The organism is Bradyrhizobium sp. 1, assembly GCF_023073315.1.
Lineage (GTDB): Bacteria > Pseudomonadota > Alphaproteobacteria > Rhizobiales > Xanthobacteraceae > Bradyrhizobium.
On the sequence record NZ_JADPJH010000011.1, the window covers coordinates 538,001 to 594,437 of the forward strand.

Genomic DNA, 56,437 nt, shown 5'->3' on the forward strand with positions numbered 1-56,437 from the left:
GAGGCCAGCCATTGCGCAACGCAATTCTGTCCTGCGTTGCCGCTCTCCCCGTTGAGCAACTCGAAAACTATCTCTAGTCTGGCCCTAACCAAGAACCAGGAGACGCGCCCCATGTCCGCTTCGCGCGACGACGAATTCGGCTTTGCACCCGACTACGACGCCCCCGTCCCCTATATGCAGCGCACGCGGGACTATTACGCCGCGATCGGCTACACGACGGCGTATCGCTGGGCGCATTACACCGAGGCGCCGTTCCAGCCGCTGAAGAAGCCGCTTTCGAAGTCGCGGGTGACGATCATCACCACAGCTGCGCCGTTCGATCCGACCAAGGGCGATCAGGGGCCGGGCGCGGCGTATAATGGCAGCGCGAAATTCTACCAGGTCTATGACGGCGACACGGCGAAGCAGCACGATCTGCGCATCTCGCATATCGGCTACGACCGCAAGCACACCACGGCGACCGACAACGGCACCTGGTTTCCGCTGCCGCAGCTTCTGAAGGCTTCGGCCGCCGGCCGCATTGGCGAAATCGCGCCGCGCTTCTTCGGCGCGCCGACCAACCGCAGCCATCGCGTCACGCTGGACACCGACGCGCCTGAGATTTTGGCGCGGGCCGTCGCCGACAAGGTCGATGTCGCCGTGCTGGTGCCGAACTGCCCGGTCTGCCACCAGACCACGGCGCTGGTGGCGCGGCATCTCGAGGCCAACGGCATTCCGACCGTGATCATGGGCTGCGCCAAGGACATCATCGAGCACGCCGCCGTGCCACGCTTTTTGTTCAGCGACTTCCCGCTCGGAAATTCCGCCGGCAAACCGCATGACGTAACCTCGCAGGCGCAGACGCTCGAGTTGGCGCTTCGGTTGCTCGAGACCGCGAGCGGCCCGCAGACGACGATGCAGTCGCCGCTGCGCTGGAGCGAGGACGCAGCCTGGAAGCTCGACTACAACAACGTCGCGCAGCTTTCGCCGGAAGAGCTGGCGCGCCGCCGCGCCGAATTCGACAAGCAGAAGGAGCTCGCGCGCGGCAATCGCGCCGCCTGACGTCCTCCGATAACCAAAAACAAAAGGGAGAGCGACGTGACGCGACCGTTCGAGGGCGTGAAGATTCTGGATTTTACGCAGGTGCTGGCCGGCCCCTATGCCAGCTACCAGCTCGCGCTGCTGGGCGCCGAAATCATCAAGGTCGAGCGGCGCGAGGGCGAGGACATGCGCCGCACGCCGCTCTCACGCGAATGGGCCGAACGTGGCCTCGCGCCGGCGTTCCAGGCCATCAACGGTAACAAGCGCAGCCTGACGCTCGATCTGCAAAAGCCTGATGCGATCGCGATCGTGAAGAAGCTTGCAGCCCAAGTCGACGTCGTCATGGAAAACTTTCGCCCCGGCGTGATGGACAAGCTCGGCATCGGTTATGAGGCGCTCTCCGCGATCAATCCGAAGCTGATCTATTGCGCGGTATCCGGCTTCGGCCAGACCGGTCCAGATCGTTTGCGACCCGGCTATGACGGCAAGATGCAGGCGCTGTCGGGCATCATGGCCATTACCGGCCACCCCGAGACCGGCCCGACCCGCGCAGGCTTTGCGGTGTGCGACGTGCTCTCGGGCGCTACGGCCGCGTTCGGCGTGTCGAGCGCGCTCTACCAGCGCGACCGCACCGGCAAGGGGCAGTTTGTCGATGTCTCCATGCTGGAGGCTACGATGGCGTTTCTTTCGGGGCAGATCGCGGACTGGTCGGTTGCGGGCCATCGCCAGCCGCTTTCGGGTAACCAGGCGGTAAGCCGCAGGACCACCGCGAATTTGTTCAGATGCGGCGACGGCCACATCCTGCTCGCCGTCAACAACGAAAAACAATATCGCGCGCTGATGTCCGCGCTCGGCCGCGAGGACACGCTGAGCGACCCGCGCTTTGCCGACTGGTTTTCGCGTAACGAGAACGAGCCGGCGCTGCGCGCCATCATCGAAGAGGCGCTCGCAGCAAAGCCTGCGCGCGAATGGGAGACGATCCTGGAAGACGCCGGCGCGCCCTGCGCCAGCATCTGGAAGGTCGAGGAGATCATTGATCATCCGCAGATCAAGGCGCGCGGCGCGATCCAGGAGCTGGATACGCCCTACGGCCGCCTGCGCTTTGCCGGCAGCGGCTTCAAGCTCGCCCATGGCAGCGGCCGGCTGGACCGGATGGCGCCGGAACTGGGCGCGGATACGGACGCGGTGCTGGGCGAGCTCGGGTTTGATGCCGCGGAGATCGCGGGGTTGAGGGCAAGGGAGATTGTGTGAAACTCCGCTGCCGTAGGGTGGGCAAAGCGAAGCGTGCCCACCATCGCGCATCGCGTAATAGGACAGATGGTGGGCACGGCGCGTTGCGCCTTTGCCCACCCTACGGCACTGTCGCCTAGAACAACGACCCCTGCCCGTCATCTGACGACCCGGCCGCCGCCTTCCGCACTGCCTTCTTCGGCTTCGACGCCTCCACCTCCGCCTCCATCTCTTCCACGCTGATCGGCAGCACGAGTTGCTCATCATCGTTGGCGACACGGTTGACGCGGGTGGAGACCGGGTGCCAGGCGAACTCGCCGATGCGCGGCGCGGCCATCAGCGGCAGGATCGCATCGACCTCGTCGCCCCTGATGTCGAGCCAGCGCTCGAAATCGCGCGGGCTGATGGTGACGGGCACGCGGTCATGGAGTGCGGCCAAATCCTCGCCCGCCGCCGCCGTGACGATCGCGACCGTGTCGAGCTCCTCGCCGTTCGGCCCGACCCAGGTCTCGAACACCGCAGCAAAGCCAAGCGGCTCGCCGTCGGCGCGGTGGATGAAGAACGGCTGCTTGCGACCGTCAACCGCCTTCCATTCGTAGTAGCCATCGGCCGGGATCAGGCCGCGCCGCCGGCGAATCGCGCGTTTGAACGCGGGCTTCTCCAGCACCGTCTCGGAGCGGGCGTTGATCAGCAGTGTAAATCCCTTGGGATCCTTCACCCAGCTCGGCAGCAGACCCCAGCGCATCAGACGGAAATGGCGGGCGCCGTTCTCGATCAGCACGACCGGAATCGGCTGCGTCGGGGCGACATTGTACCGGGACGGGAAATTCGGCTGCTCGATGTAGCCGAACAGTTGCCGTAAAGCCGCGGGGGCCGAAGTTATGACAAAGCGTCCACACATCCCTGATCGTCTATATAGGGTCCGTTCAGGTCCTTTTAACCCCGAACGTTAACACTGCGGCAGATGAGCTCAATGGCCTCCCAGCCGGCGCGAATGCATGGACAGACGGGACCCGAGGCCGCGGCCTGGGCCGAGCGGCTGCGCGTCGCCAACATCAACCCGCGAACCGGGCTTGCCACTGACTATCTCAACCATTTCAATGAAGCCGTGATGCTGCTGGAAATGGTCCCTGATATGCCCGAATGCGCGGAAGATTTTCTGACCTGGTCACCGCTGTCCTATGCCGAGCACTTCACCGCCTCGAACTTCAAGGCGCGCGATCTCGCCATCGAGGCCTATGAGAAGGCCGAGCCCAGCGTGCGCGCCCAGTTCGACCACCTTACCGACACCATGACTTCGATCCTGACCGCGGTCGGCTCGGCCATGCGCGAGGTCGAGAAGGACACGACCCGTGTCCGCCTCGCCGAGCAGGCCAGCCTCTGGGTCAAGCCGCTGATCGCGGCCTGCGGCGGCATCATCAATGGCGGTGCGGAAGCCGACATCGATACGATCATGGCGAATTGAGCCGTGGCCGGCCTCGTCCAGCCTACCCATCCCCAGCTTGCGGTCTCAGCCGCGATTTTCCGCGACGAAAAGGTGCTGCTGGTCCGCCGCGCCCGCTCGCCCGCAAAAGGGTTCTATTCGCTGCCGGGCGGCCGGGTCGAGTTCGGCGAATCGCTGCACCAGGCGCTGAGCCGCGAGGTCGACGAGGAGACCGGGCTCGAGATCGAGATCATCGGCCTTGCCGGCTGGCGCGAGGTGCTGCCGGCCGCGCCCGGCGCCGGCCATTATGTGATCATGTCCTTTGCCGCCCGCTGGATGGCCAGGGAGCCGGTCCTGAATGAGGAGCTCGACGATTACCGCTGGATCGCCCCGGACGCTCTCGCGAGCCTCGGCGACCTCAAGCTGACCGGGGGGCTGGAGGAGATCATCCAGTCCGCTCACCGGCTGATCGGACCCTGACGGCCCGCCTTGCGTCCACCGCCCCGAGGGGGCATACACCCCGCCGATGTCCACGCGATTTCTGGCCATTTTTGCCCTGATCCTCGCCTGCGCCTCCGCGCCCGCTCGGGCCCAGGACGTGGCAGCGCCGTTTGACGCCGATTTGCAGCGGCTGGCCGAGATCCTCGGCGGACTGCATTATCTGCGCGGCATCTGCGGGTCCAACGAAGGCAACAAATGGCGCAGCGAGATGCAGGCGCTGATCGATGCCGAAACCCCCGCCGGCGAACGCCGCACCCGCATGATCGCCGGCTTCAACCGCGGCTATAACGGTTTTCAGCAGACCTACCGGAGCTGCACGCCGGCGGCCACAGTCGCGATCCGCCGCTATATCGAAGAAGGCTCGAAGATCTCGCGCGATCTCACGGCGCGTTACGCGAACTGAGCTCTCTCCGTCATTCCGGGGCGCGCGCGGCGCGAACCCGGAATCCATTCATCCACCCACTCCGCGACCCGATGGATTCTCAGATGCGCAATTGCGCATCATAGCTCGCGCTTGCGCGCCCGGAATGACAGCACCGGGAACCCTGTCATCGTCTTTGTCCACCGCCATTAACCGTTCCTAAAGATGTGGCCTAGCGGTCGTTAATGCGCGTGCTACACGTCTTGCACAGCGCATCGCCGTGGATCGCGCCCCAGCCCTGATCGAGTTTCATGAGCCATCCAGTTTCCTACGCCCCCGAACGCGCGCCGCTGCCCGATCACGAGCAGAAGCAGGCCGCACTGAGCTATCTCAACGAGGCCTGGGCCGAAGCGCGCCATGAGGGCGTCGACGGCGACTGTCTGGCGCAGGCGAGCCTGTTTGCGGCGTTCGCTGAGCTCGTCGGCACCTATGGCGAGGATGCGGTGGCGAAATTCGTCGAGGGCTTTCCCGGCCGCATCCGCAACGGCGAATTCTCCGTCGACATTTCGAGGCAGTAAGCGCTTTTCGAAAATGACCCCGCCACATGGGCGGGGCCAGTCTACGGATGAATGACTTTGCGAATGTCGCCGCGAAGTCTGCCGTGGTCATCGCATGGAAGCCGTTTCCCAAGACCAAGCATTAGTCTCGCGAAGAGCGGGAGATGTTCCCGCCGCGATCGGGAATGCATTCCCCAGCCCACTACGGCTCGATCTTGAGCGTCGCTTTCATGTTGGGATGATAGCGGCAGTAATAATCGACCATGCCCGCTTTCTTCAAAACAAATGTCCCCGATTTCTTCGCCGGCAGGTTCACGTCGAAATCGCCGTTTTTGGCGGTCGCGGTGTGGGCGAAGACGTCGTTATTGATCCATGCGATGGTATCGCCGACCTTCGCGGACACCTCAGCCGGCGAGATCACGAGATTCTCCATCGTGATCTCTATCGTCGCGGCGTGCGCCGGGACGACCATCGCCGCGAAAACTAAGGCCATGGCGATCGAAGACAGCCGTCCCGGCATCATCGCCTCTCCCTATTTCAGCTCGGCCGCGACATGCTCGGCGTGCTGCTGATGGCCCTGAAAGATCTTCAGGCCGGTCTGCAACAGGCTCTTCAGCTCGGCATTGCTGGCGGACGGAATGAGCTGCGTCTCCAGCGCGCTGTTGACCGCCTTATGGTAGGCAACCTCGTTGGCGACGTAGGCCTTGTCGAAGGCCGCGCCGTCCAGCTTGTCGAGCTCAGCCAGCTTCTCGCTCGCCTGCTTCGACAGGGCCTTGCTGGTGTCGTTGTCTTCGGGCGTGACGTTCAGCTTCTTGACCAGCGCCAGCGCCTGCTTGTTGACCGCCTCGTGGTCGCGCAGCATGTCCTCGGCAAACGCCTTGACGTCCTTGTTCTTCGCCTTCTTCTGCGCCTGCTTGGCGGCGTTGATGTCGATCACGCCTGCGGTGTAGGCGATATGCGCAATCTGCGGATCGGTCGGTTTGGCGCCTTGCGCGAGCGCCGGGCTGGACAAAAGGGCGACTGCAGCGATCGCCGCGCTCCATCGGACGAACATGATTTGACACTCCTGTGGCGCCGGGCCTTTGCCGGCGCGTTGCTTGCACGGGAGTTGGATGGGAATTCCGGGCGAACGTTCCCAAAAATATTAAGCACCGACCCCAAGGCGCTTCAGTACGGTTTCCGTAAGACGCTCGCAGCGTTCGCCGGCAAACGGGAACGCGTCCATCACCACCGGACCGATCTTCTTCTCGACATTCTCCCGTAACATCGCGCGCGCCCGGTGCAGCCGGGTCTTCACGGTCTCGGGCTTGACGCCGAGCAGCCCCGCGGTTTCCTCCATCGTCATTCCCTCCATCACACGCGCGATGAAGACCATGCGGAAGGCGTCCGGCAATTCATCGACCGCATGCTCGACGACACGTTGAATCTCACGTTGGGCCATGGACTTTTCCGGATCGCTTGATGCTGACGACAGAGGAAACCGGATGATCTGAGCTTCGAGCGCGGCTTCCGCCAACGTATCCAATTCGACGTTTGGCTTCCGGCTTCTCACCCGACCGAGCGCTTCGTTGATCGCAATGCGCGACAGCCACGTCGAGAGGCCGGATTCGCCACGAAAGCCGTCGAGATGCGTGAAGGCGCGCACATAGGTCTCCTGCACCACATCCTCGGCCTCGCTGTCGTTGCGCAGGATGCCACGGGCGAGCCGATAAAGCCTGCGGTTGTTGGCCTGCATGATGGCGCGCAGCGCCGCCTCGTCGCGGGCCTGGGCACGGCGGACCAATTCGGCCTCCGGCGAGCCGGCGTCCACGGTCCGGAATGTTGCAGTGCGATGGATGGCAGTCACGGGCGTCTCCTGCATTTGGGACATTGGATGCACATCCGCCGAGAACGTTCCCGAAAAAGAACCTTTAATCCGTCTCGATCGGCAACGCTGGATCCCGCGCCCACTCGCCCATCGAAGCATCGTACAGCGTCAGCTTGTCGTAGCCGAGCTGCGTTAGCAGCAACAAATCAATCGTCGCCGAGATGCCGCCGCCGCAATAGCAGACCACAGTCTTGTCGCGCGTGACGCCTGCCGCGGCGAATTTGGCTTCGGCATCGGCAAGGCTCGTCAGCGTCTTGTCGGCATTGGTGAGCGTTGCAGCTGGTACGTTGACGCTGCCGGGAACGCGGCCGGGCCGGCCGTAGCGGCTCGGCTCGAGGCCGCGATGAAATTGCGGTCCGAGGGCGTTGACGATCACGGTCGAGGGATCGCCGATCCGCGCCTTCACGGCGGTCTTGTCGACAAAGAAGCCCGCGCGCGGCGAGGCCCTGAAGGTCGTCGCTGGATAGCCCTTCGGCGCGCCCGTCTCGACCGGCCGCCCCTCTTCCTTCCACTTGTCGAAGCCGCCGTCGAGCACCTGCGCATCGACGCCGAGCGAGCGCAGCATCCACCAGAACCGTGTCGACCACATCATCGTGCCGATGCTGTAGAGCACGATGGTCTTGGACGCGTCAGCGCCGTGGCGGCCGAACGCGGCTTCCAGCTGGGCGACATCGGGCATCATGAAGAACTGCTGCGCCGAGGTGTCGGAGAACTCGCCTTGCAGATCGAGGAAATCGGCGCCGGGGATGTGGCCAGCCGCGAAGGTCTTGTCGCCGGGGACCGCGCGATACGGCACGTCGCTGCCTGATGGCACCGGCTCGTTGTAGGTGGTGCAGTCGCAGAGGCGGAGGTTGGGATCGCCGAGGCGGGCTGCGAGTTGCTCGGTGGTGATGAGGGGTTCGGTCATGGACTACTCTCCCTGTCGAGGGATTTTAGCTCTCTCCCCTCGTCATTGCGAGCGCAGCGAAGCAATCCAGACTGGCGCCGCGGTTGGATTCTGGATTGCTTCGCTGCGCTCGCAATGACGGGGATGGTGCGCTCGTTCGCCGACCGAATGCACCTTACTGCTTCAGCGTCTCCAGAAACCGCACCGGTTCGCCCTGCGAGGCCGTCACCAATTCGCCCTGCCACATCACGCGGCGACCGCGGAGGAAGGTGCCGACGGGCCAACCCGTGACGCGGACGCCGTCATAGGGCGTCCAGCCAGCTTTGGACGCCACCCATTTGTTGGTGATGGTCTCGCTGCGCTTCAAGTCGACGACAGTGAAGTCCGCGTCGTAGCCGGCGGCGATGCGGCCCTTGCAGGCCATGTTGTAGAGGCGCGCGGGACCGGCGCTGGTGAGATCGACAAACCTTGCCAGCGACAGGCGCCCCGCATTGACGTGGTCGAGCATCAGCGGCACCAGCGTCTGCACGCCGGTCATGCCCGAGGGCGAGGCCGGATAGGTCTTCTGCTTCTCTTCCAGCGTGTGCGGAGCATGATCGGAGCCGAGCACGTCGATGATGCCCTGCTCGATGCCGCGCCAGATTCCGGCACGGTGATCGGCGCCGCGCACCGGCGGGTTCATCTGCGCGAGCGTGCCGAGCCGCTCATAGCATTCGGGCGCGACCAGGGTGAGATGATGCGGAGTCGCCTCGCAGGAGGCGACGTCCTTGTGGTCGCGCAAAAATTCGATCTCTTCCTTGGTCGAGATGTGCAGCACGTGGATGCGCTTGCCGGTCTCGTGCGCGAGCTTGACCAGGCGCTGCGTCGCCATCAGCGCCGCGGTCTCGTCGCGCCAGACCGGATGCGAGCGCGTGTCGCCCTCGATGCGCAGCGACTTGCGCTCGTTGAGGCGATATTCGTCCTCGGCGTGGAAGGCGGCGCGGCGGCGGATCACCTGGAAGATGCGGCGCAGGCTTTCGTCGTCCTCCACCAGCAGCGCGCCGGTGGATGAACCGATGAACACCTTCACACCCGCGCAGCCCGGCGCGCGCTCCAACACCGGAAGATCCTGCACGTTCTCGCGGGTGCCGCCGATGAAGAAGGCGAAATCACAATGCATGCGGTGATGGGCGCGCTTCACCTTGTCGGTGAAGGTAGCCTCGGTCACGGTGAGGGGCGAGGTGTTCGGCATCTCGAACACGGCGGTGACGCCGCCCATCACGGCGCTGCGCGAGCCGGTCTCGAGGTCTTCCTTCTGCTCCAGCCCGGGCTCGCGGAAATGCACCTGCGTGTCCATCACGCCGGGCAGGACGTGCAGGCCCTTGCAGTCGATCATTTCGGCAGCGGAAGCCTGCGACAGCGGGCCCAGTTCGGCGATGCGACCGTTGGTGATGCCGACATCGCGAATACCCTCGCCGTCCTGGTTGACGACGGTGCCGCCTTTGAGGATCACATCGAAGCGCTGGGTCATGGCTGGAGGCCTCTCTCATCCCCAAGCGCGGGGCTTGAGGTCTTGTCGTTTATGCCTTGCGGGCTTACGTTCCGGAGCAACATGTCGCAAGAGATTTTCACATGAAATCAGCGTTTCTTCCCGACCGGGGCGTGATCAAGGTCGCGGGCGAGGATGCGCGCAACTTCCTCAACGGCCTCATCACGACCGATCTCGACAAGCTCAAGCCGGGCCTGGGGCGATTCGGCGCGCTGCTGACGCCGCAGGGCAAGATCATCGTGGATTTCCTGATCACGGAGGCGCCCGCGGGCCATGGCGGCGGGTTCCTGATCGACTGCCCCAAGGCGCTGGCCGAAGGCCTCGCCACCAAGCTGAAATTCTACAAGCTGCGCGCCAAGGTCACTGTGGAAAACCTGTCCGATAATCTCGGCGTGCTCGCGGCCTGGGACGGCGCGCTTGCCGCGCAACCCGACCTCACCTTCGCCGATCCGCGCAATGGCGAGCTCGGCTATCGCATCCTGATCCCCGAAGATCTCAAGCAGAAGCTGTCCGACCTGATCGGCGCCGAGCTGGTCGATGCGGCCGCCTATGAGGCGCATCGGATTGCGCTGGGCGTGCCGCGCGGCGGGCTCGATTTCATGTACAGCGATGCGTTCCCGCACGAGACCAACATGGACCGTCTCGCCGGCGTCGATTTCGACAAGGGCTGCTATGTCGGCCAGGAGGTCGTCTCGCGCATGCAGCATCGCGGCACCGCGCGCACCCGCAGCGTCAAGGTGCTGCTCGATGACCTCTCGCCCGAGGCCGGCGTCAGTGTTATGGCCGGCGACAAATCCGTCGGCACGATGGGCTCGTCGGCGCAAGGCAAGGGCATCGCGCTGGTGCGCATCGACCGCGTCGCAGACGCACTCGATGCCGGCCAGCCGCTCACCGCTGGCGGCCTCGCTCTCACGCTCGCCGAACCCGAAGTCGTCCGCATCCCCTTGAAGCAACCCACCACATGAGCCGAGCCCCTCGCCTGCATCCCGACGGAAAGACCCGCTGCCCCTGGCCCGGCGAAGATCCGGTCTATGTGGCCTATCACGACACCGAATGGGGCGTGCCTGAGTATGACGACCGCGCGCTCTATGAAAAGCTGATCCTCGACGGTTTCCAGGCCGGCCTGTCCTGGATCACGATCCTGCGCAAGCGCGACAATTTCCGCAAAGCGTTTGACGATTTCCAGCCGGAGAAAATCGCGCGCTACAACGAGAAGAAAGTGCACGCGTTGATGAATGATGCCGGCATCGTGCGCAACAAGGCCAAGATCGACGGCGCGATTTTGAGCGCGAAGTCGTATCTGGACATCATGGAGAAGGGCCCCGGCTTCTCAAAACTGCTGTGGGACTTCATGGACGGAAGGCCCAAGGTCAACAATTTCAAGACCACCGCGAGCGTGCCGGCCTCGACGCCCTTGTCGGCGCAGATATCAAAGGACCTGTCGTCACGCGGCTTCAAATTCGTCGGACCGACCATCGTCTACGCCTTCATGGAGGCGACCGGCATGGTCAACGACCATCTCGTCGACTGCCATTGCCACGCGAGCTGCGGCAAGTCGCAGCGCAAGCCGCGCCTCAAGACCAAATGACGGCGAAGAAGACTGCACGCGACGTCGCCTCCCGCGCCTGGCAGCGCATGCTGTCGGGACGGCGGCTCGATCTGCTCGATCCCTCGCCACTCGATGTCGAGATCGCCGACATCGCGCATGGTCTGGCGCGCGTCGCGCGCTGGAACGGGCAGACGACCGGCGCGCATATCTTCTCGGTCGCACAGCACACGCTTTTGGTGGAGACCGTGATGCGGCACGAGAACCCGCGCGTCGATGAGCGCATGCGGCTCGCGGCCCTGCTGCACGATGCGCCCGAATATGTCATTGGCGACATGATCTCGCCGTTCAAGGCGGTGCTCGACGGCCATTACAAGGCGGTCGAGAAGCGCCTGCTCGGCGCCATCCACATCCGCTTCGGCCTGCCGCCGGCGCTGCCCGACGAGATCACGCTGGCCATCAAGGCCGCCGATCGCGGCGCGGCCTATCTGGAGGCGACCGCGCTTGCCGGCTTCAGCGATGCCGAGGCCAAGCGCCTGTTCGGCAGGGATCCCGGCCTCTCCGACAGCGTCCGGCGCGACTACCTCACGCCCTGGACGGCCGCGCGGGCCGAGAAGCAATTTCTGGAGCGGTTCGGCGCGGTGTTTGCGTAGGTCGCGGGTGGGCAAAGGCGCGCTTGCGCCGTGCCCACCATCTTCCCGCGAGTGCGACAAAAGTGGTGGGCACGCTTCCGCCTTCGCTCTTCGAGGTACGGCGGACATGTCGCTTTGCCACCCTACCGGCACCGGCTATAATCAAGAAAAAGGTCCGCCATGATCCACGTCTGTTCCCTCGCCGCCCTTCCCGAAACCGTCCGCCTCACCGGAGCCAGCCATGTGCTGACCGTGATGGCCAATGTCGAGCAGGTCGCACGTCCGGTGTCGGTGCTGCCGGCCAACCATCTCAAGGTGTCGATGGACGACATCACCGAGGAGATGGACGGTTTTGTCGCGCCGTCCGAAGGGCATGTCGAGCAGGTGCTCAATTTCGTGCGCGGCTGGGATCGCGCCGCGCCGCTGGTGGTGCATTGCTATGCCGGCATCAGCCGCTCCACCGCGAGCGCGTTCGCCGCCGTCTGTGCGCTCAATCCGGAGCGCGACGAAATCGAGATCGCGAAAAAGATCCGGGCGGCCTCGCCGATCGCATCACCGAACCGGCGCATCGTCGGCCTTGCCGACCGCGCATTGGCGCGCAACGGCCGCATGTTGCGCGCGCTCGACGAGATGGGCCCGGGCGCGATGATGGTCGAGGGCCGCCCCTTCGTGATCGAGCTCGAATGACAGCTGCGATTATCATCGCATGAGCGACAAGCTGCTGACCCCGATCGAGATCGGCCTGACCGCCGCGATCGTCGCGATCGAGGATCATGAGCCGCTGATCCTGACCGCGCGCGGCAGCGACGGGCTGGCCGGCCTGCCGTTCGGTCCGTTCGATGCGCCGAGCCATCGCACCTTCGAGATCGGCCTGCGCGCCTGGGTCGAGGCACAGGCAGGCCTGCGGCTTGGCTATGTCGAGCAGCTCTATACGTTTGGCGATCGCGGCCGTCACGCGGAGGCCCGCGACACCGGCGCGCATATGGTGTCGATCGGATATCTCGCACTGACGCGCGCCGTCGGTGGCGAGCTCGCGGCGACAGGCGCGAGCTTCGAGCCTTGGTATCGCTTCCTGCCCTGGGAAGACTGGCGCGAGGAGCCGCCCGCGATCATCGCGCGCGACATCATTCCGGCATTGAACAAATGGGCCGAAGAGGAAACGCCGGAGACCACGCGCGCGCTGCCGCGCAAGGATCGCGTGCGGTTCTATTTCGGCCTCGACGGCGCGCCCTGGGACGAGGAGCGCGTGCTCGACCGCTACGAGCTGCTCTACGAGGCCGGACTGATCGAGGAAGCCAGGCGCGACGGCCGTCCTGCGGCACTGGCGCGCAAGACGCCTCCCGCGCTCGGCACCTCGATGCGCTTCGACCATCGGCGGATTCTCGCCACGGGAATCGCGCGGCTGCGCGCAAAACTGAAGTATCGTCCTGTGGTGTTTGAACTTTTGCCCGCCGAGTTCACACTCACTGAGTTGCAGTACACGGTGGAGGCGATCTCCGGCCGGCACCTGCACAAACAAAATTTCCGCCGCCTGGTCGAAACCGAAGCCCTGGTCGAACCGACCGGGGTGATGTCGACACAGACGGGCGGACGCCCGGCGGCGCTCTACCGCTTCCGCCGCGACGTGCTCCAGGAGCGGCCCGCGCCGGGCTTGCGCGTACGCTCCCGGCGCTAGACCTTAGAATTTCGCGACCGGCCCCTGCCCGCCGGTTGCCTGGAGGCTTCATGTTCGACGGCCCGTTTGACGTCTTTGCGCTGATCATCGCGATCATCGCCATCCTGATCGCGATCAAGGCGTCCAGTCAGGCCGCCGAGCTGCGCCGCCGGCTGAGCTCGCTCGAAGAAATGTTTTACGCGCTGCGGAGGCTGCAGCCGCCGCCTCCGATGCCCGCACAGGTGCGGGTTGAAGCGCCCGCGCCGACAGCAGCCGCAGAACCGCCACCGCTCGCTCCCGAAACCGAGCCGACGCCGCCTCCCCTCGTCACCGAAGCTGCTTCGCCGCCGCCGCTCGCGGCGAGCATCGCGGCCGATGCACCGCCGCCCCTGCCCGCGCCTGCAACTGATTTGAGAGAACCCGGCTTCGAGGAGCGGCTTGGCACGCGCTGGGTGGTGTGGATCGGCGGCCTAGCGCTGGCGCTCGGCGGCTTCTTCATGGTGCGCTATTCGATCGAGGCCGGCCTCATCGGCCCCGGCGTGCGCGTGTTCCTCGGCGGCCTGTTCGCAGCCGCGCTGCTCGGCGCCGGCGAATGGTCACGGCGCAAGGAAAGCATCTCCAACATCGCCGCGCTGCCGATCGCCAACATCCCCGCGATCCTCACGGCAGCCGGCACGGCGGTCGCGTTTGCGACCATCTATGCGGCCTATGCGCTCTACGGCTTTCTCGTGCCTGCGACGGCCTTCGTATTGCTCGGCATCGTCGCGATGGGCACGCTGGCGGCTGCGCTGCTGCACGGACCCGCGCTCGCGGGCCTCGGCGTGGTCGGCGCCTTCGTGACGCCGGTCCTCGTCTCCAGCGGCAGGCCGGATTATTGGGCGCTCTACATTTATCTGGCCGTCGTCACCGCCGCGAGCTTTGGCCTTGCGCGCATCCGGCTGTGGCGCTGGCTTGCGGTGACCACCATCGCCCTTGCCTTGCTCTGGGTCTTCCCGGGCCTCGACACCGGCGACTTGCAGGTTGCGCCGCACGCCTTCCATGTCATCGCAGGTTTTGTGCTCGCCGCGCTGCTGGTCGTCTGCGGCTTCATGTTCGGGCCTACGATCGACGACGGCGAGATCGAGCCGGTGTCGTCAAGCTCGCTCGGCGCCTATCTGTTCGGCGCGATGCTGATCGTGCTGTCGAGCGCGCATGCGGACCTTTCGCTGATCGCCTTCACCCTCCTCGTCGGCGCAACGCTGTTTGTCGCCTGGCGTGCGCCGTCCGCCACGGGTGCGCTTGGCGCCGCCGCTGCGAGCGTCTTCATCGTGTTCGCCGAATGGGCGGTCCTCGCCAACCCTGACATGCTGGTGCTGCCGGGCGGGCCGATGCCAGGCGTCGGACCGGTCGCGACCGACGGCTCCGTGACGCTGCATCTGCTGACGGCCGCGATCTTCGCCGCCGGCTTCGGCATCGCGGGCTTTTTCGCGCAGGGCCGGTCGAATTCTGCGATCATTCCGGTCGTGTGGTCGGCCGCGGCGGTTGCTACCCCAATCGCGATCCTCGTTGCGCTCTACGCGCGCATCGCCCATCTCGACCGCTCGATCCCGTTCGCGATCCTCGCGGTGCTGCTTGCCGCAGCCTTTGGCGCCGCGACCGAGGCCCTCTCGCGCCGCGAAGATCGGCCGGGCGCTCCGACCTCCATCGCCCTGTTCGCCACCGGCACGCTCGGAGCACTGGCGCTGGCGCTGACCTTTGCTCTGGAAAAGGGCTGGCTCACCATCGCCCTGGCGCTGATGTCGCTCGGCACCGCCTGGATCTCGTTGCAGCGGCCAATTCCGGTCCTGCGGCGGCTCGCGGCTATCTTTGCCGCAATCGTCACTGCGCGCATCGCCTATGATCCGCGCATCGTCGGCGATGCCGTCGGCACCACGCCGATTCTGAACTGGCTGCTGTGGGGCTACGGCCTGCCCGCGGCCTCGTTCTGGGCGGCGAGTATTTTCCTGCGCCGCCGTGGCGACGACGCGCCGCTCCGCACAGTCGAGGCCGCCGCGATCCTGTTCACGGCCCTGTTCTCCTTCATGGAGATCCGTCATTTTGCGACCGGCGGCAACATGACGGACGCGCCCTCGCTGCTCGAATGCGCGCTTCAGGTCTGCATCGCGCTTGCCATGGCAATCGGGTTGGAGCGTTTGAGGCTGCGTAGCCGCAGTGTCGTGCACAATGTCGGCGCGGTGGTGCTCACGGCGATCGCCGGCCTCATCAGCGTATTCGGCCTCTTCGTCCTGGAGAACCCGCTGATCTGGCGCGTCGATGTCGGCGGCGCCGTGTTCAACCTGCTGCTGCTCGGTTACGCGCTGCCGGCGGTGCTGTTGCTGCTGCTCTCTTATGCGGTGGTCGGTCAGCGCGGCAAGGTCTACGCCAACACGATCGCGGGCGCCGCACTGCTGTTCGCGCTTTCCTATGTCACGCTGGAGATCCGCCGCTTCTATCACGGCCCGATCCTCTCCACCGGCGAGACGACGGGCGCCGAGCAATATACCTATTCGATCGGCTGGCTCGGCTTCGGTGTGGTGCTGCTCGGCATCGGCATCCTCTTCAACTCGGAGCGGGCGCGGCTGGCATCCGCTGCGGTGATCGCGCTGACGATCCTCAAGGCCTTCGTGATCGACATGTCGACACTGACAGGCGTCTACCGCGCGCTGTCGTTCATGTGCCTCGGTATCGTGCTGGTCGCGATCGGCTGGCTCTATCAGCGCATCCTGTTCCGGCGGCAGGTCGCGCCGCCGCCGGCTCCGCAGACAGGCAGTTGAGGATCAGGCCGCGCGGACCGAATCCAGGAACTGCGCGACCTCGACCTTGAGGCGCGTGCTGTCGGTCGCGAGCGATTTCGCCGCCGACAACACCTCGCCCGAGGCTTCGCCGGTCTCGATCGCACCGCGCTGCACGTCGGTGATGTTCGACGAGACCTCCTGCGTGCCGACGGAAGCCTGCTGGACGTTGCGCGAAATCTCCTGCGTCGCCGCGCCCTGCTGCTCGACGGCGGCGGCGATCGCCGCGGATACTTCCGACAGCCGCTCGATGGTGCCGCTGATCTCCTGGATGGCGCTGACGGATTCCCCGGTCGCGGCTTGAATTCCAGCGACCTGCGCCCCGATCTCGCCGGTCGCCTTCGCGGTCTGCTCGGCCAGCGCCTTGACCTCGGAGGCGACCACGGCGAAGCCGCGACCGGCTTCACCCGCGCGCGCCGCCTCGATGGTCGCGTTCAGCGCCAGCAAATTGGTCTGGCCCGCGATGGTGTTGATGAGTTCGACGACGTCGCCGATGCGGGAGGCCGCCAGCGACAAAGCATTGACGCGCTCGTTGGTCCGCCCCGCCTGCTCGACGGCTTCCGCGGCCATTCGCGCCGAATCCTGCACGCGGCGGCTGATCTCGGTGATCGAGGACGACAGCTCCTCCGAAGCCGAAGCGACGGCCTGCACGTTGGTGGAGGCTTCCTCGGACGCTGCTGCGACGACGGTGGCAAGCTCCTGCCCGCGCTGCGCCGTATTGGTCAGCGTGGTCGCGGACGCCTCGAGCTCGGTGGACGCAGCAGAGACGGTCCCGACGACTTCGCCGATCATCGCCTCGAATTTGCGGGTGATGGCATCGACGCGGCGGCCGCGCTCGATCTTGGCTTCGGCGTCGGCCGCGGCGGCTTCGTCGGCAGCCTTCTTCGCGATCAGCGCCTGCTTGAAGATCTGGAGCGCATCCGCCATCGAACCGATCTCGGTCTTTTCGCCGCGATGCGGCACCTCGGCCGAGAGGTCGCCCTCGCCAAGCGACTGCATCGGACCGATGATTGAAGCGATACCACGCGAGACGTCGCGCACGAGATAATAGGCCGCGCCGATCGCGATCACGACCGAGAGCACGATGATGCCGACCAGCACGCGGAAGATCATGGCGTAGCTGTCGGCCGCCTGCTTCGTCTCCAGCTCGGCGCCGCGGTTGTTCATCTCGATGCCCTTCTGGAGCAGCGGATCGGCAGCCTGGGCCATCTTGGCAACCTTGGTCTGCAGCAACTCGTTGGCGTCGGTCGGGAACTTGCCGGGACTCTTGCGCGACAGCGCCATCACGTCCTGCACGCCGTTCAGATACTCGGCCCAGGCCTTGGTCCATTGCTGGTAGAGCGAGCGCTCCTCGGCGGAGGTCATCAGCAGCTCGTAGACCTTGCGGGTCTGGTCGATGCGACCCTGCAGCGAAGCGAGGCGCTTCTCGGCGGCCTCCTTGCCTTCAGGCGTGTCCTGCATCAGGTGCAGTCGGAGCGCGACGCGCAGCTCATTGATGTCGGCGCGCAGCGAGCCGAGCGCGCGCACGCTCGGTAGCCAGCTCTCCGCGATCTCGACGGTATGCGAATTGATGTTCTGCATGGTGCCGATCGCCGTCACGCCGACGCCGGCGAGCGAGAGCACGAGGACCGACAGCACGGTCAGAAGCTTGAAGACGATCGACAACTTCGACATCACGACAAATCCCGATGATACCTGGCGACGCACAATCCACCTGCGCCGCAATCGTCACGACGGACGACAGGGCGGGGTCATTCCAACAATGATGGCTGGTTCTTATCCGGTAAGATTGCGCTCATAGTTGCAAACAGGCGTTAACAGGAACCTACGTGAAACTACGGATTCGCTGTCGCCGCGATCTTATCTTCTGCAACCACGTGTTGCATTGCAGCGAACATCGCGCGCCGGCGCACCACCGCACCGCATCTCACGCCGCGCGCACCGACTCCAGGAAGCGGGCGACTTCACTCTTCAGCCGGTTGCTCTCTTGCGACAGCGATTGCGCCGCCGAATGCACCTGTGCTGACGCGGCCCCGGTTTCGCCGGCACCGCGCTGGACGTCGCCGACATTGGCGGAGACTTCAGAGGTGCCGTGCGCGGCGTGCTGGATGTTGCGGGAGATTTCCTGGGTCGCTGCGCCCTGCTCCTCCACTGCGGCAGCGATGGCCGACGAAATCTCCGACATCCGCGCGATGGTGTCGCCGATCTCCTTGATCGCCCCGACGGAGTCTTCCGTCGCGGTCTGGATCGCGCCGATATGCTGGCTGATCTCGCCCGTGGCTCTCGCGGTCTGCTCGGCGAGCGCCTTCACCTCGCTCGCGACCACGGCAAAGCCTCTGCCGGCCTCGCCCGCCCGCGCCGCCTCGATCGTGGCATTCAGCGCCAGGAGATTGGTTTGGCTTGCAATCGTGTTGATCAACTCGACCACATCGCCGATGCGGCCTGCCGCCTTCGTCAGCTCGCCGACGCGCGCATTGGTGCGCTGCGCCTGTCCGACCGCGACGTCGGCGACGCGCGCCGATTCCTGCACCTGGCGGCTGATCTCGGAGATCGATGAGGTCATCTCCTCGCTCGCCGAGGACACCGATTGCACGTTGGCGGACGCCTCCTCCGAGGCAGCCGCCACGGCGGTCGCAAGCCCGTTGCCGCGCTCGGCGGCCTGCGTCAGCGTATTGGAGGAGGCCTCGAGCTCGGTTGCCGCCGACGACACGGTTTCGATGATCTCGCCGACGGCGCCTTCGAACGTGTTTGCGAGAAGCTGCATGTCGGCCTTGCGCTGCTCGCGCCCGCGCGCGTCCGCTTCGGTCTGCTCGACGCGCAGCCGTTCGGCCTCTGCCATGCTGGTCCTAAACACCTCGACCGCACCGGCCATCTCGCCGATCTCGTCCTTTCGTCCGATCCCGGGAACGGAAATCGAGAGCTCGCCGCGCGCGAGCCGCGTCATGGCGCCGATCATGTCGCCGAGCGCCTTCGAGATCGAGCGCCCCAAAAGGAAGCCGACCACGGCCAGCACGACGACGGTGACGCCAAAGGCAACGACCATCCACAGACGCACCGCCTCGCGCGTTGCGGCTTCAGCGTCGTCAGCCTGCTTGTACGCGGCATCGACGGCGGTCCGGACCTCGACCATGACAGGCTCGATCTCGCGGAAGGTCTTCGCCATGCTGGCGTCGAGGGCCGCACTCTGCTGCGCGGCTTCGGCCCAGGCCGCGAACTCGGACTGGTATTTCCGGAGCTTGGCCGTGATGTCGTTCATCACCGCCTCTGAGACTGCAACGACCTCGATCGCCTTGGAGAATTCGACCCCGGCCTTCTTCACCTCGGCAATGTATTTTGGATCGCGCCGCAGCATGAAGTCCTTCTCGTGCCGGCGCATCATCAGCATCCAGGTCGTCGACCTGGGATCGTCGATCTCCTTCAGCTTGGATTCGATGTCGTGCACCGCACCGCGAAGCGAGCCGGACAGGCCGAGCGTCTCGTTCAACCCGAGCCTGGTCTCGGCCGCCACCAGCGCGCCGAAATCCGACGCGTAACGCTTGAAGCCCTCCTGGGCCTGCTTCATCCTGTCGGACAGCGCACTCATGCCGCCGGCCGTCATGAACCGCTGCACCTCGTCGAAATCGCGGTTGATCGGCCCAATCAGCTCGGCATTCGCCCTGGCGTAGTTCTCGGTCCGGCGCTGCTGAAAATTCTTCTCGTTGCGGCGGGCCTCCAGCATCTCGATCGAGAGCTGCTTGTCGAGATCTGCGATGGTCCGGGCGCGGTTGGCAACGGCGCGGGACGCATCCTGGGAGAGACTGCCGACCTCGTAAATCGCGCCGAAGGCGACGAGGCCCAACAGTCCGAACAGTCCGATCGCCATGACCTTATGGGTGAGACGAATGGAAAGACCACTCATTGAATGTGCTCCAACAGGCTTGATACGCAATACAGGGAGGGCGGCAAGGCACCCGGAATATTGCGGGATCATGACTGCGTCGGTTTTCCGGAAGGTTAACCGTGCAGCCCTTCGCACCGCACTATTCGCCGCCAACGCGTGCGAGCCGCCGCGCGTCCTCACGCGGCGGTTGCAACAGGCTAACGATAGATGAGGACCGCCGCCGTCAGGCCGCCCGCACCGTGTCGAGGAACTTGCCGACCTCGAGCTTGAGGCGGTTGCTGTCGCCGGACAGCGACTGCGCCGCCACCAGCACCTGCGAGGACGCCGAACCGGTCTCGCCCGCTCCGCGCTGCACGTCGGTGATGTTGGACGACACCTGATGGGTCCCTTCCGCCGCCTGTTGCACATTGCGGGAGATCTCCTGCGTCGCTGCGCCCTGCTCCTCCACGGCCGCCGCGATGGTGGACGATATCTCCGACAGCTTTTCAATGGTGTCGCTGATCGCGCTGATGGCGCTGACCGAGTCCTGCGTCGCGGCCTGGATGCCCGATATCTGCTGACCGATCTCGCCGGTCGCCTTGGCAGTCTGCTCGGCGAGCGCCTTCACCTCGGAGGCGACCACGGCAAACCCACGGCCGGCCTCGCCGGCACGCGCCGCCTCAATCGTGGCGTTGAGCGCCAACAGGTTGGTCTGGCCGGCGATGGTGTTGATCAGCTCGACCACGTCGCCGATCCTGGCCGCCGCCTTGGACAATTCGCCGACACGATCCGTCGTGGTGCGGGCCTGGCTCACTGCCTCGCTCGCGACGCGAGCGGACTCCTGCACCTGGCGGCTGATCTCGGTGATCGAGGACGACAGCTCCTCGGTGGCTGATGCCACGGACTGTACGTTGGTGGAGGCTTCTTCGGAGGCCGCAGCCACCATCGTCGTCAATTCCTGTGCACGCTCCGCCGTCGAGGTCAGCGTTGACGCCGAAGCCTCGAGCTCTGTCGCGGCGGAGGACACGGTATCGACGATCTCGCCCACGGCCGCTTCGAAGCCGTTGGCGAGCTTGTGCATCTCGGCCTTGCGTTGCGCGGCGGCGGCCTGGTCCTGCCTGGTCTTGGCCTCGGCCTCCGAGCGCACCTTCTGCTCGGACACGATCTTGAATTTTTCGACGGCCGCAGCGACGCCGCCGACTTCGTCCTTGCGGCCGAGCCCGGGCAGCACCACGGAGAAATCGCCGCCGGCAAGCTTGTCCATGGCGATTGTCAGCGCGCGGATCGGCCGCGCGATGGTCAGGAAGGACATGAGCCACGAACCGATCAGGACGAGCGTGGCGAATGCGCCGACAACTATCCCGATCTGCTCGCTCGACGCCATCTCCTGCCGAGAACGACCGATCTCCTCTTCACTCCTGTGTTTGGCGAACTCGGCGATCTGGCCCGCAACAGCGTCCATTTCAATCGCTGTCGGTAGTGTGACTTCGCGCGAGATGCGCGCGCTCTCTTCGGTGAGCTTGGCGACGCGGCTGACGTCCGCGCCCGTCGCCGCGACGATCTCGCCGCGGAAAGACGCGAGTTGTTGCGCGCCCTTCAAATAATCGACGGAGAGGCTCTTGAGCTTTTCCATGCGGGCGCGGTTCTCCGCAGATTGGGACAGCTTGAGCATTTCATCCGCCACGCTGCCCAGCGACTTCGATCGCTCGACAAGAGCGTCGTTCGCCTTTTGCAGTTCACCTGGATTGTTGGCGAGACGGATGTCCCGGACACTGAGCTGCATGCCGCGCAGCCCGAGCTTGGCTTCGACGGCATCCCGTGCCAGTTCCTGCTGAACGAGTGCGGCCTGGCTGGAATGACGCACATTGCCGTTGCCGACAAACTGGCTTGCGTTCATGGCGAGGACCAGGACGATACAGAGCGCCGACGTTATCGCCAGCTTGGTACCGATCGGCAAATTCCGGACAAGGTTAGACATGGGCATGTTCCCGAAAATGCGCGGCCAAATCATTGTCGGCCGCCTTCGGCGTTGATCGCCCTTGCCTAAAAAATGAGCGCCTCCCATTCCGATTTGGTTAACAGTGAGACCCGGAGAAATACCGGCTCGGATCTGTGGCGCACCGTGAAAAGCAGCACCGATTGCGCGCTTAACAAGTTAAGCACACCCAGGGATGGGAATTACGCCTTGCAGCGTCGCAAGACGCCCGGACGCGGCCGCCTCGCTGCAATGCGGTCGCAGGATCGATCTACCGGAAAGTGCGCAGTCACGCCGCGCGTACGGTCTCGAGAAACTTCCCGACCTCGAGCTTGAGACGGTTGCTGTCGCCCGACAGCATCTGCGCGGCGGACAGCACCTGTGAGGACGCCGAGCCGGTCTCGCTTGCACCGCGCTGCACGTCCGTGATGTTGGACGAGACCTGCTGGGTGCCGTGTGCGGCCTGCGCCACGTTGCGGGAGATTTCCTGCGTTGCCGCGCCCTGCTCTTCAACCGCCGCTGCGATCGTCGAGGAGATCTCGGAGAGTTTCACGATGGTGTCGCTGATGTCCCTGATGGCGCCGACCGATTCCTGCGTCGCGGCCTGGATGCCGGAAATCTGCTGGCCGATCTCGCCGGTCGCCTTCGCTGTCTGCTCGGCGAGCGCCTTGACCTCGGAGGCGACCACCGCAAAGCCCTTGCCGGCTTCGCCGGCGCGCGCGGCCTCGATCGTGGCGTTGAGCGCCAGCAAATTGGTCTGGCCCGCGATGGTGTTGATCAGCTCGACGACGTCACCGATGCGCGTCGCCGCCTTGGACAATTCGCTGACGCGCTCGGTCGTGGTACGGGCCTGACCGACGGCCTCACTCGCTACGCGCGCGGATTCCTGGACCTGCCGGCTGATCTCCGTGATGGAGGACGACAGCTCTTCCGTTGCCGACGCCACCGACTGCACGTTGGTGGACGCCTCCTCCGAGGCTGCCGCAACCACGGTAGTGAGCTGTTGGGTGCGCTCGGCCGTCGATGTCAGCGTGGTGGCGGATGCTTCGAGCTCGGTCGAGGCCAAAGACACCGTGCCGACGATCTCGCCGACGGCGCCTTCAAATCTGTCGGCGAGCTTGCGCATCTCGGACTTGCGCTGCTCGGATGCGATCTGGTCCTGCCGCGCCTTGGCTTCCGCTTCCTGGCGGGCCTTCTGTTCGGACACGACCTTGAATTTCTCGACGGCGCCGGCGACCTCGCCGACCTCGTCCTTGCGGCCAAGGCCGGGCAGCACCACGGAGAAGTCGCCGCCGGCAAGCTTCTCCATCGCCACCGTCAGCGCGCGCATGGGCCGCGCAATGCTGAAGACTGAGAAGATGCACGCGCCGATCAGGACCAGCGCGACCAGCATGCCGGTGATGAACGACGTACGCGCAACCGAAGCAACCTCTGCGTCCGCTTCCGCACGGGTCTCGACACTTCTCTGCTTGGCAAAGTTGGTGATCTCGTTGGTCAGTTCCGAGATCTCTTCGTTGATCGGTGCAAGCGTCCCCTTGCGGATACGGTCGACCTCGGCCACCAGCTTCGTGAATTGCGCGGCCGCTTCGCCGTCCTTCTTGCCGTCGAGCGCGAGCTCTTGCTTGCGGATCGCCTGGATCAGTTCCTGTCCCTTGCCGAAATCGCCGATCAGCACGGTCAGCCGGTCGATCCGCTTCCGGTTCTCCGGCGACCGCGAGAGCTTGGCCATTTCACCTGCGAACTTCAGGGCCGCCGTCTGGCGATCGCCAAAATAGGTGACGGCTTTCTGCATCTCGGCCGGCGACGCGGAGGTCAGAATATCGCGAATGCCGATCTGCATCCCACGGACCGAGGCCTTCGCCTCCGCGGCGTTTTGCGCGATCGTCTGCTGTCCCGATGCGCCGTTGCTGAGCTTCTGGACCTCGGTGCCTCCGCTCATCTGGAGAAAGATCATCAGCGCGACGAGGGCGATGGTCAGCGCGGAGGTGATGGCGAGTTTGGTGCCAATCCGCAGATTCTGAATGAACGACATTGAGCTCTTCCCGAAATAACGCACTGCCGCGCCGGAGCGCGTAAACATGCTGGAAAGGCTAATCGACAGGTTACCCATTAACGTTAAGTGCGGGCCCCGAACCTTGGGTAGAAGTACGGAAAACGCTGCTCAAGTTGGCGGACTTCCACACTTTTCGCGCGAAGCGAAATGACGCTTCGCGAATTTGCATGCGTCGCATTCGTTAACGCGGCGCCGTCGTTCGCAGTCGGGTTCAGCTCACGGCCTCCCCGACGAGGCTGATGCGAAAGACGGCCTTCTTGTCCTCGTCGAGCAGTTCCATGCTCCACTTGGCATTGGGCTTCAAATTGCGCGCGATGCTGCCGAGCAGGTTGGCGCAAACCTCGGTCATCTCGGTCCAGGCGGCGGCGCGGTCCTCGAACTCGTACGGCTGATCGGCGGCGCCGGAATAGCGGCCGGTGCTGATGCGGAAGAAGTACAGCGACATCATTGAACCCTTTTATCGGGCCGCCCCCCGGCCGTCCGCAAACTGCGGCGCGAACAGCTACCAACGCATGAAAGCCGCCGTCCGTATGATTACGGCGCGGCGGCTTGGCTATCGGTGAACGTTTTCAACGAGAAGAGGCGCGGATCGTCCCGCGCAGCCGGTTCACTGTGTGGAGCGGCGCAGCTCCAGCGGGGCGTCGTTCCTGGCGGGCTCCGATTTGGCTTCGGACTTCACCGGATCGAGGCGGCTGCTCTCGACACGCGGCGTCTCGATGCGCGCGGCGACTTCGGTGTTCGCCGCGCCGACCGACCCGGTGTGCTCCGAAGAGCGCAGCGAGCGCGGACGCGCCACGGCGCGCGCCATCAGCATCTGATTGCCGCCCTGGTGGTGGAAGTCGCAATAGGCAAAGCCCATGCCCGACACCGAGCCGCGGAAGCTGCGATCGTCGGTCTTTTCCAAGTTGAAACAGGGCTCGAACGGAATGCCCTTGATCGCGGCGCAGACGTTCTGACCGCGGATCTGGAGCGTATTGCCGGGCAGGCGGAGATGTTTCACCGGGCCTGCACCCGAGAATTGCACCGCGCCGGCGGCGCCGAGGTCGTCCAGGATGCGGCCTGCGCCGCGGGTGCCGTCGAAACAGGTGAAGGCGAATACCTTGCCGGCGACGAAGCGGCGCGCCTCGTCGGCATTCATGCTTCCAGCAATGGCCGGCGCAAACATCGCTGCCGCCGTGACAGCCCCCAACACAATACGCGCAAGCATGCTCTACTCCGAACCAACCCCAGCGCGGGCGATGCCTTATCTCTTTACCCGCTGCTTACCATACTAACCAAGGCAACATTGAAGCAGCTTGGTTGGTAAAGTCTGAACGCCGTTAGAGAATTTTTACCACGATGCGACCGCGGACCTGGCCGGCCAGGATTTTTGCGCCCCATTCCGAAACGTCGGCGAGCGGAATTTCATGAGTTATTTCAGATAGTTTCGTCCGATCCAGATCGGAGGCCAAGCGCTGCCAGGCAGCCCTGCGCGACTCGATCGGGCACATCACGGAATCGATGCCGAGAAGGCACACCCCGCGCAAAATGAAGGGGGCGACGGAAGACGGCAGGTCCATGCCGGCGGCGAGGCCGCAGGCCGCGATCGCCCCGCCGTACTTCGTCATCGACAGGAGATTCGCCAATGTGGTCGAGCCGACGCTGTCCAGACCACCCGCCCAGCGCTCCTTGGCGAGAGGTTTTGCCGGCGCCGACAATTCATTGCGATCGATCACTTCGGCCGCGCCGATCTCTTTCAGATAGTCCGCTTCCGAGGCGCGGCCGGTCGAGGCGATGACGTGGTAGCCGAGCTTCGACAGCACGGCGATTGCGACCGAGCCGACGCCCCCGGCCGCGCCCGTCACCACGACCGGGCCGCTCTTCGGCGAGACGCCTTGCTTCTCCAGCGCCAGCACGGAGAGCATCGCGGTGAAGCCGGCGGTGCCGATCGCCATGGCGTCGCGTGCCGAGAGTCCTTGCGGCAAGGCGACCAGCCAGTCGCCCTTGACCCGTGCCTTCTCGGCATAGGCGCCAAGATGGGTCTCGCCCATGCCCCAGCCGGTGCAGACGACCTTGTCGCCCGCCTTCCACGCCGGATGCGATGAGGCTTCGACCGTTCCGGCGAAATCGATGCCGGCAATCATCGGGAAGCGGCGCACCACCGGCGCCTTGCCTGTCAGCGCGAGGCCGTCCTTGTAGTTCAGCGTCGACCATTCGACGCGGACAGTGACGTCGCCATCCATCAGCTCGGCTTCGTCGAACTGCGCGAGCTGCGCGGTGGTGCCCTTGTCCGCCTTGTCGATCCGGATCGCCTTGAATGTGGCCACGACTGCACTCCCTGACTTGTTTCGGGGATTGTTTAGCCGATCAGGCCGGCTGCGCAACCGCTCGCTGGACCGGTTTCTCCACGATCGGAAGATTGATCAGCGCCGAGAGCACGCCGAACAGGATCGAGAGCCACCAGATCGGCGTGTAGGAACCGAATTTTTCAAACACGATGCCGCCGAGAAAGACGCCGAGGAAACCGCCGACCTGATGGCTGACGAAGGCAAAGCCATAGAGGGTTGCAAACCAGCGCGTGCCGAACATCAGCGCCACCAGCGCCGAGGTCGGCGGCACGGTCGACAGCCAGGTCAGGCCCGAGACCGCGCCGAACGCGATCGCCGAGAACGGCGTGATCGGGAACCAGATGAAGGCGAGGGTCGCAAGCGCGCGGGTGAAGTAGATAGTCGAGAGGATGAATCGCTTGGGCATATAGTTCTGGAGATAGCCGACGCTCAGCGATCCCATGATGTTGAACAGGCCGATCGCCGCAATCACCCAGCCGCCGGTTTGCGTGGAGATGCCGCTATCGACCAGGAAGGCCGGCAGATGCACGGTAATGAAGGCGAGCTGGAAGCCGCAGGTGAAGAAGCCGAGCACCAGCAGCACATAGGAGCGATGGCCGAAGGCTTCCGCGAGCGCCTTGGTGAAGGTCTGATCGTCTGCGGGCGCCGCGCCAGCGGAGCTTGCCACCGGTGGCGTCGAGAGCGCCAGCGACAGCGGAATGATCAGCAGCATCAGGAAGCCGAACACGGTGAGCGCCTGCTGCCAGCCGAAATTGTCGATCAGCGCCACACCAATCGGCGCGAACAGGAACTGGCCGAACGATCCCGCCGCGGTGCCGGCACCGAGCGCAAGCCCGCGCTTCTCGGCCGGCAAGAGTTTTGTGAACGCCGACAGCACCAGATTGAACGAGCAGCCGGCAAGGCCGAAGCCGACCATCACGCCCGCGCCGATATTGAGCGACAGCGGCGTCGATGAGTAGCGCATCAACAGCAGGCCGCCGGCATAGAGCAATGCGCCGACGCACATCACGCGGAACAGGCCGAAACGATCGGCGACCGCGCCGGCGACCGGCTGGCCCAATCCCCACAACAAATTCTGAAAGGCAATCGCAAGGCCAAACACGTCACGGCCCCAGGCGAATTCGTGGCTCATCGGCTGCACGAAGAAGCCCAGCGCCGACCGCGGACCGAAGCCGAGCATGCCGATGGCGCAGCCGCAGAGAATGATGATCGCCGGCGTGCGCCAGTTGGAGGAACGCGAGACCGGACCGAGCTCGCTTGCTTGAGTCGACATGGTGCTCCCCGTCTGTCGGTTGGCGGATCGGAATAGGCGGCCGCGAGTCAGGCATTTAATGCAGATGCATGAAAATCCCAAGTCGAAAATGATTGCGTTCCACGAAGGGCTGCCGCGGGAGCACTGCGTTTCAACGCGGCCATGGACGACGTAGCGGAACGTGTCTTGACGGGAATGTGTGCGGGGGGACCTAGCGGTCTTGCGTTGCGCGTGTTATCTTTGATTTACTCACATTGAGTATATGTAAGCTCTGGCGGAATCCCACCGGCCCCTCGGCCGGATTTCTCAGGCTCTATATATACTCAAATAGAGCATAATTGACATGCACGGGAGGCTTCGATGCCCATCACTGGAATTTACGGCCCCGACGACTTTGCAGGCCGGCCGCAGGGCCAAAACCCTACCCTTCCCCGTGCCGCGCCGGCGCGAACGGGAGCCGCGCTGCCGATGCCCTCGCTGGAATGGACTGATGAGGTCGAGCGCGCCACCGCGCCGCTCTATGAACGCGTCAAGCAAGTGATCCCGCCGATCGAATGGCCGCTGATGGCACCGACCATCAAGGCGATCAACGAGCTGAAGCAGGCGCGCGGCGCGGTGATCCTCGCGCACAATTACCAGGCCCCGGAGATTTTTCACTGCGTCGCCGATATCGGCGGCGACTCGCTCCAGCTCGCGATCGCGGCCACCAAGGTGAAATCAGGCATCATCGTCCAGTGCGGCGTGCACTTCATGGCGGAGACGTCAAAGCTGCTCAACCCCGAGAAGACGGTGCTGATCCCCGACTCTCGCGCCGGCTGCTCGCTTGCGGCCAGCATCACAGGCGCGGACGTGCGGCTGCTGCGTGAAAGATTTCCCGGCGTTCCTGTCGTCGCTTACGTCAACACCTCCGCAGAAGTGAAGGCGGAGGTCGACATCTGCTGCACCTCGTCGAACGCAGTGCAGGTGGTCGAGAGCCTGAACGCGCCGACCGCGATCTTCCTGCCCGACCGCTATCTCGCGACCTACGTCGCCTCGAAGACCGACGTGAAGATCATCGCCTGGAAGGGCGCCTGCGAGGTGCACGAGCGCTTCACCGGCGACGAGCTGCGCGCCTATCGCGAGGCCGATCCCTCCGTGCAGATCATCGCGCATCCCGAATGCCCGCCTGACGTGCTCGCCGAGGCCGACTTTACCGGCTCGACCGCGCACATGATCAACTGGGTGCGCGAGAAACGTCCGAAGCGCCTGGTGATGATCACGGAATGCTCGATGGCCGACAATGTGCGGGCCGAGCTTCCTGACGTCGAGATGCTGCGCCCCTGCAATATCTGCCCGCACATGAAGCGCATCACGCTCGCCAACATCCTGGAGAGCCTGCTGACACTCGGCGAGGAAGTGACGATCGATCCCGCACTGGCGGAACGCGCGCGACGATCGGTCGAGCGGATGATCAATCTGAAGAATTGAGAGCTGAAAATGCAAGACAACATCCACAACCTCACCCGCAGCACCGACGACGTCGTCATCGTCGGCGGCGGCCTCGCCGGTCTGTTTTGCGCGCTAAAACTCGCGCCGCGGCCGGTGACGCTGATCTCGGCAGCGCCACTTGGCCAAGGCGCCTCATCCGCATGGGCGCAAGGCGGCATCGCCGCCGCAATGGCCGACGGCGATACACCGGAAGCACATGCTGCGGACACCATCGCGGTCGGCGGCAGCATCGTCGACGAGGCGGTCGCACTTGGAATCGCGCGCGAGGCTGGCCTGCGCATTCATGACCTTCTCGCCTATGGCGTGCCGTTCGACCGCGATCTCGAAGGCCGGCTTGCTGTGGGGCGCGAAGCCGCGCACTCGGCACGGCGCATCGTGCATGTGCGTGGCGACGGCGCGGGCGCCGCGATCATCGCGGCGCTGAGCCAGGCCGTGCGGCGCACGCCGTCGATCCGCCTGCTTGAAGGTTTCGTCGCCGAAGCGCTGTTGACGGAGGACGGCGCCGTCACGGGCCTGCAATTGCGCGAGACCGGCAATTCGGCAGCACGGCCGATCCTGCTCGCCTCACGCACGGTGGTGCTCGCCACCGGCGGCCTCGGCCATCTCTACGCCGTCACCACCAACCCGCCTGAAGCCAGCGGCTCCGGCCTTGCGATCGCAGCCCACGCCGGCGCCGTCGTCGCCGATCCCGAATTCGTGCAGTTCCATCCCACCGCCATCATGGTCGGCCGCGACCCGGCACCGCTGGCAACGGAGGCGCTGCGCGGCGAAGGGGCGACGCTGATCAACGGCGATGGCGAGCGCTTCATGACCGCACTCCATCCGCTGGGAGAGCTCGCGCCACGCGACATCGTGGCCCGCGGCGTGTTCGCCGAGATCGCGGCCGGGCGTGGTGCCTTCCTCGATGCACGCGACGCGCTGGGCACGCGCTTCGCCGACAAATTCCCGACGGTGCATGCGAGTTGCATCGCCGCCGGCATCGATCCCGCGACGCAAGCGATCCCGATTGCACCGGCCGCGCATTATCACATGGGCGGCATCGCGGTGGACGCGCGCGGCCGCAGCTCGATCGACGGGCTCTGGGCCGGCGGCGAAGTGTCGTCCACCGGCGCACACGGCGCCAACCGGCTCGCCTCGAATTCACTGCTCGAGGCCGTGGTCTATGCCGCGCGTATGGCCGACGACATTGCCGGCCGCACCATCCTCTCGCCTGCCCGCGTCCCCGATGCGCTGGTGACACCGCGTGGCGGCGCACCGGATGCTGCGGCCGTGACGCGGCTGCGCGCGACCATGAGCGCGCATGTCGGCGTCATCCGCGACAATGACGGGCTTGCGGAGGCTGTGCGCAGCTTCGCCGCGCTGGAACGCGAAGCCACCAACGCTGCCGTTCGCAACATGGCGATTTCGGCCCTGCTCGTCGCCACTGCGGCCTGGACGCGACGCGAGAGCCGCGGCGCGCATTTTCGCATCGATCATCCGGCGGATGTCCCCGCCCTGGCGCAGAGAACGATGACCACGCTCGCCGCAGCGCGCGAGGTCGCGGAAAACCTCACCGGACGTCCAATGCCGCGCACCGCGCAATCCATGATCGCCTGACGGAGTTTGCCATGATCACCCCGACCTCCCTGCTCTATCCCGACGCCTTCGTCTCGCCGCTCGCAATCGACGAGGCCGTGCATCGCGCGCTCGACGAGGATCTCGGCCGCGCCGGCGACATCACCTCGCTGGCGACGATCCCGGAAGCAACAAAGGCGCAAGCCATCCTGGTCGCGCGGCAATCCGGCGTGATCGCGGGACTGCCACTGGCGCTCGCGACGTTGCAAAAGCTCTCGCCCGACATCGAGGTGCGCGCGCATGTCCGCGACGCCGCGCGCGTTGCCCGCGGGCAGCACGTGCTGACGATCTCGGGCCCGGCCCGCGCCATTCTCACAGCGGAGCGAACCGCGCTGAATTTCGTCGGCCGGCTGTCGGGCGTCGCGACACTGACAGCCGACTATGTCGCACGCACGGAGGGCACCCGGATGCGCATCTGCTGCACGCGAAAGACGACGCCAGGGCTGCGCGCGCTGGAGAAGTACGCGGTGCGTTGCGGCGGCGGCTTCAACCACCGTTTTGGACTAGACGACGCGATCCTGATCAAGGACAACCATATCGCGGTTGCCGGCGGCATCCGCCCCGTACTGGAGCGCGCACGGGCGCATGCGGGGCATCTCGTCAAGATCGAGATCGAGGTGGATACACTGTTGCAACTGCGCGAGGTGCTCGACACCGGAATGGCTGACGCCGTGCTGCTCGACAACATGGACTTCGCAACCCTGCGCGAGGCTGTGCGGATGAATGAGGGCCGCCTCGAGCTGGAAGCGTCCGGCGGCGTCACGCTCGACTCGATCGCGGCCATTGCGGCGACCGGCGTCGACTACGCCTCGGCCGGCGCGCTGACGCACTCGGCGCCGAATTTCGACTGCGCGCTGGATATCGAGGCGTGAGGTGGTCTACTCCCTCTCCCCGTTCTTACGGGGAGAGGGTTGGGGTGAGGGGCCTCTCTCCACACGCGGATCGTCGAGAGTCCTGTATCCCCTCACCCGGATCGCAAGAGCGATCCGACCTCTCCCCGCAAGCGGGGCGAGGTAAAGCACGTCTACCTTCGCTCGGTCACACCCATCTCGGCCGAGCTCTTGGCTTCCTGCGCGAGCTCGGCGGAGAGTGCGGCGGTCTGCGCCGGGGTGCCCCAACTCGGTTCCTCGCTGCCGTCGCCCCAGTTGCGCGGCCGATAGAAGGTGTGCACGCCGGTCTTGTACATCTTCTTCATCTCGGCGACCCAGGACGGGCGCACCCAATAGGCGTGGTAGTGCGTGGACTTGCCGACTTCGGGCAGCCAGATCTGGCCATCGAGCATCGCCTTCGAAATCTTTCTCGCGCGCTCCCACATCTCGGGTTCGCGGATCACGTCGGGATTGTTGTCGCAGGCGAAGGTGAACTGGCAGGCGAGATGGCGGTGCTTGTTCTGGTAGACCGCGCCGCACACGGTGTCGGGATACTTGCCGGAGAACACGCGGTTCATCACGACCTGCGCGACCGCCATCTGGCCGCGCACGGCCTCGCCACGGGATTCGAAGTAGACGGCTTCGGCGAGACATTTCTCCGACTTCGCGCGCGACTTGTCGTCGAGTGCCAGCCGCTCGGCCGGCGATTTGGCGCGCTGGTTGTCGGCGTTGACCTCGCCTTTCGGCGCGACGCTCTCGCCGCTTTCGATGTCTTTCGCAATATCAGCCGTCGGCGGCGTCAGCGATGCCGTCACCTTCATATCGGGGTCCGGCATCACAATCAGCGGCTCGGCGCCGGGCTGCCAGCTCTCGATGCTCTCGAGATTGCCGCCGAGCGAGGAACTGCCGAAGAAAAGCTTCGAGGTTTTCACGCGGAAGGGATCGCGCGGCTGTGCCGCCGGAATTGTGGCCTGCTTCAGCGCGTCGAGCGGCTGGACTGCGAATGCGCGCGCGGCGTCGCTGGCTTGCGGCACGTTGGTGTATTGCGGCAACGGCGGAGCGCGTAGCGCTTCCGCGAGCTCCGGATCGAGCGCGGCCGCGGACTCAGGCGACATTGCTTGCGGCAACGCGACGGTCTTGGCGCCGAATACCGAGCTGTTCGACGTCGCGGGATCTTCCAGCGCGGGCGCGGCAGCTGGTGCGCTCGCTTCGGGAGCCTGCGCCGGTGTGATCGTTGCGAGGCGATCACCCTTCATGGAGCGATCGACCTTGGGAAAATCGGCGGCCTGGTAGCGCGGCGGCGGCTGGAGCGCCGGATTGCGGCCGATTGCGCCGGTGACGTCGCGGCCATCGAGGCTTGCGAGGCGAACCATCGCGCTCTGCGGAACCGAGGTGCCGATGGGGCGGGAAAAGCTGTAGGTGGCGAGCTGGATCGAGGACGCCGCGGAATAGACCTGCCTCTGCCAACGCTCGGCGACGCCGGGCTGACGGGCCAGCAAAGAGGCAATGTCCTGATAGCCGGTCTCTCTCGGCATCAATGCGAAGATGCAGAGACCGATGCCGAAGGACGCGAACCGCGCGCCCTTCGGATGGTTACGCAACACTGACATCAACACGCTCACGCTACGCTTACGCTCGAAAGATCGAGCCGCAGTACATCCGTGCAATTCGATCTTTATCGTGGGTATCTAATTTAGGTTGCCGGGGCGTTAATCGGCGTTGCGCGCGCGGCACACTCAAGCAAACAGAGGTGTTTTCACGGGAAATGATGCGCGTTGGTAAACGCCGCCTCATTTGACGCGGTAAACATCTGGTCAACGCGCATGGTGAAGGAACTCTTGCGCGCACGTATCATTACGGGACGCGCGCTGGGTTCCCGGTGTTGCGCGATGCGCTCACACGCGCGTGCCCGTCATTGCGAGGAGCTCTTGCGACGAAGCAATCCAGAATCCCTCTGCCGAAAGATTCTGGATTGCTTCGCTGCGCTCGCAATGAAGGGGTGGAGAGAGCGGTGCGCAAAATGAAAGAGGCGGGGCAAGCCCCGCCTCTTCGCATTCAACATTTCAATTCGGCTTACGCCTGGCTCGCAACCGCCTTGCCCAGCGCGGCTTGCGCGGCGGCGAGGCGGGCGATCGGCACGCGATACGGCGAGCACGACACGTAGTCTAGGCCGATGTCGTGGCAGAAGGCGACGGAGGCCGGATCGCCGCCGTGCTCGCCGCAGATGCCCATCTTGAGCTTCGGGCGCGTCTTGCGTCCACGCGCGACGCCGATCTTGACGAGTTCGCCGACGCCTACCTGGTCGAGCGCGACGAACGGATCGACCGACAAGATGCCCTTCGATACGTAGGGACCGAGGAAGCTCGCGGCGTCGTCGCGGCTGATGCCGTAGGTGGTCTGCGTGAGGTCGTTGGTGCCGAACGAGAAGAACTCGGCGCTCTCGGCGATCTCGGCCGCGAGCAGACAGGCGCGCGGCAACTCGATCATGGTGCCAACCTGATAGGCAAGCTTGGTGTTGGTGTCGCGCATCACCGCCTTCGCGGTGGAATCGATCCGCGCCTTGACGAGATCGAACTCGGCCTTGGTCGCGATCAGCGGCACCATCACCTCAAGGCCGACGGCCTTGCCGGTACGCTTCTCGGCCTCGACTGCGGCCTCGAAGATCGCGCGCGCCTGCATCTCGGCGATTTCAGGGTACGCGATCGCAATACGGCAGCCGCGGAAGCCCAACATCGGATTGAACTCCGACAGCTCGCGTGCGCGGTCGGCCAGACGCCGCGGGTCGGTGTTCATGGCACGCGCCACTTCCTCGACCTCGGCATGGGTGTGCGGCAGGAACTCGTGCAGCGGCGGATCGAGCAGACGGATCGTGACGGGCAGGCCCTTCATGATCTCGAACAGCTCGACGAAGTCGGCGCGCTGCATCGGCAGCAGCTTTGCGAGCGCCGCACGGCGCGACTGCTCGTCCTCGGAGAGGATCATCTCGCGCACCGTGCGGATGCGCGTCTCCTCGAAGAACATGTGCTCGGTGCGGCAGAGACCAATGCCTTCCGCGCCGAACTTGATCGCGGTGCGGGCGTCCTCCGGCGTATCGCCGTTGACACGCACGCCGATCTTGCGGACCTGGTCGGCCCATTTCATCAGCGTGCCGAACTCGCCGGAGAGCTCCGGCTCGATCATCGGCATGCGGCCGGCGAGCACCTGGCCGAGCGAGCCGTCGATGGTGATGACGTCGCCGGTCTTGTAGGTGCGCGAGCCGATGCTCATGGTGCCACGGCCATAATCGACGCGGATGGTGCCGCAGCCGGAGACGCAGGGCTTGCCCATGCCGCGCGCGACGACCGCCGCGTGCGAGGTCATTCCGCCGCGCGTGGTCAAGATGCCTTCGGCGGCGTGCATGCCGTGGATGTCTTCGGGGCTGGTCTCGATGCGGACGAGAATCACCTTGCGCCCGTCGGCCTGGAGCTTGGTTGCTTCGTCCGAGGAGAACACGATCTCGCCGGAGGCCGCACCGGGCGAGGCCGGCAGGCCGGTCGCGATCACGTCGCGCTTGGCGTCGGGATCGATGGTCGGATGCAGGAGCTGGTCGAGCGAGGCGGGATCGATCCGCGTCACCGCTTCCTTCTTGGTGATCAGGCCTTCATTGGCGAGCTCGACCGCGATGCGCAGCGCCGCTTTCGCGGTACGCTTGCCGCCGCGGGTCTGGAGCATCCAGAGCTTGCCCTGCTCGACCGTGAACTCCATGTCCTGCATGTCGCGGTAGTGCTTCTCGAGCAGCGTGTAGATCCGCGTCAGCTCCTTGAAGGCCTCGGGCATCGCCGCTTCCATCGACGCCTTGTCGGAGCCGGATTCCTTGCGCGCTTCCTCGGTGATGTCCTGCGGCGTGCGGATGCCCGCCACCACGTCCTCGCCCTGCGCGTTGATCAGGAACTCGCCGTAGAGCTTGCTCTCGCCAGTCGAGGGATTGCGGGTGAAGGCAACGCCGGTCGCCGACGTCTCGCCCATGTTGCCGAACACCATGGCCTGCACGTTGACCGCGGTGCCCCAGGACTCAGGGATATCGTGCAGCCTGCGGTAGGTCACCGCGCGCGCGTTCATCCAGGATGAGAACACCGCGCCAATCGCGCCCCAGAGCTGATCGTGCGGATCCTGCGGAAAGTCCTTGCCGGTCTCGCGAGCGACTGCGTCCTTGTACTTGCCGACCAGCTGGACCCAGTCATCGGCGGTGAGGTCGGTGTCGAGCGTATAGCCCTGGCCGTCCTTGAAGGTGTCGAGGATTTCCTCGAAGTGATGATGCTCGAAGCCGAGCACCACGTCGGAATACATGGTGATGAAGCGGCGATAGCTGTCATAGGCGAAGCGGCGATCGCCCGACAGCTCCGACAACGCTTCCACGGTCTCGTCGTTGAGGCCGAGATTGAGCACGGTGTCCATCATGCCCGGCATCGAGGCGCGACCGCCGGAACGCACGGAGACGAGCAACGGGTTCTTGCCGTCACCGAAGATCTTGCCGGTCAACTTGCCGACATAGTCGAGCGACTTCGCAACCTGCGACTGCAGTTCCTTCGGATAGGACTTGTCGTGTGCATAGAAGTAGGTGCAGACCGAGGTCGGGATCGTGAAGCCGGGAGGCACCGGAAGGCCGAGATTGGCCATCTCGGCGAGGTTCGCGCCCTTGCCGCCGAGCAGGTCCCGCATGTCGGCTTTGCCCTCGGCCTTGCCGTCACCGAATGTGAACACCCATTTGCCGGCCTTGGCCGTGGCTGGCGCCGCCTTGGCTGGCGCGGCCTTCTTCGGTGCGACCGGCTTGGTCACAGCCTTTGCAGCAACCTTGGCGACCGGCCTGGTTGCAGGCTTCGCAACCGGCTTGGCCGGAGCCTTTGCGGCAGCCTTTGCGGCAGCTTTGGCGACCGGCTTCGGCGCGCTCTTGGCCAGCGCCTTGCGGGCTGGCGGCGCAGCCCTCGCGGCGGCGGAAGACTTTGATTTCGCTAGAATTTTCTTAGGCTTCGAGGCGGCTTTGGCCATAGCTTGCACACAACCTGCGAGAGGAACGGGAGTTCGCGCGCCTTACACCACTTTGGGCAGGCCCGCGCAAGTCGAAGAGTTCCGGAGAATGAAGGCCTAGAGATGGAGCCACTTCAATAATCCGAGCCCGATCGCACCATTTATGATGAGAAAGATCGCAACGATGAAGTTGAGCAGGCGCGGCATGATCAGAATGAGCACGCCCGCAAGCAGCGACAGGATCGGCGAGATGTGGGCGACGGTGATGTGCATGGATGGTCTTTCCGTACGTTAAGGCGAATCGCGGCCGGATCATACCGGACCGGGTTCCGCGGGTAGAGACGCGCAAGACGCGAGCAGGTTCCCGGCTTCGCGAAAACTGCCCGAAATTGCCGCGTATGCGGCAAGGCTTTCCCGGAACATTGCAAAGTCGCGGGCATTGGCAACCGGTCGCGCCACTGGCGCGGGCTGAAATCACTTCGAAGGAGTTGCCCATGCGGAACAGGATTCTCGCCCTCGCAGCGCTTGGCATCGCGCTTGGCTCGCCGATCGCAGCGTCTGCGCAAAGCGGTGTCACGGTGGGCCGCGCGCCCGTCGTCGTCGACAGTGGCACAACCATTGCGGTCGAACAGCGGCCGGCATTCCGTGACTATGTCGTCGAACAACGTGTACCGGCCTTCAGCATTCCGGATCGCGTGGTGGTCGGTGCCACCTTACCCGAGGCCGGCGTCACCTATTATGACGTGCCGCAACGTTTCGGCGCCACCACCTATCGCTACACCGTCGTGAACGGCGAGACCGTGCTGGTCGAGCCGCGCTCGCGGCGCATCGTCGAGGTGCTGAACTAGCGTCCAACTCGACACGAGTTCAACTCGATGTCCGGCGCGTCACTTCAATCAGGCTGACGCGCATCGCGTAGTCGGACATCAGCCCCGCCCGGTCTTCCCCCCGCCGGGCGGGGCATTTTTCTTCTCTCGTGTCCCGGGCAAGCGAAGCGCAGACCCGGGGCCCAGAAAGCTGCGAGCACGCGTCAACATGGGCCCCGGCTCTGCAGCGCACCGCCAAGAGGCGCTGCGTTGCGTCCGGGGGCGAGAGAGCCGCAATACCCGCGCCTCAATCCTGGATCTTCGAGAAATCCGCCACCGCACGCGTGGCGCTGCGGATTTCGTTCAGCAGCTTCAGGCGGTTCTCGCGCACCTTCGCATCGTCGTCGTTGACGCGAACCTTCTCGAAGAACGCATCGACCGGCGGACGCAACTTCGCCATCGCGCTCATGGCGGCGGCAAAGTCTTCCTTGGCGACAGCGGCGCTGGCTTCCGCCGTCACCTCGCCAATCGCCTTCGCCAGCGCCTTCTCCTCGCCAAGACCATAGAGCGCGGCCTCCGGCGCGCCGTCGAAGCTGCGCTTGTCCTTCTTCTCTTCGATGCCAAGAATATTGCTGGCGCGCTTGATGCCAGCCAGCAGATTCTTGCCGTCGTCAGATTCGAGGAATTTACCGAGGGCCTCGACGCGGCGGATGATCATCAAGAGATCGTCCTGGCCACCGAGCGCGAACACGGCATCGACGAGATCGTGACGCGCGCCCTGCTCGCGAAGCTGGACCTTGAGACGGTCGGCGAAGAAGGCGAGCAGATCGCTTGGAAGCTTTTCCGCATCGGCCGACTTGACCGACAAGCCGGCGAGTGCGGACGCCGCTACCTTCATGAGCGACAGACGCAAATTGTTCTCAGCAATCAGCCTGATCACGCCCAGCGCAGCACGGCGCAGCGCATACGGGTCCTTGGATCCCGTCGGCTTCTCATTGATGGCCCAGAAGCCAACCAACGTATCGGTTTTATCCGCGAGCGCGACCGCGACGCTGATCGGATCGGTCGGCACGCGATCGGCGGGCCCTTGCGGCTTGTAATGCTCCTCGCAGGCGGCCGCGACGGACGCGTCCTCGCCCTGGGCCAACGCATAGTACTTGCCCATCAGGCCCTGCACCTCAGGGAATTCGCCGACGACTTCGGTCAGCAGATCCGCCTTCACCAGATGCGCAGCACGCTCGGCCTTCGCGATATCAGCGCCGACCAGCGGCGCGATCTCGGCGGCGAGCCGCTCGATGCGTTTGATACGTTCGGCCTGCGTCCCCAGCTTCTCGTGGAACACGATCTGCTCGAACTTCGGCAGACGATCCTCGAGCTTCGTCTTCAAATCCGTCTCGTAGAAGAATTTCGCATCCGACAGGCGCGGACGAATCACGCGTTCGTTGCCGGCGACGATGGTCTTGCCGCCGTCGGGCGCCTCGATATTGGCGGTGAGCACGAACTTGTTGGTCAGCTTGCCCGTCTTGGCATCCCTGACGACAAAGCACTTCTGGTTATTCCGGATGGTGGCACGGATCACCTCTTCCGGGATCGCGAGATATTCCGCTTCGAACGATCCCATCATGACGACGGGCCATTCGACGAGGCCCGACACCTCGTCGAGCAGCACCTGATCTTCGACGAGCTCAAGGCCTTGCGCGAAGGTCAGCTCCTTGGCATCGGCGAAGATGATGTCCTTGCGCGCCTGCGGATCGAGGATGACCTTTGCGGCCTTCAGCTTCGCTTCGTAGTCCTCGAAGCGGCGCACCGAGATCGCAGCCGGCGCCATGAAGCGATGACCATAGGTGGTCTGGCCGGTCTCGATGCCGTCGACCTCGAACTTCACGACATCGGGCTCTTCCGTCTCGAGCCCGAAGGTCGCGGTGATCGCGTGCAGCGGGCGCACCCAGCTCAGCGAGCCCGGCTTGCCGGAGCGCGCGCCCCAGCGCATCGATTTCGGCCAGGGGAAGGTGCGAATGATGACGGGCAGGATTTCCGCGAGCACCTCGATGGCGTCGCGGCCGGGCTTCTCAATCAATCCGATATAGAAATCGCCCTTGGGATCGCGCTGGATCTTGGCTTCATCGAGCGACTTCAGACCTGTCGCCTTCAGAAAACCCTGCACCGCCACGTCGGGCGCGCCGATCTTCGGACCGCGGCGCTCGGTCTTCAGATCGGGCTGGCGCGCGGGAATGCCGTGCACGGTGAGCGCCAGACGGCGTGGCGTCGCGAACGCCTTCGCGCCCTCGTAGACGAGGCCTTCGGCAACCAGCTTGTCGGTGACCATACGGCGCAGATCATCCGCCGCCTTCGCCTGCATGCGCGCGGGGATCTCTTCCGAGAACAGTTCAAGCAAAAGTTCGGGCATCAGGCCGCTCCGCCCGCTTCGGTATGGATCCAGGCCTCTCCGCAGGCTTTTGCCAATTCGCGCACGCGCAAAATGTAGCTCTGCCGTTCCGTCACCGAGATCACGCCGCGGGCGTCGAGCAGGTTGAAGACATGGCTCGCCTTGATGCACTGGTCGTAAGCCGGCAGCGCCATCAGATGCGCCTCGCGCTTATCGTCCTTCCAGCCGGCGTCGAGATATTTTTTGCAGGCGGCTTCCGCCATCTTGAACTGCTCGAACAGCATCGTCGTGTCGGCGACTTCAAAATTGTGCTTCGAATATTCCCGCTCGGCCTGAAGGAACACGTCGCCATACGTGACCTTGGCGTCGCCGTCGCGGCCGTTGAAGTTCAGGTCATAGACGCGGTCGACGCCCTGCACATACATCGCGAGGCGCTCGAGCCCGTAGGTGAGCTCGCCCGCGACCGGAGCGCATTCGACGCCAGCGACCTGCTGGAAATAGGTGAACTGGCTGACTTCCATGCCGTCGCACCAGCACTCCCAGCCGAGACCCCAAGCGCCCAGCGTCGGGCTCTCCCAATCGTCCTCGACGAAGCGGATGTCGTGCACGGCGGAATCGATGCCGATCGCGGCGAGCGACTTCAGGTACAGCTCCTGAAGGTTCGGCGGCGACGGCTTCATGATGACCTGGAACTGGTAATAGTGCTGCATCCGGTTCGGATTCTCGCCGTAGCGGCCGTCCTTGGGCCGGCGCGAGGGCTGCACATAGGCGGCATTCCAGGGCTTTGGCCCCAGCGCGCGCAGCGTGGTGGCAGGATGGAAGGTGCCCGCGCCCATCTCCATGTCGTAGGGCTGCAGGATCACGCAGCCCTGCTCGGCCCAGAAGGTCTGGAGCGCGAGGATAAAACCCTGGAACGAGCGTTCCGGGCGCATATGGGCGGGCAATGAGGCGTCCATCGTCAGATCAGGCTCTCGCGGGGGTTTTGAATCGCGCGGGACCGTATCGACGGCGGGGGTGGGAATCAAGGCAAAGGGGCGGATTCGGTACGATCAGCCCCTCATCCCGCACGGTGCGGTAGGGTGGGCAAAGCGAAGCGTGCCCACCATCATCACCACGATTGCGGAAGGGATGGTGGGCACGGCGCAAGAGCGCCTTTGCACACCCTACGGCACCGGTTAACCCGGCCGGTAAGCTCCGGTCACGGGGTCACGCTTCAATGTCCGAATGTCCCCGGCATGGGCGGCCTCGGCGACGCGCGAGAGGCGCATCTCTTCCAGCTCCTGGTTGATCCGGACAGCGGTCTTGTAGGCCCAGCGGACCACGGCAAGCCCGCCCAGGACGCCCGCGAATGCAACGAACGGCGGCATCGGTCGATCCTTGTTGAGTGCTCAGCCCCCACGTGCATTCTTGCGCAGACCGGGCCGCGCCGCAATTGGCTCGAGGTCGAGTCCCCTTGGACCAAATGGCGCGGGCGGGCGTCGCCTAGAACCCGAATTTCGCCCAAATCGCCCGCGTCTCCACCGCCGAGATCAGATCGTCCGGCAGTCCGGCCATTGATTCCATGGCCGAAAGCTGCCCCGCGCCGGGAGATTTGCGCCCCAGAAGGCCGGACAGCAGACCGGTCGGCTGCGCAATCACGGGGGTGACAACCTTCTCGCCATAGCGGGCACGAAGAGTTGAGCGGAGATCGCCGATGCTGTCGGCGAGCCCCAGCGCGATCGAACTCTCGCCGGCCCAGTATTCGCCCGTGAACAGCGTGTCGTCGCTGCCCTTCAGCCGGGTGCCGCGGCTCTCCTTCACCAGGGCAATGAATATCTGGTGGATCTCGCGCTGAAGCGCCTTCAGCTTGGCGACGTCGTCGGGGTTTTCGGGCAGGAACGGATCGAGCATCGCCTTGTGCGTGCCAGCCGTGTAGAGGCGCCGCTCGATGCCGAGCCGCTTGATCGCCTCCTGGAAACCAAAGCTGCCGCCGACCACGCCGATCGAGCCCAAGATCGAAGAGGGATCGCAGATGATCTCGTCACCCGCGCAGGCGATCATGTAGCCGCCGGAGGCCGCGACGTCCTCGACGAACACCAGCACCGGCAGCTTCTTCTCCGCCGCGAGTTGCTTGATGCGCAGATAGATCTGGCGCGACTGCACCGGCGAGCCGCCGGGCGAGTTGATCACCAGCGCCACCGCCTTGGCGTTCCGATATGAAAACGCCCGCTCCAGCACCCGCGCGACACCCGCGAGCGACATGCCCGGGCGCAGCGGCGTCACCGCACCGATCACGCCCGATAGTCGCACCACCGGCACCACGGCCGTGCCGGGGCGGAAACGCGCCGGCAGATATTGCATGAGCTTGTCGGCCCAGCCGGAACTCCGGGAATCATTCAATTGTTCGGCCATGCCGTTACCTCTGGTTAACCAATTCTTATCACGCGAGTGTCATTGGAAGTGCCTGGAACGTGTTTTGCAGATTCCTCGTTGGGAAGCTGCAATGAAGCAGCGGAGGAAACACCATGAAGATCTACCTGCTGATGCTGCTGATCGGTGCGCTTTTCACGGCGATTCGCATTTACTCCCCGCAGGAGCAGCAGTCGGAATCGCTTCCGCAGTAAGCCGTCACGGCTCCGCGAGCGGCAACACCGCCCTCCCCTCCAGAATATCCCTCACCTCTTTTTTAGGCACGCGTGACTCTTCGTTAAGCATGAGACCCGGCAGCAATCGCGTCGGAGCTCTGCCGCCTTTGATGGCGCGCACCAGCACGCGGATCGCGGGCCGTCCCGCTTCGCCATGAACCGGCAGGATCGCAAGACTCCCGAAGCCGCGTGACAGCGCTGCCAGAACCTCAGTGATCCCATCTGCGCGCCAAATCAATGTCAGGGCGCCATTCGATCGGAGGATACGCCGCGCTGCATGCACCCACGCATGCAGCGTCTCCTCCGTCGCCACATGCGCGGTGTGACGCATCTGATCCGGCGAGCCACGATGCCGCGTGGAAACGTTGAAGGGCGGGTTCGTCAGCACCACGTCGACACTGTCGGGCCCAAGCTCGTGTGCCGCGAACGCCTGCGCATCGGCCGTGACGTCGAGCATCATCACCTCGGCCGCAATGGCATTTCCCGCCGCATTGGCGCGCGCGAGCTCGGCGAGTTCCGGATCGATCTCGACCAGGCTGAGCTTGACGCCTGCCACGCGCCGGGCGAGCGCCAGCCCGGCCGTGCCGATGCCGGCGCCGAGATCGACCACGCGGTCGCCCGCGTGAGCCTCCGTCGCCGCCGCAAGCAGGATCGCGTCATGGCCGGCGCGATGGCCGGAGCGCTTCTGCTTCAGCCGCAATTGCCCACCGAGAAAGGCGTCCTCGGTGATGTCTGCCAAGACGTCAACCATTCGGAGCCTCAATCATCGCCGCGCAGTTCGTGGCTGAGGCCGGCCTCGGTGAGGAGCGTCCGCGCCTCCCGGGCGTCGTCCTCATGGACCAGGATCCGCCGCGGCAAAATGCCGAGCGAGCCCTCGATGATGCTCATGTTCTGGTCCAGCACCAGATGGTGGATGTTGGCGCCGTCGAGCAGCGCACCGATCGCTGACACCAGCACCATATCGTTGGTCCGAACCAGTTCACGCAAAACTGAGGTCTCCTGCCCGAAGGGGGCTAAAGGGGCAAATGTCAATGGTTCCGCAGGCCTTGCCGCATCCGCCGCCAGTTTCTATTGTATTTCCATCAGAATAGCCCTTCCGGGGCAAATATTGGAGACCGGCGTGGCCGTCATCGTACCTTTCGAAACTCCCGGCGCGTCGATCGAACAGCTGGTTGCCCTTGTCGCCGGTGACATGGAGCGCGTCAACGCCACGATCCTGTCGCGGACCGGGTCTGATGTGACCATGATCCCGGAGGTCGCCAACCACCTCATCTCCTCCGGCGGCAAGCGCCTGCGGCCGATGCTGACGCTCGCCATGGCCAATCTGGCCGGCTACACCGGCGACGGCCACATCAAGCTCGCCGCGTCCGTCGAGTTCATGCACACCGCCACGCTTCTCCACGACGACGTCGTCGACGAGAGCGAGATGCGCCGCGGCAAGCTCTCGGCGCGCATGCTCTGGGGCAATGAGGCGAGCGTGCTGGTCGGCGACTTCCTGCTCGGACAGGCCTTCCGCATGATGGTCGAGGTCGGCTCGCTCCGCGCGCTCGACATTCTCTCCGCGGCGGCCGCCACCATCGCCGAGGGCGAGGTGATGCAGCTTGCGGCCGCCAAGAACACCGCGACCACCGAGGACGAATATCTCGCCGTGATCCGCGGCAAAACCGCCGAGCTGTTCGCGGCGGCCTGCGAGGTCGGCCCCGTGATCGCCAACCGCCCGAAGGCCGAGCAGACCGCCTGCCGCTCGGTCGGCATGAATCTCGGCATCGCCTTCCAGCTCGTCGACGATGTGCTCGACTATGGCGGCAAGAGCGCCAAGCTCGGCAAGAACACCGGTGACGATTTTCGCGAGGGCAAGATCACCCTGCCCGTCGTGCTCGCCTTCCGCCGCGGCAACGACACCGAGCGCGCCTTCTGGATCAAGGCGCTCGAGCGCGGCGAGATCGGCGACACCGACCTCGACCACGCCATCGGGTTGATGAACAAGCACCGCGCGCTTGAGGACACGATCAGCCGCGCCCACCATTACGGCGCCATGGCCGTCGACGCGCTGGCGCTGTTCCCGTCCTCGCCGATGAAGAGCGCGCTGGAGCAGGTCGTGGCGTTCTGTCTGGCGCGGTCGCATTAGGGCTCGCGTCTTTGGCGCACCAGTCGGGACGGCACGACTGAGTTAGCGCCACCACTGCAGCAACACCGTCATTGCGAGCGCCGCGAAGCAATCCAGAGTCCCTCCGCGGAAAGATTCTGGATTGCTTCGCTACGCTCGCAATGACGGAGCAGCTCTCGTGTCCCGGACGCGCTGCGGCGTGAAACGCTGCTGGGCAGAGCCGGGACCTACGCGACATCCGCAATCATCAGCAACATGGGCCCCGGACGCGGCGCACCGCGACTGGACGATGCTCCGCATCGCCAGAAAAGCGCTGCGCTGCGTCCGGAGCACGAGCCCGTCCAGTGACTTGCATTTTGCAAGTTACTGCCCTACCTTCCCGCCATGCAGCCCAAATCCCCCTCGATCCTGGAATGCCCGGTCGGCCGTGCCGTGGAGACGGTCGGCGAGTGGTGGAGCATTTTGATCCTGCGGGATGCGTTTCAGGGCTCCACGCGGTTCGACGAGTTCGAACGCAATCTCGGCATCGCACCGAACATCCTGTCACGGCGGCTTGCCCATCTCACCAAGACCGGCATGTTCGTCCGCCGCCGCTACAACGAACGCCCGCCGCGTTACGAATATGTGCTGACGGAAAAGGCGCGGGATTTCTTCTCCGTTGTCGCGGCACTGCTCGCCTGGGGCAACAAGCATCTCGCGCCGAAGGGCGAAGCCATCCTGCTGGCGAACCGCTCCGATCGTCGTCCGTTTGCCCCTGTTGTCGTCGATGCCGCCGACATGCAGCCGATCACGCTCGACAACGCGGTCATCATCGCGGGACCGCGCGCCAGCCGCGGGATGCGCGCGCGGCTCGCTTCGCTCAAAGCCATGAACCCGGCCGTTGCGCCGGCTGGAGACTGACATGCGTCGTATCGTCGTGACAGGCATGGGCGCGGTGTCGCCGCTCGGCTGCGGTGTCGAGCTGTCCTGGCGCCGGCTGCTCGCCGGCCAAAGCGGGCTGCGTCCCCTGCCCGAATGGGCACAATCACTACCCGCGCGCATTGCCGGTCTCGTGCCCGACAAGGCCGATGACGCCGAAGGCGGCTTCGACCCCGCGCAGGCGGCCGCGCCAAAAGACCAGCGCAAGATGGACCGCTTCATCCTGTTCGCGCTGCTCGCCACCGCAGAGGCGGTCGCGCAAGCCAAATGGACGCCGCAGGACGCGAGCGCGCTGGAACGGACCGCAACGATCATCGCCTCCGGCGTTGGCGGCTTCCCGGCGATGGCGGAGGCGGTGCGCATCACCGAGCACCGCGGCGCGCGCCGGCTCTCGCCGTTCACGATCCCCTCGTTCCTCGCCAATCTCGCCGCCGGCCACGTCTCGATCAAATACGGCTACAAGGGCGCGCTGGGCACCCCCGTCACCGCGTGTGCCGCCGGCGTGCAGGCGATCGGCGATGCCGCGCGCATGATCCGCGCCGGCGAAGCCGATGCCGCAATCTGCGGCGGCGCGGAGGCCTGCATCGATATCGTCAGCCTCGGCGGCTTTGCCGCGGCACGCGCGCTGTCGAGCTCCTTCAACGACGAGCCCACGCGCGCCTCGCGCCCGTTCGATCGCGACCGCGAGGGATTTGTGATGGGCGAAGGCGCCGGCATCCTCGTGATCGAGGAGCTCGAGCATGCGCTCGCGCGCGGCGCGACGCCAATTGCCGAGATCGTCGGCTACGGCACGACGGCGGACGCCTATCACATGACATCAGGTCCGCCCGACGGCGACGGCGCCCGCCGTGCGATGGAGATCGCGCTTCGGCAAGCCAACCTCGCGCCCGCGGATTTGCAGCATCTGAACGCGCATGCGACGTCGACGCCGGCTGGCGACGAGAGCGAGCTCGGCGCCATCGCCGCGCTGTTCGGCCGTAACCGCAGCATCGCGGTGAGCGCGACGAAATCGGCGACGGGCCATCTGCTCGGCGCCGCCGGCGGGCTGGAAGCGATCTTCACGATCCTGGCCCTGCGCGACCAGATCGCGCCGCCAACGCTCAATCTCGAAAATCCTGATCCGCGGGCGGAAGGCATCGACATCGTCTCCGGCGCAGCGCGCCAGATGCCGATGCAGCACGCGATCTCCAACGGGTTCGGCTTCGGCGGGGTCAATGCCAGCGCGATCTTCCGCAGGATGGGCTAAACGAGGGGCCTCTCGACCAGAAGCCTTGCAATCGCGGCGCGCTACGCTACGAAAACAGGATGATCGAAACGAATTTCTGGCTGTTCCTGGCCGCAGCCTGTCTCATTGCCGCCATTCCCGGCCCGGGCATTTTCTACGTCGCGGCACGGACCTTGTCGGAGGGACGCGCCAGCGGCTTTGCGTCGACCGCGGGCACGGCGCTGGGCGGGCTGGTTCATGTCATCGCGGGCAGCCTCGGCATCTCCGCGATCATTCTTGCCAGCGCTGAGCTGTTTGCCGTGGTAAAGCTTATCGGCGCGCTCTATCTGGTCTGGCTCGGCATCAAGACGTTTCTCAGTGCTGGCCGCGCGCTGTCGCTCGACAGCGAAGCCGTCGGCGACAAGCGTGCCTTCCGCGACGGTGTGCTGGTCGAGGCGTTGAATCCAAAAACCGCGGCGTTCTTCCTGGCTTTCATTCCGCAGTTCCTCGATCCCGCGGGATCGAGCCCGACGCTGCAATTCATCATGCTCGGCACAATCTCGGTGACGCTGAACACGCTCGTCGATGTCGTCGTGGTGCTGATAGCCTCCGCCACGCGCGCGCAACTGATCGGAAGACCGAATCTGATGCGCCGCCTCACCCAGGGCTCCGGCGTCTTCATCGCCGGCCTCGGCGTCTCGCTCGCACTGGCGCGGCGGCCGGCAAATGGATAGTGCCCCGCAAAGCCGCTTCTATGAATCACACGGCCTGCGGCTGCATTATGCCGATTGGGGCAACGACGGCGCGCCGCCCCTGATCCTCGTTCACGGCGGCCGCGATCATTGCCGGAGCTGGGACGTCATCGCCCGCTCGCTGCAAGCCCATTTCCACGTGATCGCGCCCGATTTGCGCGGCCATGGCGATTCCGACTGGACCAAAGGCGGCAGCTACGCGCTGACCGAATATGTCTACGATCTCGCCCAACTCGTCCGCAGCATCGCGGCGCCTCAAATCACTCTGATCGGCCATTCGATGGGCGGCATGGTGAGCCTGATCTTTTCGGGGGCATTCCCCGAACTGGTCTCCAGGCTCGTCGTGCTCGACGGCGTGACCATGTTGCCGGATACACCGAAGCCGCCGGCGCATGAGCGCATCGGAAAATGGGTCAGCCAGCTCGACAGGCTGCACGACCGCACGCCACGCCGCTATGCGACCCTTGAGGATGCCGCCGCGCAGATGGTGCTTCACAACAAGCGGCTGTCGCGCGACCTCGCGCTGCACCTTGCTACCCACGGCGCGCGGCAGAACGAGGAGGGCACCTATAGCTGGAAGTTCGATCCCTATCAGCGCGCCTCTGCGCCGCACCGGCTCTGGCCGGACGATCACGTCGCGCTGTGGTCGCGCATTACGTGCCCGACGCTGCTGCTCAATGCCGGCGAAAGTTTTCTGGCCGGCGCCAGGGCGGCGGGGCTGGAGCGCTATTTTCCGAACGCGCGCGTCGAAACCATCGCCGGCGCGGGGCACTGGCTACAGCACGACAAGCCGCAGGAGGTGCTGGGCGAGATCCGGCGGTTTTTGGGGCTCGACAAGGACGGTGCGAGTTAGCTCAGCTGCCGTAGGGTGGGCAAAGGCGCGACAGCGCCGTGCCCACCACCTCTCCCGGTCACAAAAATGGCGTGGGCACGCTTCGCTTTGCCCACCCTACGGCACCGTCGTCGCGGAAAGTCCTAGCTCAACGTCCCCGCATGCACCCACCAGCCGGGGTGATCCCTGCGGATCCTTTCAGCGGCGGCGTGCGCCTCGGTGGGCGCGCCATAGATCGCAAAGCACGTCGCACCCGAGCCGGACATGCGGGCGAGCTTGATGCCGGCGGAATCGCGCAAGGCTTCCAGCACCTCGCCGATCACAGGCTCGATGCGTAACGCAGGCGCTTCGAGATCGTTGGCGACGGTTTCGAGAACGTCGACCCAGTCGGCGATCGAGCCGCCCTCTTCCGGCCAGGCCGGAGCGTCGAGGACATCAGTGGCGCCGACGAGCAGCTCGCCGTTGCGCAGGCCCAACTCCTGGAACACATCCTTGGTCGCAACCGGCACGCGCGGATTGACCATCACGCAGGGCATGCTCGGCAACGCGAGCGGCAACAGCTGCTCGCCGACACCGGTCATGTCACAGGCGCGCGAGAACAGGCACACCGGCACGTCGGCGCCGGTCGCAAGCGCGACCTTCCGGAGGCGGGGATCATCGAGCGACAGATTGTTGAGACGCGCCAGCAGCCGCAGCGCCGCAGCAGCATCCGCCGAGCCGCCACCGATGCCGGCGGCAACGGGGAGCACCTTGTCGAGCGCGAAGGCGCCGAGCTTCAGGCCCGGCACAGCTTCGGCCAGGAGCTTGGCGGCCTTGAACACGAGATTATCGGACATCTCGCCACAAGCCGCGGCCAGCGGTCCCGTGGTGGCGAGCTTAAGCTCACCGCCCGGCTCCAGCGTCAGCCGGTCGGCGCAGTCGGCGAACGCGACGACGCTTTCGAGATCATGATAGCCGTCGGCACGACGGCCGATCACGCGAAGGGTCAGATTGACCTTCGCGCGCCCTTCTTCAATCAACGCCGGCATCGGCGACACGCCCCCAACTTCAGTTAGTCTAGCCGCCCTTGCCGTCGTCCTTCTTCTTCTCCGCCTGCGCGGCCGAAGAGTTCGAACTGTCCTCGGTCATGCCGTTGGCGATCTTGGCCTCGATCTTCGGAAGTTCATCCGGCTCGGGCTTGAGATCGCGCGCATGCGCCCACTGGAATTTGGCTTCCAGCGTGCGGCCAACGCGCCAATAGGCATCGCCAAGGTGATCGTTGATAGTGGGATCCTCGGGCTTGAGGTCGATCGCGCGCTCGAGGTTCTTCACCGCCTCCTCGTAATTGCCGATGCGGTAATAGGCCCAGCCGAGGGAGTCGACGATGTAGCCGTCGTCGGGACGCTGCTCGACGGCGCGCTTGATCATCTTCATGCCTTCGTCGAGATTCACGCCCTGGTCGATCCAGGAATAGCCGAGATAGTTGAGGACGTGCGGCTGATCGGGCTGCAGCTCGAGCGCCTTCTTCATGTCGGCTTCGGCCTTGCCCCATTCCTTGGAGCGCTCCTCGCAAATGCCGCGATAATAATACCAGACGCTGTTGGCCTTGTCGTTGCCGGCAGGCAGCACGTCGATGCCCCGCGAATAGGTCGCGCCGCAGTCGCCGAACTTCTTGCGGCCGCGCTCGAGATTGCCGAGCGCCATGATGGCTTCGAGATCCTTGGCATCGTCAGTCGTGACGCCCTTGAGGATCTTGATCGCCTCGTCGGTGCGGTCGGCGGAATCCAGATCAATGGCGAGCTGGATCTGCGCGTTGCGCTTTAGCGGCGAGGTCGCAGGTACGCGCTCATAGACCTTGATCGCCATCTGCGGCCGCTTCACCGATTCATAGAGATCGGCGAGCGAGAGCAGCGCCAGCGGATGGGTCGGCTGGAGGTAGAGCGAGAGCTGAAGATAGACCAGCGCCAGATCCTCGCCGCCGCGGCGGGTCAGCGTGGCGCCGATGCCGTACAGCGCTTCTGCGGCACCGGCCTGCGCGGAGTCGGCCAGCGGCGGCATCTTCTTGCCGGCCTTGGTGTCGCGCAGACCTTCCACGATCAGCGGATGGCGGGCGAGCTTCTTGTCGAACGCCTGGTAGACGGCGGTCGCGGCGGCGGAATCCTTGTTGCGCGACAGCCAGCGCGCATAGGCTTCGGTGACGCGCAGCATGGAATCATCGAGCTTGTAGGCGCGCTCGAAGCGGGTGCCAGCGTCCTTCTCCTTGCCGGAGAGCTCGAGGATCATGCCGGCGTGGAGGTCCTTGAACAGCGGATACCATTCCGGACCTGCGAGCTTGTCGATGGTGGCGACACCGCCCTTGGCATCACCGGCGCCGTAGGCGGCCCAGCCCGACAGCAGGGTTGCAACGAGATCGGTGATCGGACCGCGGATCGACTGGTTGATGTTGGTCTGCGCGGTCGCGTATTTCTTGAACTTGAGATCGTGCACGCCGACGACGAGCCGCGCGACGCGGTTGGTCTTGTCGATGGTCAGGATACGCTCGGCAAGCTTCACGGCTTCGTCGATGTCGCCATCGGCGACAGACGAGATGAAGGCACGGTCGAGCAGCTCGTTGTTCTTGGGGTCGGTGCGGAGCGCCGAGCGGTAGAATGCGGCGGCCGAGGCCGCATCGCGCTCGACGCTGGCGTGGCGGGCGGCGAGATAGCTGCCGGAGGTCGTGAGCGCTTTCAGATCATTTCGGTTCGGAAACTGCGCCGCCGTGTCGGACGGATGGTCCGGCGTCTGCGCCAGGGCCGCGCCGGGGACCGCCGCGATCGCGGTGCCCATCAGGGCGATGGCGGCAACAGTCCAGCGGTTGAAACGATTTGAGAACATCAGGGGCTCGCCTTGAGTTGGTAGTGCCTGGGTTTGCAGCAGAAGGCCGTATCGCATGCGAACGCGGCCGGTGGCATCGGGACCCGGAACCGTCAGGCCGACAATGCCGCTTTTGGCGCTTCACCGCAAGGATTCGGGCCGCGCGATCCCCTCCGCACGCCCCAAATCGGCCGACAATGCCCCAAGACCCTGCCAGTATGGCCTTATCGTGGCCGCAGGCCGCTATCCCGCCCCGGTTCTCACGCGAACGTGCGTCACAATGCCGGGGGCATGTCACATCGGCCCCGGTTCGCTTTGGTCCGGGTCCCGGCTTACATCGCCTCGTAGTTCGGGCCGCCGCCGCCCTCCGGGGGAACCCAGGTGATGTTTCCGTTGGGGTCCTTCACGTCGCAGGTTTTGCAGTGGACGCAATTCTGGGCGTTGATCTGGAAGCGCGGGCTCGAACCTTCTTCGATCCACTCATAGACGCCAGCCGGACAATAGCGATTCGAGGGACCGGCGAACACGTCGTGTTCGGAGGTCTTCTGCAGGTTCATGTCCGTGACCTTCAGATGGACCGGCTGGTCCTCTTCGTGATTGGTGTTGGACAGGAACACCGAGGACAGCTTGTCGAAGGAGATCTTGCCGTCCGGCTTCGGATAGTTCTTCGGCGCATGTTGCTTGGCCGGATCGAGCGTGGCGCGATCGGGCTTGGCATGTGACTGGGTGCCGAACAGCGAGGCGCCGAACAGCGTGTTGCACCACATGTCGAAGCCGCCGAGCGCGACGCCGAGCACGGTGCCGAACTTGGACCACAGCGGCTTGACGTTGCAGACCAGGAACAGATCCTTGCCGACCGACGAGGAACGCCACGCGTTCTCGTAATCGATGATCTCGTCATTGGCGCGATCGGCAGCGAGCGCCGACACGACATGCTCGGCGGCGAGCATGCCGGTGCCCATCGCATTGTGCACGCCCTTGATGCGGGGAACGTTGACGAAGCCGGCCGCGCAGCCGACCAGCGCACCTCCGGGGAAGGTGAGCTTCGGCACCGACTGATAGCCGCCCTCGGTGATCGCGCGCGCGCCATAGGCAAGCCGCTTGGCGCCTTCGAAAGTGCCGCGGATCGAGGGATGAGTCTTGAAACGCTGGAACTCGTCGAACGGCGACAGATACGGATCATCGTAGTTCAGATGCACGACGAAACCGACGGCGACGAGGTTGTCGTCGTAATGATAGAGGAACGAGCCGCCGCCGGTCTTCAGGTCGAGCGGCCAGCCGAACGAATGCTGGATCATGCCCTTCTGGTGCTTGGCGGGATCGATCTGCCAGACTTCCTTGAGGCCGATGCCGAACTTCGCCGGCTCGCTCTTGGAGTCCAGTGCGAACTTCGCGATGAGCTGCTTGGTCAGGCTGCCGCGCGCGCCTTCGGCGAACAGCGTGTACTTGCCGAGCAATTCCATGCCGCGGGTAAAGGAGTCCTTCGGCTTGCCGTCGCGCCCGATACCCATGTCGCCGGTGGCGATGCCCTTCACCGCGCCCTGCTCGTCATAGAGCACTTCGGCGGCGGCAAAGCCGGGATAGATTTCGACGCCAAGCGCCTCGGCCTTGCGTCCGAGCCAGCGGCAGACGTTACCCAGCGAGCCGATATAGCAGTGATGATTGTCCATCAGCGGCGGCATCATGAAGTTCGGCAGCTTGATCGCGCCGCCGGCCGTCATCCAGTAGAAGCGGTCGTCCTTCACTTGCGTCTTCAGCGGACAGTCGGAATCCTCGCGCCAGTCGGGAATCAGCTTGTCGAGCCCGGCCGGGTCGATCACGGCGCCGGAAAGAATATGCGCGCCGATCTCGGAGCCCTTCTCCACCACGACGACATTAAGATCGGCATTGAGCTGCTTCAGCCGGATCGCCGCGGCCAGGCCCGAGGGGCCGGCGCCGACGATGACGACGTCGAATTCCATGGATTCGCGCGGGGGAAGTTCTTCGGTGCTCATCTGATCTCAGCCCTTGAGACGGTCCTTGGTCGTTTGCGCCCTGTTGTTTCCGATTTTTCCGGGTAGGACAACCTCGGAATCGCGTTCCAGTGGGATGCAAGCCGCCCCGAACTGATATAAAAGTCCGACTTCCCATGATCCCCGAGCCCGCACCCACCGTCCGAGAGCTACTCGCCTTCTATCTGGAGGCCGGTGTCGACTGCGCGCTCGCGGAGGAGTCGATAGACCGTCTGGCGGAAATGGATGCCCCGCCGCCGGCCCCGCGCGCCGCGCCTCTGGTCGAGCCGCCACGGCCCGTCGCAGCGCCCACCGTCATGCGCGGCGAGGTCGCACCTGCGCCTGATGTCGCCATCGCCTCAGCACGCGAGGCTGCGCGAACCGCGCCGACGCTCGAGGCGCTGCGCGAGCTGATGCAAAGCTTCGAGGGCTGTGCGCTGAAACACACGGCGACGCGGCTGGTGTTCGCCGATGGCAATCCGCAGGCGCGCATCATGTTCGTCGGCGAAGCGCCGGGCCGCGACGAGGACATCGAGGGGCTGCCCTTCGTCGGGCGCAGCGGCAAGCTGCTCGATTTGATGCTAGGCGCCATCGGCCTCAACCGCACCACCGCCTACATCGCCAACGTGATTCCGTGGCGACCGCCCGGCAACCGCACGCCGACGCCGCAGGAGACGCAGATCTGCCTTCCCTTCATCCAGCGCCAGATCGAGCTGGTGAATCCCGATGTGCTGGTGACGCTCGGCAATCCATCGACCCAGACGCTGCTCTCGACCCGCGAAGGCATCATGCGCACGCGCGGACGCTGGTTCGAGTACGAGACCGGCCAGCGCACCATCCGCGCGCTGGCGACGTTCCATCCGGCCTATCTGTTGCGCTCGCCATCCTACAAGCGGCTGGCGTGGCAGGATCTGCGTGCGATCGCGAAGGTGCTGGCGGGATAGTGGGGGGCACAACGCTCTATCCCCGTCATTGCGAGCGCAGCGAAGCAATCCAGAATCTCTCCGCGGAGGCACTCTGGATTGCTTCGTCGCAAGAGCTCCTCGCATGATGACGGAGAGAGCTACGCAGGCGGCTCAACTTCCCTTCGGCCGCACGATGGCCCAGCCGATTCGCAAAAGCTGCTGGCGGCCGGTGACCAGCCATTCGAAGGCGCGCGGCACTTCGGGCACGATGCCGGGGAAGCGCGCGAGGATTTCCGGCGGCGGCGTGCCGGCCGTATCGGAGGCGCGCCAGACCACGACGCCGCCGGTCTCGCTGAATTTGGCCTGCGACATCCACGGCGTCCGCGCAGGTGCGGCATCGATGAACAGATGCGGCCGGCCGGAATGCAGCGCGACTAAGCTCGCAAGCTGGGTCTCGCCGGCGACCGCGCGCAGGCGGAGATTGGTGCGGCGGGCAAAGCTGTCGTCGAAGAAATCCGAGATCGCGCGCGCCGGCATCGAGGTCGCGATCTCGTTGGTCGCGGTCCAGGGCAGGAACAGCACGGCGAGCACGACGCCGACGGCGGGCGCGACGACGGCGGCAGCCCACACCGTCCGCAGCATGCGCGCGCGGCGCATCGCGATGAGATCGCCGGCGGCCACGACCACGGCAAGCCCGGACATCACCAGCACGACGCCGGCGCCGCCGACGATGGATTCGAGGCCCAGCAGGCTCGAGATCAGCACCGCACCGAGCGCCGGCGCCAGCGCGAAGAAATACACAAAATTGCGCGCGAGCGGCTCGACCGGGGGGCGATAGATGATCGGCGCGTCCTCGACCTTGGCGACGAACAGGCCGGTGTTGAGGAAGGTCAGCGCCGGGATCGCTGCAGCCCCGAGCACGAGCCCGCCGAGCAGCCAGGCCGCGTGGATCGCGCGGGCGTTCAGCTCCGCGAGCTCAGGCAAGGTCGGCAGGACCAGTGTCTCGGCGCGCATCAGCCAGACCGCGTAGGGCAGCGCCAGCACGGCGACGACGATCAGCGCGAACAGCGGATCGAGCGCGCGCAGCGTGCGGCGGCCGCCGGCGGTCGAGAGCGCGAAGATGACGAGCAGCACGAGAAGGAAGATCGCTGCGGGCGTGGTCAGCAGCAAGAGGCCCGCCTCGATCGACCAGGCGAACCAGGCATTGCCGCGGCGCTGGCCGATGATCTGCCAGGAGTGCAGCAGCAGCAGCGCCCAGAGCGGGCGCGCCAGCACCAGCGGGCCGAAGTCGAGCGCCGGCGAGGAGAACGCCAGCACCGTCATGGTCAAGAGCACCGCCAACACCGCCTGCTGCGAGCCGACCACGGCGCGGGAGAGATAATATAGCGTGATGAAGGTCGCGATCTCGCAGAGCTCGGCCAGCACATAGACGCCGAACATGTTGCCGCCGGCTGTGCGGTAGGCGATATCGGCAAGCCAGATCGGCAGGGGCGGGCCGAGATCAGTCCCGACCTGGTACTCGCGGCCGAACGCCAGCAGAGTCGCGAGGCTGCCGGGCGGGCTGCGATAGAACAGCAGCGCCACGAACAGCCACATCGCGGCCTGGAGCAGCACGGCGATCCACACGATCAGCCGCGGCCGGGCGCGAATGAGCTCGATGACCAGGGAGGTAAACCGCATGCAACGCCTGAAAGATGCAGCCAACCCGTCCAGCCGGCCCTATTCGCTCAACACTGTTTTGATAAAGGGGGTCACGCGCTGTGGCAACGACCGTCTGCTCTAGAGCCCTGCCGAAGCATCGATTTCGATGCCCGTCTGCACCTCCACCTCGGTGACCTCGAACAGATCCTGCACCGGCTCGACCGTCCAGGGCATGTGCTTGGCGCGGGCGGCGGCGACGGGGGCGAAGAAGCTGCGGTGGTGGATGGTGGGGCCGAGGCGGTTCAGCGCATCGAGATGCTCGGGGACGCCGTAGCCCTTGTGCTGCTCGAAACCGTAGCCGGGGCAGTCCTGCGCCAGCGCGCACATCAGGCGGTCGCGCGTCACCTTGGCGACGATCGAGGCGGCCGCGATCGACAGCACGATGCCGTCGCCGCCGATCACCGCCTCGCAGTCGCATTCCGTGTCGAGCCGGTCGCGGCCGTCGACAAAGACGTGGCGGGGCGCCTCGGGCAACGCCACCACGGCGCGCTTCAGCGCCCACAGCGAGGCGCGCAGGATGTTGTCGCGGTCGATACGGGCGCGTGAGGCAACGGCGACAGAAACCTGCGCGGTGGCGCAGATCCTGTCGAACAGTCTTTCGCGCGCCTCGGCGGTCAGGCGCTTGGAATCATCGATGCCGCGCGGGATGCGGTCGGGGTCGAGAATCACCGCGGCGGCCACCACAGGACCGGCCAGCGGCCCGCGGCCGGCCTCGTCGCAGCCCGCGACCGGCCAGATGCCGCGCTTGAGCAGCACGCGCTCACGGCGGAAGCTCGCCTTGGCAGGCGCGGCCGTCTTAGGCGCGTCCTTGGCTGGTTTCTTGTCCCGAATCATCGCCGGGATCGTGCGCAAGCGGCTTCGCCTGCGCAACCGGGAACCGATCGCAATTCCCGTTATTCAGGCAGGCCGCCCTACTCCGCCAG

At 65.2% G+C, this 56,437-nt stretch carries 51 protein-coding genes (1 of these 51 only partly in view); 22 read left to right on the forward strand and 29 right to left on the reverse strand.

Annotated elements, in window-relative coordinates; all coding sequences use genetic code 11:
- The first annotated feature begins 111 nt into the window (after positions 1 to 111).
- Together IVB29_RS07870 and IVB29_RS07875 are read left to right on the forward strand one after the other, a co-directional pair.
- A complete protein-coding gene (locus tag IVB29_RS07870; protein WP_247502822.1) occupies positions 112 to 1,041 on the forward strand; it encodes a glycine/sarcosine/betaine reductase selenoprotein B family protein in 930 nt (309 codons plus the stop codon).
- Positions 1,042 to 1,077: 36 nt separating this feature from the next.
- A complete protein-coding gene (locus IVB29_RS07875; RefSeq protein ID WP_247502823.1) occupies positions 1,078 to 2,271 on the forward strand; it encodes a CoA transferase in 1,194 nt (397 codons plus the stop codon).
- A 115-nt stretch (positions 2,272 to 2,386) separates the two neighbouring features.
- Here the strand turns inward: IVB29_RS07875 and IVB29_RS07880 are convergent, their stop codons facing one another.
- Positions 2,387 to 3,151: an SOS response-associated peptidase gene (locus tag IVB29_RS07880; RefSeq protein ID WP_247502824.1), complete on the reverse strand. Its 765-nt coding sequence runs from the start codon at positions 3,149 to 3,151 to the stop codon at positions 2,387 to 2,389.
- Positions 3,152 to 3,214: 63 nt separating this feature from the next.
- Between IVB29_RS07880 and IVB29_RS07885 the strand changes: the two genes are divergently transcribed.
- The 4 genes from IVB29_RS07885 (at position 3,215) to IVB29_RS07900 (ending at position 5,113) form a co-directional block, all read left to right on the forward strand.
- Complete coding sequence (locus IVB29_RS07885) at positions 3,215 to 3,715, forward strand: hypothetical protein (protein ID WP_247502825.1); 501 nt, start codon at positions 3,215 to 3,217, stop codon at positions 3,713 to 3,715.
- 3 nt (positions 3,716 to 3,718) lie between these two features.
- Positions 3,719 to 4,153: an NUDIX hydrolase gene (locus IVB29_RS07890; RefSeq protein ID WP_247502826.1), complete on the forward strand. Its 435-nt coding sequence runs from the start codon at positions 3,719 to 3,721 to the stop codon at positions 4,151 to 4,153.
- Positions 4,154 to 4,199: 46 nt separating this feature from the next.
- On the forward strand, positions 4,200 to 4,577 hold the full coding sequence (locus IVB29_RS07895) for a TIGR02301 family protein (protein ID WP_247502827.1): 378 nt from the start codon (positions 4,200 to 4,202) through the stop codon (positions 4,575 to 4,577).
- A gap of 269 nt (positions 4,578 to 4,846) precedes the next feature.
- Positions 4,847 to 5,113, forward strand: coding sequence for a hypothetical protein (locus IVB29_RS07900; protein ID WP_247502828.1), 267 nt, complete (start codon positions 4,847 to 4,849; stop codon positions 5,111 to 5,113).
- Between the two features lie 181 nt (positions 5,114 to 5,294).
- Here the strand turns inward: IVB29_RS07900 and IVB29_RS07905 are convergent, their stop codons facing one another.
- The 5 genes from IVB29_RS07905 to IVB29_RS07925 all read right to left on the reverse strand — a co-directional run bounded on the left by IVB29_RS07905 (position 5,295) and on the right by IVB29_RS07925 (position 9,355).
- Positions 5,295 to 5,615 (reverse strand): cupredoxin family copper-binding protein, encoded by a 321-nt coding sequence (locus IVB29_RS07905; protein WP_247502829.1) that lies wholly within the window; start codon positions 5,613 to 5,615, stop codon positions 5,295 to 5,297.
- Positions 5,616 to 5,624: 9 nt separating this feature from the next.
- Complete coding sequence (locus IVB29_RS07910) at positions 5,625 to 6,146, reverse strand: DUF4142 domain-containing protein (RefSeq protein ID WP_247502830.1); 522 nt, start codon at positions 6,144 to 6,146, stop codon at positions 5,625 to 5,627.
- Between the two features lie 90 nt (positions 6,147 to 6,236).
- Positions 6,237 to 6,953 (reverse strand): RNA polymerase sigma factor, encoded by a 717-nt coding sequence (locus IVB29_RS07915; RefSeq protein WP_247502969.1) that lies wholly within the window; start codon positions 6,951 to 6,953, stop codon positions 6,237 to 6,239.
- 49 nt (positions 6,954 to 7,002) lie between these two features.
- Positions 7,003 to 7,866, reverse strand: coding sequence for a sulfurtransferase (locus IVB29_RS07920; RefSeq protein WP_247502831.1), 864 nt, complete (start codon positions 7,864 to 7,866; stop codon positions 7,003 to 7,005).
- 154 nt (positions 7,867 to 8,020) lie between these two features.
- A complete protein-coding gene (locus IVB29_RS07925; protein ID WP_247502832.1) occupies positions 8,021 to 9,355 on the reverse strand; it encodes a dihydroorotase in 1,335 nt (444 codons plus the stop codon).
- Between the two features lie 101 nt (positions 9,356 to 9,456).
- On the opposite strand from IVB29_RS07925, the gene IVB29_RS07930 reads away from it, so the two are divergent.
- From IVB29_RS07930 to IVB29_RS07955, 6 genes are all read left to right on the forward strand, one after another.
- A complete protein-coding gene (locus tag IVB29_RS07930) occupies positions 9,457 to 10,338 on the forward strand; it encodes a folate-binding protein (RefSeq protein WP_247502833.1) in 882 nt (293 codons plus the stop codon).
- Positions 10,335 to 10,961, forward strand: a complete 627-nt coding sequence (locus IVB29_RS07935) for a DNA-3-methyladenine glycosylase I (protein WP_247502834.1) — start codon at positions 10,335 to 10,337, stop codon at positions 10,959 to 10,961. Before IVB29_RS07930 ends, IVB29_RS07935 begins: the two co-directional genes overlap by 4 nt.
- Complete coding sequence (locus IVB29_RS07940; protein ID WP_247502835.1) at positions 10,958 to 11,572, forward strand: HD family hydrolase; 615 nt, start codon at positions 10,958 to 10,960, stop codon at positions 11,570 to 11,572. Before IVB29_RS07935 ends, IVB29_RS07940 begins: the two co-directional genes overlap by 4 nt.
- A gap of 159 nt (positions 11,573 to 11,731) precedes the next feature.
- Complete coding sequence (locus IVB29_RS07945) at positions 11,732 to 12,238, forward strand: protein-tyrosine phosphatase family protein (protein WP_247502836.1); 507 nt, start codon at positions 11,732 to 11,734, stop codon at positions 12,236 to 12,238.
- A gap of 19 nt (positions 12,239 to 12,257) precedes the next feature.
- The gene (locus IVB29_RS07950) at positions 12,258 to 13,226 is read left to right on the forward strand and encodes an NAD regulator (protein ID WP_247502837.1); all 969 of its coding nucleotides are present in this window, start codon (positions 12,258 to 12,260) and stop codon (positions 13,224 to 13,226) included.
- A 50-nt stretch (positions 13,227 to 13,276) separates the two neighbouring features.
- Positions 13,277 to 15,997: a DUF2339 domain-containing protein gene (locus tag IVB29_RS07955; protein WP_247502838.1), complete on the forward strand. Its 2,721-nt coding sequence runs from the start codon at positions 13,277 to 13,279 to the stop codon at positions 15,995 to 15,997.
- 3 nt (positions 15,998 to 16,000) lie between these two features.
- Here IVB29_RS07955 and IVB29_RS07960 read toward each other — a convergent pair whose 3' ends face one another.
- From IVB29_RS07960 to IVB29_RS07995, 8 genes are all read right to left on the reverse strand, one after another.
- Positions 16,001 to 17,689 (reverse strand): methyl-accepting chemotaxis protein, encoded by a 1,689-nt coding sequence (locus IVB29_RS07960; protein WP_247502839.1) that lies wholly within the window; start codon positions 17,687 to 17,689, stop codon positions 16,001 to 16,003.
- 253 nt (positions 17,690 to 17,942) lie between these two features.
- On the reverse strand, positions 17,943 to 19,913 hold the full coding sequence (locus IVB29_RS07965) for a HAMP domain-containing methyl-accepting chemotaxis protein (RefSeq protein WP_247502840.1): 1,971 nt from the start codon (positions 19,911 to 19,913) through the stop codon (positions 17,943 to 17,945).
- A 205-nt stretch (positions 19,914 to 20,118) separates the two neighbouring features.
- On the reverse strand, positions 20,119 to 21,852 hold the full coding sequence (locus tag IVB29_RS07970; protein WP_247502841.1) for a methyl-accepting chemotaxis protein: 1,734 nt from the start codon (positions 21,850 to 21,852) through the stop codon (positions 20,119 to 20,121).
- A gap of 286 nt (positions 21,853 to 22,138) precedes the next feature.
- Positions 22,139 to 23,881: a methyl-accepting chemotaxis protein gene (locus IVB29_RS07975; protein ID WP_247502842.1), complete on the reverse strand. Its 1,743-nt coding sequence runs from the start codon at positions 23,879 to 23,881 to the stop codon at positions 22,139 to 22,141.
- 232 nt (positions 23,882 to 24,113) lie between these two features.
- Positions 24,114 to 24,347 (reverse strand): hypothetical protein, encoded by a 234-nt coding sequence (locus IVB29_RS07980; RefSeq protein ID WP_247502970.1) that lies wholly within the window; start codon positions 24,345 to 24,347, stop codon positions 24,114 to 24,116.
- Between the two features lie 162 nt (positions 24,348 to 24,509).
- A complete protein-coding gene (locus IVB29_RS07985) occupies positions 24,510 to 25,109 on the reverse strand; it encodes a hypothetical protein (protein WP_247502843.1) in 600 nt (199 codons plus the stop codon).
- Between the two features lie 112 nt (positions 25,110 to 25,221).
- Positions 25,222 to 26,208 carry an MDR family oxidoreductase gene (locus tag IVB29_RS07990; protein WP_247502844.1) on the reverse strand — a complete coding sequence of 329 codons (987 nt, stop codon included), beginning with the start codon at positions 26,206 to 26,208 and terminating at the stop codon, positions 25,222 to 25,224.
- A gap of 40 nt (positions 26,209 to 26,248) precedes the next feature.
- Positions 26,249 to 27,502: an MFS transporter gene (locus tag IVB29_RS07995; protein WP_247502845.1), complete on the reverse strand. Its 1,254-nt coding sequence runs from the start codon at positions 27,500 to 27,502 to the stop codon at positions 26,249 to 26,251.
- A gap of 339 nt (positions 27,503 to 27,841) precedes the next feature.
- On the opposite strand from IVB29_RS07995, the gene nadA reads away from it, so the two are divergent.
- From nadA to nadC, 3 genes are read left to right on the forward strand one after another with little or no spacing between them, the layout of a single operon-like run.
- Positions 27,842 to 28,948: a quinolinate synthase NadA gene (gene nadA, locus IVB29_RS08000; protein ID WP_247502846.1), complete on the forward strand. Its 1,107-nt coding sequence runs from the start codon at positions 27,842 to 27,844 to the stop codon at positions 28,946 to 28,948.
- A gap of 9 nt (positions 28,949 to 28,957) precedes the next feature.
- The gene (locus IVB29_RS08005; RefSeq protein WP_247502847.1) at positions 28,958 to 30,565 is read left to right on the forward strand and encodes an L-aspartate oxidase; all 1,608 of its coding nucleotides are present in this window, start codon (positions 28,958 to 28,960) and stop codon (positions 30,563 to 30,565) included.
- A gap of 11 nt (positions 30,566 to 30,576) precedes the next feature.
- Entirely contained in the window at positions 30,577 to 31,455 is an 879-nt protein-coding gene (nadC, locus tag IVB29_RS08010) for a carboxylating nicotinate-nucleotide diphosphorylase (RefSeq protein ID WP_247502848.1), read from the forward strand.
- 152 nt (positions 31,456 to 31,607) lie between these two features.
- Here nadC and IVB29_RS08015 read toward each other — a convergent pair whose 3' ends face one another.
- From IVB29_RS08015 to IVB29_RS08025, 3 genes are all read right to left on the reverse strand, one after another.
- Positions 31,608 to 33,062 (reverse strand): cell wall hydrolase, encoded by a 1,455-nt coding sequence (locus tag IVB29_RS08015; RefSeq protein ID WP_247502849.1) that lies wholly within the window; start codon positions 33,060 to 33,062, stop codon positions 31,608 to 31,610.
- A 463-nt stretch (positions 33,063 to 33,525) separates the two neighbouring features.
- A complete protein-coding gene (gene ppdK / locus IVB29_RS08020; RefSeq protein ID WP_247502850.1) occupies positions 33,526 to 36,477 on the reverse strand; it encodes a pyruvate, phosphate dikinase in 2,952 nt (983 codons plus the stop codon).
- 96 nt (positions 36,478 to 36,573) lie between these two features.
- The gene (locus IVB29_RS08025; protein WP_247502851.1) at positions 36,574 to 36,729 is read right to left on the reverse strand and encodes a DUF3096 domain-containing protein; all 156 of its coding nucleotides are present in this window, start codon (positions 36,727 to 36,729) and stop codon (positions 36,574 to 36,576) included.
- 221 nt (positions 36,730 to 36,950) lie between these two features.
- Here IVB29_RS08025 and IVB29_RS08030 point away from each other — a divergent pair, with 221 nt between their 5' ends.
- Positions 36,951 to 37,304: a DUF1236 domain-containing protein gene (locus IVB29_RS08030; RefSeq protein WP_247502852.1), complete on the forward strand. Its 354-nt coding sequence runs from the start codon at positions 36,951 to 36,953 to the stop codon at positions 37,302 to 37,304.
- Positions 37,305 to 37,569: 265 nt separating this feature from the next.
- Here IVB29_RS08030 and glyS read toward each other — a convergent pair whose 3' ends face one another.
- The 6 genes from glyS to IVB29_RS08060 form a co-directional block, all read right to left on the reverse strand.
- Positions 37,570 to 39,669, reverse strand: a complete 2,100-nt coding sequence (glyS, locus tag IVB29_RS08035) for a glycine--tRNA ligase subunit beta (protein WP_247502853.1) — start codon at positions 39,667 to 39,669, stop codon at positions 37,570 to 37,572.
- Positions 39,669 to 40,604, reverse strand: a complete 936-nt coding sequence (locus IVB29_RS08040; protein WP_247502854.1) for a glycine--tRNA ligase subunit alpha — start codon at positions 40,602 to 40,604, stop codon at positions 39,669 to 39,671. The genes glyS and IVB29_RS08040 overlap by 1 nt, the downstream gene beginning before the upstream one ends.
- 219 nt (positions 40,605 to 40,823) lie before the next feature.
- Positions 40,824 to 41,015 (reverse strand): hypothetical protein, encoded by a 192-nt coding sequence (locus IVB29_RS08045; protein WP_247502855.1) that lies wholly within the window; start codon positions 41,013 to 41,015, stop codon positions 40,824 to 40,826.
- Positions 41,016 to 41,130: 115 nt separating this feature from the next.
- Positions 41,131 to 42,039, reverse strand: coding sequence for a S49 family peptidase (locus IVB29_RS08050; RefSeq protein WP_247502856.1), 909 nt, complete (start codon positions 42,037 to 42,039; stop codon positions 41,131 to 41,133).
- 216 nt (positions 42,040 to 42,255) lie between these two features.
- A complete protein-coding gene (locus tag IVB29_RS08055) occupies positions 42,256 to 43,023 on the reverse strand; it encodes a methyltransferase (RefSeq protein WP_247502857.1) in 768 nt (255 codons plus the stop codon).
- Positions 43,024 to 43,031: 8 nt separating this feature from the next.
- Positions 43,032 to 43,259, reverse strand: coding sequence for a DUF2007 domain-containing protein (locus IVB29_RS08060; RefSeq protein ID WP_247502858.1), 228 nt, complete (start codon positions 43,257 to 43,259; stop codon positions 43,032 to 43,034).
- Between the two features lie 133 nt (positions 43,260 to 43,392).
- On the opposite strand from IVB29_RS08060, the gene IVB29_RS08065 reads away from it, so the two are divergent.
- From IVB29_RS08065 to IVB29_RS08085, 5 genes are all read left to right on the forward strand, one after another.
- Positions 43,393 to 44,400: a polyprenyl synthetase family protein gene (locus IVB29_RS08065; protein ID WP_247502859.1), complete on the forward strand. Its 1,008-nt coding sequence runs from the start codon at positions 43,393 to 43,395 to the stop codon at positions 44,398 to 44,400.
- A gap of 363 nt (positions 44,401 to 44,763) precedes the next feature.
- Entirely contained in the window at positions 44,764 to 45,279 is a 516-nt protein-coding gene (locus IVB29_RS08070) for a helix-turn-helix domain-containing protein (RefSeq protein WP_247502860.1), read from the forward strand.
- Between the two features lies 1 nt (position 45,280).
- Positions 45,281 to 46,543 (forward strand): beta-ketoacyl-ACP synthase II, encoded by a 1,263-nt coding sequence (gene fabF, locus IVB29_RS08075; protein WP_247502861.1) that lies wholly within the window; start codon positions 45,281 to 45,283, stop codon positions 46,541 to 46,543.
- 59 nt (positions 46,544 to 46,602) lie between these two features.
- Complete coding sequence (locus IVB29_RS08080) at positions 46,603 to 47,235, forward strand: LysE family translocator (RefSeq protein ID WP_247502862.1); 633 nt, start codon at positions 46,603 to 46,605, stop codon at positions 47,233 to 47,235.
- Positions 47,228 to 48,106 (forward strand): alpha/beta hydrolase, encoded by an 879-nt coding sequence (locus IVB29_RS08085; RefSeq protein ID WP_247502863.1) that lies wholly within the window; start codon positions 47,228 to 47,230, stop codon positions 48,104 to 48,106. The genes IVB29_RS08080 and IVB29_RS08085 overlap by 8 nt, the downstream gene beginning before the upstream one ends.
- Before the next feature lie 122 nt (positions 48,107 to 48,228).
- Here the strand turns inward: IVB29_RS08085 and IVB29_RS08090 are convergent, their stop codons facing one another.
- The 3 genes from IVB29_RS08090 to IVB29_RS08100 form a co-directional block, all read right to left on the reverse strand.
- Positions 48,229 to 49,113, reverse strand: a complete 885-nt coding sequence (locus IVB29_RS08090) for a 4-(cytidine 5'-diphospho)-2-C-methyl-D-erythritol kinase (RefSeq protein ID WP_247502864.1) — start codon at positions 49,111 to 49,113, stop codon at positions 48,229 to 48,231.
- A 28-nt stretch (positions 49,114 to 49,141) separates the two neighbouring features.
- Positions 49,142 to 50,938, reverse strand: coding sequence for a tetratricopeptide repeat protein (locus tag IVB29_RS08095; protein WP_247502865.1), 1,797 nt, complete (start codon positions 50,936 to 50,938; stop codon positions 49,142 to 49,144).
- 311 nt (positions 50,939 to 51,249) lie between these two features.
- Positions 51,250 to 52,911, reverse strand: coding sequence for an electron transfer flavoprotein-ubiquinone oxidoreductase (locus IVB29_RS08100; RefSeq protein ID WP_247502866.1), 1,662 nt, complete (start codon positions 52,909 to 52,911; stop codon positions 51,250 to 51,252).
- 134 nt (positions 52,912 to 53,045) lie between these two features.
- Between IVB29_RS08100 and IVB29_RS08105 the strand changes: the two genes are divergently transcribed.
- Positions 53,046 to 53,852: a uracil-DNA glycosylase gene (locus IVB29_RS08105; protein WP_247502867.1), complete on the forward strand. Its 807-nt coding sequence runs from the start codon at positions 53,046 to 53,048 to the stop codon at positions 53,850 to 53,852.
- Between the two features lie 132 nt (positions 53,853 to 53,984).
- On the opposite strand, the gene IVB29_RS08110 is transcribed toward IVB29_RS08105, so the two are convergent.
- The 3 genes from IVB29_RS08110 to IVB29_RS08120 form a co-directional block, all read right to left on the reverse strand.
- Positions 53,985 to 55,493, reverse strand: a complete 1,509-nt coding sequence (locus IVB29_RS08110; protein ID WP_247502868.1) for a glycosyltransferase family 39 protein — start codon at positions 55,491 to 55,493, stop codon at positions 53,985 to 53,987.
- A gap of 99 nt (positions 55,494 to 55,592) precedes the next feature.
- On the reverse strand, positions 55,593 to 56,348 hold the full coding sequence (locus IVB29_RS08115) for a ribonuclease HII (RefSeq protein ID WP_247502869.1): 756 nt from the start codon (positions 56,346 to 56,348) through the stop codon (positions 55,593 to 55,595).
- Positions 56,349 to 56,425: 77 nt separating this feature from the next.
- Positions 56,426 to 56,437, reverse strand: partial view of a VOC family protein gene (locus IVB29_RS08120; RefSeq protein ID WP_247502870.1) — the final stretch only. Its footprint extends 444 nt past the window's final position; only the last 12 of its 456 coding nucleotides appear in the window; its start codon lies beyond the right edge, outside the window — the gene reads right to left on this strand; the stop codon is at positions 56,426 to 56,428.

Excerpts from the sequence above, each read along its gene's own strand:
- IVB29_RS08110 (WP_247502868.1), bottom strand. The coding sequence starts at position 55,493 with ATGCGGTTTACCTCCCTGGTCATCGAGCTCATTCGCGCCCGGCCGCGG.
- IVB29_RS08040 (WP_247502854.1), bottom strand. The coding sequence starts at position 40,604 with ATGGACGCCTCATTGCCCGCCCATATGCGCCCGGAACGCTCGTTCCAG.
- IVB29_RS07970 (WP_247502841.1), bottom strand. The coding sequence starts at position 21,852 with ATGTCTAACCTTGTCCGGAATTTGCCGATCGGTACCAAGCTGGCGATA.
- IVB29_RS07925 (WP_247502832.1), bottom strand. The coding sequence starts at position 9,355 with ATGACCCAGCGCTTCGATGTGATCCTCAAAGGCGGCACCGTCGTCAAC.
- IVB29_RS08050 (WP_247502856.1), bottom strand. The coding sequence starts at position 42,039 with ATGGCCGAACAATTGAATGATTCCCGGAGTTCCGGCTGGGCCGACAAG.
- IVB29_RS08070 (WP_247502860.1), top strand. The coding sequence starts at position 44,764 with ATGCAGCCCAAATCCCCCTCGATCCTGGAATGCCCGGTCGGCCGTGCC.
- IVB29_RS08115 (WP_247502869.1), bottom strand. The coding sequence starts at position 56,348 with ATGATTCGGGACAAGAAACCAGCCAAGGACGCGCCTAAGACGGCCGCG.
- IVB29_RS07960 (WP_247502839.1), bottom strand. The coding sequence starts at position 17,689 with ATGTCGAAGTTGTCGATCGTCTTCAAGCTTCTGACCGTGCTGTCGGTC.
- IVB29_RS08030 (WP_247502852.1), top strand. The coding sequence starts at position 36,951 with ATGCGGAACAGGATTCTCGCCCTCGCAGCGCTTGGCATCGCGCTTGGC.
- IVB29_RS07940 (WP_247502835.1), top strand. The coding sequence starts at position 10,958 with ATGACGGCGAAGAAGACTGCACGCGACGTCGCCTCCCGCGCCTGGCAG.
- IVB29_RS07950 (WP_247502837.1), top strand. The coding sequence starts at position 12,258 with ATGAGCGACAAGCTGCTGACCCCGATCGAGATCGGCCTGACCGCCGCG.
- IVB29_RS07885 (WP_247502825.1), top strand. The coding sequence starts at position 3,215 with ATGAGCTCAATGGCCTCCCAGCCGGCGCGAATGCATGGACAGACGGGA.
- IVB29_RS07900 (WP_247502828.1), top strand. The coding sequence starts at position 4,847 with ATGAGCCATCCAGTTTCCTACGCCCCCGAACGCGCGCCGCTGCCCGAT.
- IVB29_RS07880 (WP_247502824.1), bottom strand. The coding sequence starts at position 3,151 with ATGTGTGGACGCTTTGTCATAACTTCGGCCCCCGCGGCTTTACGGCAA.
- IVB29_RS07870 (WP_247502822.1), top strand. The coding sequence starts at position 112 with ATGTCCGCTTCGCGCGACGACGAATTCGGCTTTGCACCCGACTACGAC.
- IVB29_RS07895 (WP_247502827.1), top strand. The coding sequence starts at position 4,200 with ATGTCCACGCGATTTCTGGCCATTTTTGCCCTGATCCTCGCCTGCGCC.
- IVB29_RS08055 (WP_247502857.1), bottom strand. The coding sequence starts at position 43,023 with ATGGTTGACGTCTTGGCAGACATCACCGAGGACGCCTTTCTCGGTGGG.
- IVB29_RS07935 (WP_247502834.1), top strand. The coding sequence starts at position 10,335 with ATGAGCCGAGCCCCTCGCCTGCATCCCGACGGAAAGACCCGCTGCCCC.
- IVB29_RS07930 (WP_247502833.1), top strand. The coding sequence starts at position 9,457 with ATGAAATCAGCGTTTCTTCCCGACCGGGGCGTGATCAAGGTCGCGGGC.
- IVB29_RS08095 (WP_247502865.1), bottom strand. The coding sequence starts at position 50,938 with ATGTTCTCAAATCGTTTCAACCGCTGGACTGTTGCCGCCATCGCCCTG.
- IVB29_RS07995 (WP_247502845.1), bottom strand. The coding sequence starts at position 27,502 with ATGTCGACTCAAGCAAGCGAGCTCGGTCCGGTCTCGCGTTCCTCCAAC.
- IVB29_RS08090 (WP_247502864.1), bottom strand. The coding sequence starts at position 49,113 with ATGCCGGCGTTGATTGAAGAAGGGCGCGCGAAGGTCAATCTGACCCTT.
- IVB29_RS07975 (WP_247502842.1), bottom strand. The coding sequence starts at position 23,881 with ATGTCGTTCATTCAGAATCTGCGGATTGGCACCAAACTCGCCATCACC.
- IVB29_RS08085 (WP_247502863.1), top strand. The coding sequence starts at position 47,228 with ATGGATAGTGCCCCGCAAAGCCGCTTCTATGAATCACACGGCCTGCGG.
- nadA (WP_247502846.1), top strand. The coding sequence starts at position 27,842 with ATGCCCATCACTGGAATTTACGGCCCCGACGACTTTGCAGGCCGGCCG.
- IVB29_RS07955 (WP_247502838.1), top strand. The coding sequence starts at position 13,277 with ATGTTCGACGGCCCGTTTGACGTCTTTGCGCTGATCATCGCGATCATC.
- glyS (WP_247502853.1), bottom strand. The coding sequence starts at position 39,669 with ATGCCCGAACTTTTGCTTGAACTGTTCTCGGAAGAGATCCCCGCGCGC.
- IVB29_RS07985 (WP_247502843.1), bottom strand. The coding sequence starts at position 25,109 with ATGCTTGCGCGTATTGTGTTGGGGGCTGTCACGGCGGCAGCGATGTTT.
- IVB29_RS07910 (WP_247502830.1), bottom strand. The coding sequence starts at position 6,146 with ATGTTCGTCCGATGGAGCGCGGCGATCGCTGCAGTCGCCCTTTTGTCC.
- ppdK (WP_247502850.1), bottom strand. The coding sequence starts at position 36,477 with ATGGCCAAAGCCGCCTCGAAGCCTAAGAAAATTCTAGCGAAATCAAAG.
- IVB29_RS07980 (WP_247502970.1), bottom strand. The coding sequence starts at position 24,347 with ATGTCGCTGTACTTCTTCCGCATCAGCACCGGCCGCTATTCCGGCGCC.
- IVB29_RS08015 (WP_247502849.1), bottom strand. The coding sequence starts at position 33,062 with ATGTCAGTGTTGCGTAACCATCCGAAGGGCGCGCGGTTCGCGTCCTTC.
- nadC (WP_247502848.1), top strand. The coding sequence starts at position 30,577 with ATGATCACCCCGACCTCCCTGCTCTATCCCGACGCCTTCGTCTCGCCG.
- IVB29_RS08025 (WP_247502851.1), bottom strand. The coding sequence starts at position 36,729 with ATGCACATCACCGTCGCCCACATCTCGCCGATCCTGTCGCTGCTTGCG.
- IVB29_RS08005 (WP_247502847.1), top strand. The coding sequence starts at position 28,958 with ATGCAAGACAACATCCACAACCTCACCCGCAGCACCGACGACGTCGTC.
- fabF (WP_247502861.1), top strand. The coding sequence starts at position 45,281 with ATGCGTCGTATCGTCGTGACAGGCATGGGCGCGGTGTCGCCGCTCGGC.
- IVB29_RS08105 (WP_247502867.1), top strand. The coding sequence starts at position 53,046 with ATGATCCCCGAGCCCGCACCCACCGTCCGAGAGCTACTCGCCTTCTAT.
- IVB29_RS07915 (WP_247502969.1), bottom strand. The coding sequence starts at position 6,953 with ATGCAGGAGACGCCCGTGACTGCCATCCATCGCACTGCAACATTCCGG.
- IVB29_RS07945 (WP_247502836.1), top strand. The coding sequence starts at position 11,732 with ATGATCCACGTCTGTTCCCTCGCCGCCCTTCCCGAAACCGTCCGCCTC.
- IVB29_RS07920 (WP_247502831.1), bottom strand. The coding sequence starts at position 7,866 with ATGACCGAACCCCTCATCACCACCGAGCAACTCGCAGCCCGCCTCGGC.
- IVB29_RS07905 (WP_247502829.1), bottom strand. The coding sequence starts at position 5,615 with ATGATGCCGGGACGGCTGTCTTCGATCGCCATGGCCTTAGTTTTCGCG.
- IVB29_RS07965 (WP_247502840.1), bottom strand. The coding sequence starts at position 19,913 with ATGAGTGGTCTTTCCATTCGTCTCACCCATAAGGTCATGGCGATCGGA.
- IVB29_RS08100 (WP_247502866.1), bottom strand. The coding sequence starts at position 52,911 with ATGAGCACCGAAGAACTTCCCCCGCGCGAATCCATGGAATTCGACGTC.
- IVB29_RS08080 (WP_247502862.1), top strand. The coding sequence starts at position 46,603 with ATGATCGAAACGAATTTCTGGCTGTTCCTGGCCGCAGCCTGTCTCATT.
- IVB29_RS08045 (WP_247502855.1), bottom strand. The coding sequence starts at position 41,015 with ATGCCGCCGTTCGTTGCATTCGCGGGCGTCCTGGGCGGGCTTGCCGTG.